We start from the raw sequence: 55,481 nt of genomic DNA, 5'->3' as shown, positions 1-55,481 counted from the left end.
CGACGAAGCGGCACCTCGGAGTGTCGCCGTCGGTCTACCTGCGCGACGTGCGCCTGGACCGCGCCCACTCCGACCTGGTCGCCGGCGACCCCTGCTCGACCACCGTCGCCGCGGTCGCCCGCGAGTGGGGCTTCGGCAACCTCGGCCGCTTCGCGAGCGCGTACCAGGTGCGCTTCGACGAGAAGCCGAGCCACACGCTGCGCCGCTGACGCGCAGCCCCTGCGAGCCCGAGGGCCCGGACCGTCTCACGGCAGTGCCGGCCCTCGTCGTCTCCGGGTGCGTCCCGAGGGGCCGTTTTGGGAGGATGCTCCATCGTGTCCCCCGACCGGTCTTCCGGACACGGACCTCGTGACACTCGGCGCCGGCTCAGCCCGGCTGATGCACGTGGATGTCGCTGCTCGACGTCACGCCGTTGAATTCGAGATACAGCTGCCCCTCGACGACCGACACGGTCAGCGTGTTGCGGCGCTCGAGTACCGCGACCGCGGCATCCAGGAACCCCTGGTCGAAGCTCTGCACGGTGATCTGCTCGAGCCGGTGGACGCGCTTGCCGGACCACGCCGCGATCACCTTCTCCGGGTTGCGATGCGTGTAGACCGTCGTGCGGTCGGCCAGCTTGCTCCCGAAGTGCAGTCGCTCGGCGTCCGGCGCGCCCACCTCGATCCACGTGGTCAGCCTGCCGGTGAGATCGCGGACCAGCACCGCCGGCTCGGTCGCCGTCGACGAGATCCCCTCGCTGAAGGTGATCCCCTCCACGTATTCGAGGCAGTACGCGAGCACGCGCGTCATCATGTACGCGTCGGTCTCGGAGGGGTGCCGAGCGGCCCGCAGCGTGATGTCCTCGTAGACACCGCGGTCCACATCAGCCAGCTGTATCGCGAAGTTGTACATCACTGCGCCGGCTGCCACGTGTGCGAGCTTATGTCCTCTCGCCCATCGAGGAGCGCGAGGCTTCTCCGGTGCCGGTGGGGGCATCGTGTCCGCGCGCCTACTGGGGAGCGCCTCCGCGACCAGGAGCTCGAGGCCTGGCTCGGGGTCAGCCGGACGCCGATCCGGGAGGCGCTGCTCCGGCTGGCCCGCGTCGGCCTCGTCTCGGCCAAGCCCGGCCGGGCGACGATCGTGACCCCCGCCACGGCCGAGAGCATCAGCGACGCCCAGCAGATCGCCGCCGCCATGCACGAGCTCGCCACGCGCCTCGCTGGCCCGGCCGTCACTCCGGAGGCGCTCGCCGCGATGGAGTCGGCGAACGACGACTTCGCGCGGGCGCTGGCGGAGGGCGACGTCGAGCTGGCGCTGCGCTCCGACGACGCGTTCCACGCGGTGCTCACCGGGCTCAGCGGCAACGGGATGATCGAGGACGTGCTCGAGCAGGCCACTCCGCTCATCCGCCGTGCCGAGCGCCAGCGCTTCGCCTCCCTCGCGGCCCGCGGATCCGTGGAGCAGCACCGCGCGATCGTGGAGTGCCTCCGCGCGGGCGACACCGACGGCGCCGCCCGCCTCAGCCGGGAGAACTGGATGACGCTCGACCGTCACCTGCACGAGGCCTGACGCGCTGCTCCTCCGCGGGGAGGAGTCCGCGCTCGGTCATGCGCGAGGCCGACGCGATCGCATCCGCGACGAACCGCTCGGTCAGGTCGGCATGCCCTCGCCCGCGCGCTCCGCATCCGTCCCGAGTGCTGAGCGCCGCCCTCCCCGCGCCTCCGCCGCCGGGATGCGGGTCGAGGCGGGTGCCGGGCGCGGCGCGGAACGACGGACGGCCGACGCGCGGGCGGCCGGAGCGCTCTGGAACACTCGAGCGAGGGGCGGGGGCTCCGGAGCGGGGGAGCCGTGGCGTCACGCTTCGTCGAGCTCGACGGTCTGCGCGGCCTCGCCGCCCTCGGCGTGGTCGTCTACCACTTCACCACCGCGTTCTCGCTCGATCATCCCGATGCACCGCCGGGATCCTTCGCGCTCCCGTTCGGCGAGTTCGGCGTCCAGCTCTTCTTCGTCATCAGCGGCTTCGTGATCCTGATGTCCGCGGACCGCGCGCGGCGGCCGTCGGACTTCGCGATCTCCCGCGTCAGTCGCCTCTACCCGGCCTACTGGATCGCGGTGGTCGTCTCCATCGTCGTCGGCGCTCTCGCCCGCGTCCCCGGCACCGACCTCACGCCGCTGGAGCTGCTGCTCAACTTCACCATGGTGCAGCGGTTGCTGCTGGTACCCAACGTGAACGGCGCGTTCTGGACGCTGGCCGTCGAGATGCAGTTCTACCTGCTGGTGCTGCTCGTGCTCGTCCTCACGAAGTGCCGGTTCACGGATCGGCTGGTCCGCGTGCTGGCGGTCGTCTGGCTCGGCGTCGCGGCGACCGCCTCCGTCGCCGCCCACCTCGTCTCGGGAGGCGTCGACGTCGTCTCGGCGCCGGTCGCCGTCCGGGTCCTGGCGAACCTGACGCTGGCCGAGTACGGACCGCTCTTCTGCGTCGGGATGCTGCTGTTCCTCTCGCGACGCCAGGGGCGCTTCGAGCTCCTCGCCGTGCCGGCGGCTCTGATCGCGGCCCTGAACGCCCAGCTCCTCCACGGCGGGCCGGACGGAGCGGTCGTCCTCGGCGTCTGCGCGGCCGTCGCGGTCGTCGCGATGCGGCGCCGGACCGCCGTGCTGCGATGGGCGCCGCTGCTCTGGCTCGGGCGGATCAGCTACTCGCTCTACATCCTCCATCTGGTCGTGGGCAGCGCGATCGTCAGCGCGCTCTGGCCGCTGATCGGCCGCGACGGAGCAGGACTCGTCGCCTTCGTCGTCGTCCTCCTGCTGTCCTGGGGCCTCAACGCGGTCGCCGAGGAGCGGTGGAGCCCCGCCTGGCGCCGCGCCCTCACCCGCCGGCGCGACCGCCGGCTCCCCGCGGGGACGGCGACCGCGGCCTGACGCGGCTGTGCACTCCGCTGGCCGCTCAGCGAGTGCGCCGAAGGAGCCGGTGGCCGCGAAACGCATCTCCGCTCGACGTTCCCTGCACCTTGGCTGAGCCACCGGGACGTCCGAGCCCCGGACCACGTCTTCATCATGTGCCACGGATCGTGGGCACCGCGGCCCCGGCCACGACCTCTGACCATCTGGAGAAGATCATGACCAACGTCACCCCCACCAGCCTCGCCAACGCCTCCTCGGCCAAGCACGGCACCGCCACCTCGGCCGGCAAGAACACGATCGCCGACGGCGTCGTCGAGAAGGTCGCCGGCATCGCGGCCCGCGAGGTCCCCGGCGTGCACGACCTGGGCAACGGCGCCGCCCGCGCCATCGGCGCCATCCGCAACGCGATCAACGCGCAGGACCGCGGCCAGGGCATCTCCGTCGAGGTCGGCGAGAAGCAGGTCGCCGCCGACATCACCGTCGTCGCCGAGTACCCCGTCGCGCTGCAGAAGCTCGCCGACAGCATCCGCTCCGCCGTCTCCGAGGCCATCTCCTCGGTCGTCGGCATGGAGGTCGCCGAGGTGAACGTCACCATCTCCGACGTCTTCATCCCCTCGGACGACAAGGACGACGAGACCGAGAGCCGCGTCAAGTGACTCCGTCCCACATCGGCCTGGTCCTCGGCGCGGTCCTCGCGCTGACCGCTCTCGTCTTCGGCTTCTGGGCGCTCCTCTGGGTCGCCCTCGCCATGGCGATCGGCTACGGCGTCGGGCGGGTCGTCGAGGGCAAGCTCGACCTGCGCTCCCTCGGCGACACCCTCCGCGGGCGGCGGTCTTCGTGACCGCGGCGGTGATGGCCGACGAGGCCAGCCACGGCCGCACGACGATCAGCTCGCGCGCCGTGCGCCGAGTCGTGTCGGCCGTCACCGCGGAGGCGCTGGACGTGAACTCGTCCGATGTGTCCGTCGAGCTCGACGACGAGGGAGGACGCCTCCACGTCGTCGCGCACGCCCCCATCCACGTCACGCCCCTGGGCGAGACGGGCCGCCGCTCCTCCGGGACGCTGCTGGACCGACTCAGCCGGGCGCAGACGACCATCCGCTCGCGCTGCCTAGAACTGACGGGCTCCACGATCGGCCGGGTCGACCTCCGGATCACCGGTGCCGACCTCCGAGAACGAAGGAGGGTGTCGTGACGACTCCCACCACTGCCGGCCGGGCGCTCTACCCGCGCCTGGTGCGGCGCGAGACGCACTCGTCCCGCTCCGGATCGGCGATCGTCCTCGCCGTCCTGCTCATCCTCCTGTTCGCGTGGCTGGGCACGGAGGCGGTCCTCGCCGTCCTCGGCCAGCCCGCGCTGCTCGTGGCCCCGCAGGACGGAGCGTCCTCGCTGCTCAACGCGGCCGCGGCGCCCATCGCGCTGACCGCCGCCGCCGGCGCCGTGCTCGCGCTGATCGGGCTCGTCCTGATCGTCGTGTCGCTCAAGCCCGGCCGCCGCGGCCGTCGCGCCGTCAGCACCGACCGCACCGCGGCGATCGTCGACGACCGCGTCATCGCGCAGGCCGTCGCGCGCACCGCCGGCTACGCCGGTGACGTCGACCCCGACAACGTGTCGGTGTCGGTCGGATCCCGCGTCGTCGACGTGACGGTCTCCCGCACCTCCGGCCGCAGCATCGACGTCACGCCGATCCGCGAGGCCGTCGACGCCGAGCTCGCCACGTTCGACTGCACCCCGCGCCTGCGCTCCAAGGTGCGCCTGTCCGAGAAGGGAACGGTCCGCTGATGACCACCACGAACCGATTCCTCAACCGGCTGCTCCTGTTCGTCGTGGGCCTCGTCCTCTTCCTCGCCGGCGGCGCCGTCGCGGTGGGGTCGCTGCTCCCGCAGGTGCAGGAGAACGTGTCCACCGCCGCGCAGGACGCGGCCGACCCCACGAGCCAGGCCCTCTCGGGCGGCACCCCGTGGATCCTCTGGGTCATCGCGGTCGTCGCGCTCGTCCTCATCCTGCTGCTGGTGCGCTTCATCGTGCGCCAGGGCCGCGGCCGCACCTCCACGCTGCTGCGCGTCGGCTCGGGAGAGGGAGCGGGGACGCCCACGGGCGGCTCCGTCACCATCGACGCGAAGGTCGCCGAGCAGGTCCTCGAGGAGGCCCTGTCGCAGGAGCCGTCCATCGTCGCGGTCGACGTGACCGCGTTCGAGATCAAGCACCAGAAGGTGCTGCGCGTCACCGCGCACACCCGCCGCGGCGCCTCGCCCGCCCGCACCCGGCAGACGGTCGACCAGGCCGTCCGCCAGTGGGACGCCCTCCTCGGCGAGGAGACGCCCGTCGTCATCCAGATCGTCAGTGGTCTGCGGACGAAGATGAGCGGCACCGCCCGCGTGCAGTAGCCGCTGGCACCACCGTCCGGCCCTCCCGATCGGGAGGGCCGGAGAGCCCCGCTCAGGCGGGATGGAAGTCTTTCTGAAGGAGCACCCCATGTCCGATCCGATGGAGCCCGGCACCGTCGAGCTCATCCGCACCGATGAGCAGCCGACCCCGAACGAGCAGAGCCGGCGCGAGTCCGCCCGCCGCGACGGGAAGCCGTCCGAGCCCGAGTCGACAGAGAGCCGGGTCGCGACCGCCGCCGGCGAGAGCGCCCAGCGCGTGTCCGGCGTCCACCACCTCGGTGGAGCCGTCGCCCGCGGCCTCGACCGCGCCTCCCGCCGCGTGCTGGGCACCAGCACCGTCCCTGGAGTCACGGTCTCGAAGGCCGACGGCGTCACCACCGTCGACATCGACCTCGTCGTCGAGTACCCCCACCCCGTCCGCGAGGTCCTGGACGCCGTGCGCGATCAGGTGCAGCGCGTGGCGGAGCCGGTCGCCGGCGGCCACGTCGTCGTCAACGTCGAGGCGACCGACGTCCACGGCCCGTTCGACCCGATCGAGAAGCCGGAGGAGGACGAGGAGCCGCTCGTCGACACCGCCAAGCGCGCCGCGTCCGACGCCCGCGACTCCGCCAAGGAGGCCGCCGGGAACGCTCGCGACGCCGTCTCCGGTGCCGTCGACTCCGCCCGCGGACGTCTGGCGGACGCCGCCGACGACGCCGCTGACGCGATGGACCGTGCGGCCGACGAGCGCGACGAGCGCGCAGCCGCCCAGAAGACGGCCGACGCCGAGCGCGCCGCCGAGCGCGACGAGGACGACCCCCGCGTCGAGACCCACGCGGCCCCGGCCGTCGTCGAGACCGCGGAGTTCGTGGTCCGCGTCCAGGTCGAGCCGGTGGACGACGACGGCGACCCCCGCACCGCGACCGTCGAGGTCGCTCCGGCGGAGGAGTCCGAGCACGTCGAGCGCGACGAGGCCGCGGCCGATCGCGACGCCGCGTCCGACGACGCCGACGCCCACCGCTCCGAGGACGACCGCGCGTCGTCCGCCGCCGGTCGGGAGTAGTCCCGTGCGCACCCGCTCGTACGGCGCGCGACGCAGGCCGCGTGCGGCCTGGATCGCGCTCGGCACGGGCGTCGTGCTCTCGTTCGTGGTCGTCGTCGCCGTGCTGCTGCCCGTCCTCGGGCTGATCGGCGCGGCGGACGGCACCACGGCCGGGGCGCTCGACGTCCCGGTCGGCGCGATCGTCCTCTCGATCGTCCTCAGCTACGCGGTCGGCCTGGCCTGCCTCGCGGTCGCGTTCCTCTCCCGCAACGCGGCCCTCGCCTGGGTCGCCGCGGTGGCCGCCGTGATCGCGACGCTCATCGGCTCGATCTGGCCGCTCGTCGCGACCGGATTCGCCAGCGTCGACCAGGCGAAGGACGTCATCCCCTTCATCCAGGACCTGATCGCCCGGGTCCGGGGGTAGCGTCGGGGCGATGAGCTCCGACTACCTCCGCGCCTACGACGACCAGCTCCGCTCCGACGCCGAGACCCCGAGCGCCGTCTCCGTGACGCGCGAGGGGCCTCTGCGTCTGGTGACCTTCGCCGGCGGACGCGGCTTCGTCACCTACCGCGACCTCGCCGGCGCCTCCTCCGCGGAGATCGCCCGCCTGGTCGCCGCGGCCTGCGCGCACTTCGACGCCGATCCCGGCATCACCCGCGTCGAGTGGAAGACCCGCGGCCACGACGAGGCCCCCGGCCTGCACGACGCGCTCGTCGCGAACGGCTTCGCGCCGGACGAGGCCGAATCGATCATGATCGGCCCGGTCGAGGCACTGCTCTCGGACCGGCCGGTCCCGGAGGGGGTCGTCCTGCGGCGGGTCGTCGACGAGCCGGACGTCCGCGCGTTCAGCGCCATGATCGACGCCGCCTTCGGGGAGGAGGTCGACGTGTCGATCGCCGATTCGCTCGTCGCCCGCCTGGCGCGCGGCGACGGCATGGAGCTGTGGGTCGCCGAGGTCGACGGGCGCATGGCGTCCGGCGGCCGGCTCGAGCCCGTCCCGGGCACCGCCTTCGCCGGCATCTGGGGCGGAGCGACGCTGCCGGAGTACCGCGGACGCGGGCTCTACGGCCTGGTCACGGCCGCCCGCGCCGCCTCCGCACAGGCACTCGGGAAGACCCTCGTGCACAGCGACTCGACCGAGTACTCGCGGCCCATCCTGGAGCGCGCGGGCCTGGTCCGGGTGTCGACGACGACTCCGTACCGTCGACGTCGTCCGTAGTCCGCGCTCCGTGGGTTCGCGGGGATCCCCGCGCTCCGTGGGTTCGCGGGGATCCCGAGACGCGCGCTGAGCGCGCTACTCGATCAGCACGGCGTGGACCCTTGCTGGTCGAGTAGCGGCGCAACGGCGGATCGAGACCCGCCCCTTCGAGCGTGGGGGATCTCGAGACGAGCGCTACTCGATCAGCGTGGAGGCCTGGTGAGACCCGCCCGATCGTGCGCGCGCTGCTCCGATCAGCTCGGGGACGTGATCTCGAGCGCGATGTTGTCGGGGTCGCGGAACTCGAGGAGGCTCATGCCGCCGGCGTCCTTGATCGGCTCGTGGGCGATGCCGAGGTCGTCGAGCACGGCCGCGGCCGCCTTCAGCGCGTCGAGGTCGGGGACGGTGAAGCTGACGTGGTCGAGCCCGACCCGGTCCTCGTCGAAGCGGTCGTCGCCGGGCGCGACGGGGCGCAGGCCGAGCAGTCCGCCCGGGAACTGGTAGATCACGCCGCCGAACACGAACGCCAGCTGCTCCTTCTCCTCCGGCGACGCGTCGGCCGGCGGCGCCTCGAAGGCGACGTCGAAGCCGAAGACGGAGTCGTAGAAGGGGCGCGAGACGGCGATGTCGCGGACGGTGAGTCGGACGTGGTTGTAGTCGACAGCGGGGATCGGCACAGGGGTTCCTCTCGGCGGGGCGGGCGGAGTGCCCGTCTCCAGTGGTTCGGAGGCGGCGGGCCGCCGGTTCGGGGCTGGCGCCGCCTCCGAGGATCGGGTAGCGCGTCAGTCCAGCTCGGTCGGGCGCGCCGGCTCGGCCAGCAGGGCGCGCGCCGCCATCCCGATCACCGCGCTGTAGGTGGGGTAGGCGAAGCGGACGTTCGCGAGGGTCGCGAGGTCGACTCCGGCCGCCATCGCCGTGGTCACCGACTGCACGACCTCGATCGCGTTCTCGCCGACCGCGTGCGCGCCGAGCAGCAGCTCGCGGCGCCGGTCGGCGATCAGCGTGAGGAACCCGTTCTCGCGGTCGTCGATGACGGCGCGGTCCAGGTGCGAGAACGGCACCGAGGCGACGACGCACTGCGGGTCGCGCTCGCGGGCCTGCTCCTGCGTGAAGCCGACGCCCGCGTAGTCCGGGTCCGTGAATCCGCCCGCGGGCAGGAGGAACTGGGGCGTGCGCCGGTTCGCGCCGAGCACTGCGTTCTCGGCGGCGGCCTCCGCCTCGAACTGCGCCGCCTGGACGAGCATGTCGCGCCCGTTCGCGTCGCCGACCGCGAAGATGTGCGGCACGACGGTGCGGAAGTACTGGTCGGCGGGGATCGCGGAGTGGACGACCTCGATGCCCGCGTTCTCGAGTCCGAGGTCCTCGACGTCGGCGGGCCAGCCGGTGGCCATGACCACCACGTCGACCTCGGCCGTCCGGTCCTCGCCGCCCTCGCGCCACGCGATCGCGAGCGAGCCGTCGTCCTGCCGCTCGATGCCCGACACCGTCTCGATCCCGGTGCGGACGCGGACGCCCTGGCGCTCGAAGGCGGCGCCGACGTGCTCGGAGATGCTGGAGTCGGAGGTCATCAGGATCCGCGGGGCGACATCGAGGAGCGTCACCTCGGAGCCGAAGGCGTTGAAGACGGTGACGAGCTGGGCGCCCGTGTTGCCGCCGCCGATCACGGCGACGCGGCGCGGCAGCTCGGTCAGCCCGAGCACGTCCTCCGGCACGGTCGCGAGCTCGGCGCCCGGGATCGGCAGCCGCCGCGAGTGCCCGCCGACGCAGACCATGATCGAGCGCGCGCGGATCCGCCGCCCGCTGTCGAGCACGAGGGTGCTCTCGTCGACGAAGCGGGCGCGGCCCTCGTGGATCAGGTCGACTCCCGCCTCCTCGAACCGCTGCGCCTCGCTCTTGATCGAGCGCACCAGGTCGACGCGCTCGTGCACGTGGCGCACGGTCGCGGCCCAGTCGAGGACGGGAGTGCCGATCTCGATCCCGTAGTCGCCGGCGGAGCGGGTCTCGCGCATCATCCGCGCCGTCTTCGCGAGGACGCGGGTGGGCACGCAGCCGGTGTTGACGCAGGTGCCGCCGACGCGCGCGGCCTCGAGCACGACGACGCGCGCTCCCAGCTCCGCGGCGCGGAGGGCGGCGGCCGTCCCCGCGGGTCCTGCGCCGATGACGGCGACGTCGTACTCGGCCTGCTCGGGAGTGCTGTCGGGCACGGGGACCTCCGGTTCTGGGTGTGCTCCGATCCTGCCGCTCCGCGCCCCGCTGCACCCGGCCTTGACAGCCCGCCCGCGGACCGGCGTCGCGGGCGTCCCGACGCTGAACATCGGCCGAGGACGGTTGCCCGGCGGGCGCCCGGCACGGTGGGATGACCGGGTGGGCTGCGGCGGGGGACTCGAGCGGAAGGCGCTCCGATGAGCGCCCGCACCTTCGGGGTGGAGGAGGAGTACCTCCTCGTCGACGCCGGCACGTTCCTCCCGACGCCTGCGGCGCCGCTGCTGCTCGGCTCCGTCCGCGGCTCCGCGGCGGTCGCCCTGGCCGCCGAGCTCAAGGCGGAGCAGATCGAGGCGGTCGGCTCGCCCGCCCGCACGCACGACGCGCTGCTGGCCGGACTGCGCGAGGGCCGCCGCCTGGCCGACGACTCCGCCCGCGAGGTCGGTGCCCGCGCCGTCGCGGTCGCGACCAGCCCCGCCGCGTTCGAGCCGCACCTCTCGGCCGACGAGCGCTACGACCGGATGGCCGAGCGCTTCGGCCTCGTCGCCCGCGAGCAGTTCACCTGCGGCCTGCACGTCCATGTCGGGATCGGGTCGCCGGAGGAGGGGATCGCGGTCCTCGACCGGCTGCGCGGCTGGCTGCCCGCCCTCCTCGCCCTGAGCACCAACTCCCCGCTGAGCGCCGGTGTCGACACCGGATTCGCCAGCTGGCGCTACCAGTCGTGGGGGCGCTGGCCCACCGCCGGCCCGGTCGGCATCTGGGGCGACGTCGAGCAGTACCGGAGCGTCGTCGCCTCCCTCACCTCCTGCGGCGTGCTGCTGGACGAGGGCATGCTCTACTTCGACGCCCGTCTCTCCCGTGCGCACCCGACCGTCGAGGTGCGCATCGCCGACGTCCCGCTGCACGCCGAGGACTCGGCGCTGATCGCCGTCCTGATCCGGGCGCTCGCCGAGACGGCCGTGCGCGACGCGGGCGCCGGGGTTCCGCCCGTGCCGCTGCCGACTCCGGTGATCGCCGTCTCCTCGTGGCTGGCGAGCCGCCACGGCACGACCGGCGACCTCATCGATCCGGTCGACGGCTGCCCGGCCCCCGCCTCCGCGGTACTGGCGCGCCTGCTCGACCACGCGGGTCGGGCGCTGGCGGAGTCGGGCGACGAGGAGGTCGCGGCGTGCGGCGTCGAGCGGGTCCTGGCGCGGGGCACGGGCGCCGAGCGGCAGCGCGCGGTGTGGGAGCGGACGGCGTCCGCGGCCGAGGTGATCGCGGACGCGGCGGAGGCGACGCGCGCCTAGAGGCTCGCTGGTCGCAGGCTCACGGCTCGCTGGTCGCGGGCTCGGCGGTTCAGGGCTCGCTGGTCGCGGGGTCCGCCGACCCGGACTCCACCGACCCGGACTCCACCGTTCCGGACTCCGCCGCCTCGGGCTGCGGCGACTCCGGCACCAGCTGGTAGCCGCCCTCGATCGTCCCGTCCGGGCGGAGCAGGATCTGCGTGTACACCGGGGCGCCGCTGCGGAGCGTCGTGCCGCTGACCCGGAGGGGCTCCCCGGCGAAGAACGCCTCCGAGCCGGTGCAGCCGGCGAAGAAGGACGCGTCCGGGCGCTGCACGGCGAGGCACACCGTGGTGCCGTTCGGCTCGGTGATCAGCAGGCGGTCGTTCTCGGCGGTGTCGAACCCGGAGCCGTAGACCGTGGCCTCCCCGGCGAGCAGGGCGAGGCCCGGCGGGACGTCGGTGGTCGGCTCCCAGCCCTCGACGAGCGCGGCGAAGCGGTCGGCGGGATCCGCGGAGGCGGTCGGCGGGGCGACGGGGTCCGCGGGCGGAGGGAGGAGGAGCGCGGTGGAGACGATCGCGCCGACCGCGGCTCCGCCGACGATCGCGGCGGCGAGCACGAGGCGGCGGCGGCGGGGGTGCGGCGTCCGCGGGGCCGGCCGGTCGGGGTGCTCGGCGGGCGACTCCGGAGTCCCGGAGCCGGCGGTCGCCGACAGCGGGAGCGCGGTCGCGGGCAGGGGGAGAAGCGAGTCGGTCGCCGTCCAGGGATGCGCCGCGCCCGGCTGTGCCACGGACGGCGCGGCGCCGGTCTGCGCGCCGGACCGCGTCGCTCCGGGAGGCGCGTCCTCCGCCTCCAGCTCGCCGAGCCGTCGCAGCGCCTCGCGCCGCTCGTCCCGGTCGGCGCCGTCGTCGCGGGGTCGGGCCGACAGGATCCGCTCGAGATCCCTGCGCTCGTCGTCCTCGGCCTGCACTCCGTCAGTATGGCGGCGCCGGACACGGGAACGGCCCGCGACCCCCGGGACTCCGCCTTTTCAGCGGTGTCCCGGTGGCCGCGGGCCGTTCCGGTACGGGCGTCAGCCCGACGGGTTCTCGACCGGGTCGCCCTCGGGGTCGGTGGCCGTCTCGGGGTCGACGTGCTCGGGGTCGGTGGTCTGCGGGTCCTCGGGAGTGTTCTTCTCGGTCATCGGATCCTCCTTGTCGCTGGATGCGGAACGTGCGGACAGGTTCCACGCTAAGGCGGGAGTTCCCTGGAGCGCGCCCGGTTGACTCCGCCGCCCGGTGTCCGGAACCGAGGTCAGGAGCGGCGGATCCGCCCGAGCGGCCCGTCACGCTGCTTCCGGCCTCGGCTCCGGACGCCGCTCGCCTCAGCCGGCCCCTTCACCCGTGGCAGCCGCGGGCGTCCACCGCAAGGCCTGGCAGCGCTCTGTCGCGATTCGTACGCTGAACCCATCGAGCCGAGGAGCAGCAGCGCCACATGATCCGCACCACCGTCACCATCGAGGGCAAGACCTACGGGCTGTCCCAGGGGACCGACGTCGCCGAGCTGAAGCGGTCGGCGACCGAGGCGACGCAGGCCGGAGGAGGCCTCGTCGACTTCGTGATCGTGGGCAACCGCCAGGTCAGCGTCCTGATCTCGACGGGTGTTCCGGTGATCTTCGAGGAGCTCGAGGTGCCGGACGACGACCGCGACACCGGTGACGTCCACCAGCCGTGGGACGACATCGACTACCTCGACTGACCCCGTCCTCCCGGTCGCGCCGAGTCGCGGCCGGGTCCCAGACGCCTGAGGGGCGCCGCCGGCTGGACCCGGCGTCTCTCGGGCACCTCGTGCCGCGCTACTCCGCGGACTCGCTCTCGGCCAGCTCGCCCTCGACCAGCGTGCGGGCGGCCGAGGCGAGGGCCGAGCGGATGCGCTCCGCCGGCTCGTGCAGCATCGCCGCGATCGCGTCGACGTCGTGGCCGCCGGTGTGCCGGAGCAGCCAGGCCTGGCGCTCGAGCGTCGGCAGGGCGTGCAGGCGGCGGTGGAAGCCCGAGCGCAGCAGGTCGTCCTCGCGGATCGCCGCGGGGGCCTGCTCGGCGCGCTCCATCGCGGAGCCGCCGCGCTGCACGCTCGCGCGCCCGACCTCGGAGCGCATCAGGTCGAGGGCGCCCGTGTCGTCGAGTCCCTGCGGCCGTCCGCTGCGGACGGTGACCGCCGCGTGGCGGAGGGCGGCGCTCGCCGCGGAGTCCGACAGCGTGAGGCGGTAGGCGTACGCGTAGAGGCCGAAGGCGCGGTTCTCGAGGGCGCGGCCTGCGAGCAGCTCGCCCTGCTGCTGCGACTGCGTCATGCCGACGGCGGCGACGGGTCTGTCGTAGGTGGTCACGGTGACTCCTCGGCTCCGCGCGCTCCCGGTCGGGAAACGCGTCGGAGGCGATGCTAGGGAGTCGAGAACGATCGTTCTACCCTTGACATTTCAGAATCTTTTTCGATGCGTGCGCATGGAAGCGCTTTCCCGACAACCGTCCTGGAAAGTGGAAGCGCTCTCACTCCCGCGCCGAGAGGATGCAGAACTCGTTGCCCTCCGGGTCGGCGAGCACGGCCCAGGACTGCTCGCCCTGCCCGACGTCGGACCGCGTCGCCCCCAGGCCGACCAGCCGCGCGACCTCCGCCTCCTGGTCGTCCGGCACGAAATCCAGGTGCAGGCGGTTCTTCACGGTCTTGCGCTCGGGTACGTCGAGGAAGAGCAGGCTCGGCCCGCGGCCCGACGGGGCGAGCAGCTCGATGCCGTCCTCGTCCTCGTCCACGACGTCCCAGCCGAGCGCCTCCTGCCACCAGTGCCCGAGGGTCCGGAAGTCGGTGCAGTCGACGATGATCTCTTCGAGTCGGAGGGCCATGCACCGACGCTAATCGGCGCGGGGCGTGTCGGGGAAGTGCGTCCGGCGGGTCCGCGCGGCGCCGCGGCTCCGTCCGGCCGTGTCGTTTGCGGGACGGGTGCCCGTGCCGGTTCGGCACGAGCGCTGGCGGCCGGAGCGGCGGCGCGGCATCCTCGACGCGGGTGCCCCTGCGCCCGGGGACGAGGAGCAGCATGAGCACCGCACGCGAGCAGTGGGAGGCGCGCTACGCCGACTCCGATCGGATCTGGTCGGGCCGGCCGAACGCGACGCTGGTCGGGCTGGTCGGCTCGCTGCCGCCGGGCCGCGCCCTCGACCTCGGCGCCGGTGAGGGGGCGGACGCGCTGTGGCTGGCGTCGCTCGGCTGGCGCGTGACCGGGCTCGACCTCTCCGAGACGGCGCTGGGCCGGGCGCGCGCGGCCGCGGCCGAGCGGGGCGCCGATGTGGACTTCGTGCAGGCAGACCTCGCCGAGGACTGGCCGGTCGTGGGGGAGTTCGATCTGGTGACGGCGAGCTTCCTGCACTCGATGGCCGAGTTCCCGCGGATCGACGTGCTGCGGCGGGCGGCCTCCGTCGTCGCTCCCGGCGGCCGCCTCGCCGTCGTCTCGCACGCCGCACCCCCGCCGTGGGCGAGCGGCGACGACCACCGCCACGGAGCGATGCACCTCGTCGGCCCCGAGGAGGAGCTCGCCGAGCTGGCCCTCGACCCCGCCGAGTGGACCGCGGAGCTCGTCGAGACGAGGGAGCGCGCCGTGACCGCTCCCGACGGCACGGCAGCCGTGCTCCTGGACGGCGTGATGCTCCTGCAGCGACGCGGCTGAGCAGGCGCCGCTCGAGGACCCGCGGCCGGGCTAGCGTGGTCCGCGATCCCGACCCCGAAGGAGGCGCCGATGCCGCTCGATCCGTACCTCGCCGCCCGGCTGCCCCTCCTGGCCGGCCTCGCGTATCCGCTCGACGCCGAGCAGGCCGCCCGCATGGCCGCCTTCGAGGAGGATCCGGGGCCCTGGTCGCTGCCCGAGGGGATCGACGTCGTCACGGAGACCGCGTCCGGCCCGCACGGACCGGTCCCGCTGCGCGTGTACTCGCCCGCCGCACCCGAGCGCGCTCTGCTCTGGGTGCACGGAGGAGGGTTCGCCGCCGGGAGCATCGACATGCGCGAGTCGCACGTCGTCGCGGCGGAGCTCGCCCACCGGGCGCGGGCCCGGGTCGTCTCCGTCGACTACCGGCTCGCCGGCCCCGACGTCCGCTACCCCGTCCCGCTCGACGACGTGCACGCCGCCTGGCGGCACCTCCGCAGCACGGAGTCCGGATCCACACCCGTCGCGATCGGCGGCGCGAGCGCGGGAGCGGCCCTGGCCCTCGGTGCGGTCCTCCGCGAGCGCGACGCCGGTGCGCGGCTGCCGGAGCACGTGCTCCTGGCCTACCCCTTCGCCCACTTCCCCAACCCCGCCGTCGACGACGCGATCGCGGCCGAGCTGCGCGAGCTGCCGCCCGTCCTCCGCTTTCCTCCGTCGAGCATCGAGGGCATGGTGCGCACCTACCTCGGGCGGATCTCCGACCTCCCCGTCGAGGCGCTGCCCGGCTCCGCGCCGCTGGCGGGTCTGCCTCCGGTCATGGTCCTCGTGAACGAGTACGACGAGCTGCGGGGGTCGGCCGAGCTGCTCCTGCGCCAGCTCGCGGAGGCGGGCGTCTCCGTGACCGGGCACCTGGCCGCCGGCATGCCCCACGGGCACCTCAACCGGACGCCGGCGCTGCCCGAGGTCGACCGCTCGCTGCATCTCTTCGCGGCTCAGCTGCGCGCGATGGGCTGAGGCGCTCGGCCCCGTCCCGTCCCGCTCTGCCCCGCTCAGCTCAGGCGCGGTCCGCACCGTCCCGCTCAGGCGCGGTCGTGCAGGGTGACGTGATAGCCGTCCGGGTCGGCGAAGGTGAAGGTGCGCCCGAACGGGCCGTCGATCGGAGCCGCGACGACGGGGTGCCCGTCGGCGACGAGCGCGTCGTGGATCTCCTGCACGCCGGTCGCGTGCAGCCAGATCGCGGCGCCCACACCGGGGCGGGAGGCGGATTCGAGGTCGGTGCCGGGCGCGAGGTCGCGCAGGGCGAAGGCGATCGGAGTCGTCGTGAAGACGACGGCGTGCGGCGGGCCGGCGGGCGAGCGGACCAGGCCGAGGTACTGCTCGTAGAACGCCTGGGACGCCGCGAGGTCGCGGACCTGGAGCGAGACGAAGTCGGGGCCGGTGACGGGCATGGGGTTCCTCCTCGGTTGTGTCAGCTTTCTGACACACCGGAGCGTATGTCAGAATACTGACATGAGTCAAGACGGCATCGACCTCGAGACCTCGCTCGGCTACCTCCTCAAGGAGGCGTCGAGCGCCCTGCGCGCGGCGATGGAGGCCGTGCTCCGCCCGCTCGGGATGACGGTCACCCACTACTCCTGCCTCGAGCTCCTCGCCCAGCGGCCGGGCCTCTCGAACTCGGAGCTCGCGCGGGGCGCCTTCGTCACCCGGCAGTCGATGAACGTCCTGCTGCAGACTCTGGAGCGCGACGGCGTCGTCACCCGCCCCGACGCGGCTCCCGTCGGCAAGGCGCTCCCCGCCAGGCTCACCGGGCGCGGACGCCGGAGCCTGGCCGAGGCGTCCGCCGCCGTCCGCGGGGTGGAGCTGCGGATGCTGGAGGGGCTCGCGGAGGAGGAGCGGCAGGCGGCGGCGCGCCTGCTCCGCGGGATGATCCGATCGCTGCGGGTGGACGACCGCGCCTGAGGGGCGCTGTTCCGCCGTCTGTAGGAACGGGCGCCGCGCGCTCGCCGGTACGGTCGCGCTCATGGCAGCAGGAGGAGCGGTGCGCCCGCTCGACGTCGGGATCGTCGGCGGCTCGATCGGCGGACTGTTCGCCGCGGCCCTGCTCGTCCGCGACGGGCACCGCGTGACGGTCCTCGAGCGGTCGGCGACGGGCCTGTCGCGGCGGGGCGCCGGGCTGGTGGCCCAGCAGGACCTGATCGACCTCCTGCACGCGATCGGCCGCGACGACGAGGCGCGGGTCGGCGTCGTCGCGCACGAGCGGATCACCCTCGACCGCTCCGGGCGCGTGATCGGCCGCGACCCCTCCCCGCAGACGCAGGTGTCGTGGGACCACCTCTACGACACGCTCCGCTCGCGGATCCCCGCCGACCGCTACCTCCTCGGCCATGCCGTCGCCGGGGTGCGCCCCTCGGTCGGGACGGACCCGGTCGTCGTCGAGCTGCGCGACGGGAGCGGCCTGGATTTCGACGTCGTCATCGGAGCCGACGGCCTCGGATCCGTCGTGCGCGCGGCGGTCGCGCCCGAGGCGCCGGGGAACCGCTATGTCGGCTACTCGACCTGGCGCGGGCTGATCCCGGAGTCGGCGCTCCCCGCCGGGGCCGCGGCGACTCTGCTCGGACGCTTCGCCTTCTACACCGCGCCCGGCGAGCACATGCTCGGCTACCTCGTCCCCGGACCAGCCGGCGAGGTGGAGCCCGGCCGACGGCGCTACAACTGGGTCTGGTACCGGCCCCTCTCGGAGGAGGCCCTCCGCGGAGTGATGACGGCGTCCGGCCGTGCGTCGGAGAGCGTGTCCCTCGCGCCCGGCGATCTCGCCCACGATCTCCGCCGCCGGCTCGATAAGGACGCGGTCGACCGCCTGCCGCCGCCCTTCGCGGCTGCCGTCCTCGCCGAGCCGCAGCCCTTCCTGCAGGCGATCGTCGACTACGTCCCGCCGCGGACGGTGCGCGGCCGGGTCGCCCTCCTCGGTGACGCCGCCGTGACGGTGCGGCCGCACACGGCCATGGGCGCGGCCAAGGCGGCGGGCGACGCGCTGGCCCTCGCCGCCTCCCTCGCGCGGCACCCGGTCGACGAGGCACTCGAGCGCTACGAGGCCGAGCGGCTCCCCGTCGGCCGCGCCATCGCCGAGTACGGCAGGCACCTGGGCCGCTCGATCCCGCTGCTGTCCGAGTGACCGCAGCAGCATGCGCCCGGCCGAACCCGGATCGACGGCGCGAGCCGATCCTCGGTCGGAGCGGACATGGCTCGCGCTCGCCCTTCAGCGTGCAGGGTCCGATGCGCTGCCCGGCGGCGACTCGAAGGGAAGCTGGAACGGGGGTTCGCAGCATCGCATGGTCGCCACCACGTGGCGCCGGCGCGGACGATTGCAGTCGATAGCGATGAATTAGGTTTCGGCTAGAGGTGACTATCATCGGCTAGATGTTGCCTGAGCAGAACCCCTACAGCCCTGGATCCGGTCGGCGGCCGCCCGAGCTCGTTGGTCGGACTGGCGAGCTCGAAGCGTTCGACACGATCCGCGCTCGTGTCACGCATGGAATGAGCGATCGCGGCATCGTCCTCACGGGCCTCCGCGGCGTCGGCAAGACGGTGCTGTTGAACGAGATGCACCGCATGGCGGAGTCGTTCGAGTGGCTCACGGTGCGCCTCGAGGCGCGTCGGGATGAAGGCGGCGCGCGGGCCGTACGGCGTGCCCTGGCTCGAGAGCTCGTCGTGTCCGCTCGCAAGCTCACCCGCTCGAAGCCGACGGCGCTGATGCGAGAAGCGCTCGGCACGATCTCCTCGTTCAATGCGAAGGTCGGTGCAACGGGGATCGAACTCGGAGTCGCACTCAACGACGGACGTGCCGACTCCGGCGACGCTGAAGTCGACCTCCTCGAGCTCGTCGAAGACGTTTCCACCGCTCTGGGGGAGCGTCGTCGTGCCTTCGGTGTGTTCGTCGATGAGATGCAGGACCTCGATGCGGAGACGATGGGTGCGCTCATCGCCGCTCAGCATGCGGCGAACCAGCGGGAGTGGCCGTTCTACATCATCGCCGCCGGCCTCCCGAATCTCCCCCGTGTCCTCACGGAGACGCGTTCGTACGCCGAGCGCCTCTTCAACTATCGACAGATAGGCACCTTCTCTCGCGACGATGCGGCGCACGCTCTCCGAGAGCCCGCGGAGCGGCTCGGCGCTGAGTTCGCTCCCGATGCGCTCGAGATTCTCCTCGAAGCCGCAGGCGGCTACCCGTACTTCATCCAGGAGTACGGGCAGGCCGCATGGAACCTCTCCAGTCGTCTTGTCACTCTGGCCGACGCCACGGCAGCAGTGCAGTACGGGACCGAACAGCTCGATGCCGGATTCTTCCGCTCACGATGGCAGCGAGCCACGCGCTCAGAGCGACGAATGCTCCGCGCCATGGCAGCCGACGGTGAGGGACCCTCCTCCACCGCTCTCGTCACGCAGCGAATGGGTATCCCGACAACCAGCCTCGGGCCCTACCGTGCCGCGCTCATCAGCAAAGGACTGGTCTACTCACCCGAGCACGGCCAGATCGCCTTCACGGTCCCCGGCATGGCTGGATACGTCGACCGCCACCACGAGGACCTCGACGACGGGAGCCCGAGCGTCTGAAGTCGACCAGACGTCTCCTCTCTCAAGGGCTCGGAGTCCGGTCGCGTACGGGACGTCGCAGAACAGTAGGCCTGGGGAGGCATCAAGACGGAGAACCAGGGACGGCCCTGATCTTCCGGCTGGTCTCCTCAGGTGAGCCGAGGTCCGTGCTCGTCACGAGTTCATCCGCCGCCCCCGCCTGGCCGCTCCCCGCCGTCCGCCGCGCGTCCCTTGCTCCTCGACCGCGGAGACGGCACCCTCGGGTGACGGCCCACGGCGAAGGAGACGCATGGACGACGACGGACTCCTGGCTGCGCTGCTGCGGGGACGGCCGGCGACGCTGGCCGACGCGGCGGAGCTGACCCACATCGACGAGGCCGAGGTCGCTGCGGCGATCGAGCGGCTCCGCGGCCGGGGGCTCATGGGCGGCGAGGGCGAGCAGCTCGACTTCCCGGCGCCGATGGAGTGGGCGGCCGCGGCCATCGCCCGGCACACGGAGTCGGCGCGGCGGGCGGGCAGGGAGTCCCTGGACGGGATCGAGCGCGTCGTCGCGGGCCTGCCGATGCTGCTCGGCGCCTGGCGGGTCGGCGAGGACACGTCGGATCCCGTGCCGACCCTCCTCCGCCACGGGCCGCACGCCTCCGAGGACCTCTGGTTCGACCTGGTGCGCCGCGACTCCGGCTCGCTCGTGGCGGTGCTCCCGAACGTGGAGCGTTTCCTCGACCCGCCGACGGAGCGGGCGATCCGCTTCGGGCACGCGCTCGCGGCGAAGGACCGGGTGCGCGTCATCATGCCGGCCGCCGGCGCGCGCGACCCGCGGGTGCTCGCCCGGGTGGAGGCGTACCAGGCGGCGGGCGTCGAGTACCGGCTCCTCGAGAGCCCGCCGAGCTGGTTCTGGGTCGACGGCGACCACCTCGCCGTCCCGTTCGAGTGGGGCGAGACGAAGCCGACCAGCGTGCTCGGCGTGCGCCATGCGGCGCTGGCCGGTCTGGTCGAGTCGTACTTCGAGGTGTTGTGGCGGCAGGCCGCTCCGATCGGAGCCGTCGACCAGAGCTGGCTGCCGCTGCTCCGGCTGATGCGCCAGGGCGTCACGCTCGAGACCGCGTCGCACCGGCTCGGCATGAATCCGCGGACCGGCCGCCGCCGCGTGGCCGCCGCGATGGAGCACTACGGAGTGGCGACGCTCTTCGCGCTCGGCACGGCGTGGGCGGCGGACTCGCGCACCCGCGACGGCGACGCCGGAGCCGGAGAGCCGGTGCTCGACGATCCGGAGGCGCTCGAGCCGGGAGTGCTGGACGACGGTGAGATCGACCTCGCCGAGACGGTGCCGCGCGATTGAGCTCCCGCGGGACCGAGCCGTGCGGCCGACCCCTCGACGCCTTCGGGTGGCAGTGAGGAGTCGGCCGATGCGCCCGCCCGGGCACCTCTCCAGTGTCCGGACGTGACCACGGCGGGGACAAGAGCCTGTAGCGGACACGTCCGGAAGAGGACACCGCACCCGGGAGCGGATCGCCGGCGCTCCCGCTCCGGGGTGGGCGCGTGCCAGGCTTGCCGCATGGATCTCGAGGTGCGGCCGGGGCTCGTCGTCCCCGCATCGGAGCTGCAGTGGCGGTTCTCGCGCTCCTCCGGGCCCGGCGGGCAGCACGTGAACACCTCCGACAGCCGCGTGCAGCTCACCTGGAGCGTCGAGGAGTCGGCGGCCCTCTCGGACGAGCAGCGCTCGCGCCTGCTCGAGCGCCTCGGGAGGCGGCTCGTCTCCGGAGCGGTCACCGTCACGGTGGCGCAGGAGCGCTCGCAGCTGCGCAACCGCGAGACGGCCCTCGAGATGCTCCGCGGGATCATCACCGCGGCCCTCGCGCCTCCCTCCGCCCCGCGGCGCCCGACCCGGCCCACGCGCGGCTCCACCCGCCGGCGGCTCGCCGCGAAGCAGCAGCGCTCCGAGACGAAGCGGCAGCGCCGCCGGCCGCCCGGCGACTGAGCGGAGTCGCAGGGTCCGCCCGGTGGGTGCTCCAGGCCGCGGTATCCCGGTCGCGCCGGACCCGGCTCAGGGAGTGAAGAACGCCTCGATCGCCGCGGTCAGGGCGACCAGGTCGTCCACGTGGGCGAGCTCGCGCGCCGAGTGCATCGAGAGCAGCGGCACTCCCACGTCGACCGTGGAGATGCCGAGCCGGGTCGCGGTCAGCGGGCCGATCGTGGATCCGCACGGCACCGAGTTGTTCGAGACGAACTCCTGGTACCCGACGCCGGCGCGCTCGCAGACGCCCGCCCACAGCGCCGCGCCGCGCGCATCCGTCGCGTAGCGCTGCGTCGCGTTGATCTTGAGCAGCGGCCCCTTCCCGGCGACCGGCTGGTTCGACGGGTCGTGCTTCTCGGAGTAGTTGGGGTGCACGGAGTGGCCGGCATCGGCCGAGAGGCACCAGGAGGCGGCGATCGCCCGGGCGCGCTCGTCGACACCGGCGCCGAGGGCCGTGCCGATGCGCGAGAGGACGTCCTCGAGGAACGGCCCGCTCGCTCCGGACCGGCTCGCCGAGCCGAGCTCCTCGTGGTCGAAGGCGGCGAGCACGCTGATGTGCGCGGGCGGCGCCGCGGGATCGGCGCTCGCCGCGAGGAGCGCGACGAGGCCGGCGTGCACGGAGCTGAGGTCGTCCATCCGCCCGGCGGCGAGGAACATCTCGTCGAGGCCGAAGCGGCGCGGCGCCTGCGTGTCGGCGGTGAGCAGGTCGTAGCCGGCGATGTCGGAGGCGTCGTCGAGCCCGGCGTGCGCGGCGAGCAGCTGGAGCAGGTCGACCTCGGAGGCGTCGCCGACGCCGAACACGGGGACGGTGTGCTTCTGGCGGTCGAGAGTGAGGCCCTCGTTCGCCGTGCGGTCGAGGTGGATCGCGAGCTGCGGGATGCGCAGCAGCGGACCGGTCCGGAGCAGGCGCGTCGAGCCGTCGCGGGTGACCACGCGCCCGGCCAGCTCGAGCTCGCGGTCGAGCCAGGAGTTGAGCAGCGGGCCGCCGTAGATCTCGACGCCGGCCTGCAGCCAGCCCTTCGAGCCGATCGTCGGCCGGGGCTTGAGCATGAAGCCGGGGGAGTCGGTGTGGGCGCCCAGGATGCGGAAGGGCGTGGTCGCCCCGGAGCCCTCGGGCAGGTGCCAGGCGATGATCGCGCCGTCGCGGACGACGTAGTACCGGCCGGGCTCCGCGGGCCACGCCTGCGTCTCGTCCAGCCCCGTGAATCCGGCTCCCTCGAGGCGCCGTGCCGCCTCGGCGGCCGCGTGGTACGAGGAGGGGGAGGCGGTCAGGAACTCGGCGAAGTCGGCGATGTGGTCGTCACGCGTGGTCATCCCTCCAGTGAAGCACGCGGCGCGGCCGGGACGGGGAGGGTGCCGGGGGAGCCCCTGCGGCGGCCGTCACGGCCGGGCAGGGGCACCCCGGGGCGGAGGGTCAGCGCCGGGTCAGGTCGACGTCGGCCTCGGCGGCGATCGCCTTGATCAGCGCCGAGGCGTTCTCCCCGCCGAAGCCGGCGGCCATCGCCTCGTCGATGTAGTGGCGGGCCGTCGCGACGCCGGGGACGGGCGCACCGACGCTGTCCGCGTAGGCCTGGATCAGCCCCGCGTCCTTCTGCATCAGCGCGAGAGCGAAGGACGGCGAGTAGTCGCCGGCGACAGCCTGCTCGACCCGCTGCGGGCGTCGCACTTCCCCGTTCGAGTCCGCGACGGCCGAGGACGCGGTCATCACGGACGCGGAGTTCAAGTCAGTTGCCGCGGATCTGATGAACATCCGCAGCACGATCGGGTACGTCTCGAGCAACCTCAACCAGCTCGCCCCTCGGTGGCGCCAGCGGGCGAGGGCTGATGCGCAGAAGTTGTGCGCGGGAAGAGGTGCTGAACCGCTCGTCGCCGCGTGAGGAGGGGGCGACGAGCGGTTCAGCGCTGGTCTTTCGGGTGTCGTTAGCGCACGACTCCGTCGATCTCGAAGCTGTCGAAGCTGCCGGCGAGGTACGGGTCGGGGAACTGCGACTTGCCGAGGAAGTTGCCGCTGGTGCGGCCTAGGTCCTTCGGAGCGAGCGGCATGGCGGTGTTCTGCCCGACCTGCACTCCGTTGGCGAAGATCGTTCCCGTCGTCGTGCCGTTCGTATTCGCCTTGAAGGTCACCTTGATGTCGGTCCACTGCCCAGCGGGCATCGTGAAGTTCGTCGAGATCCGTGTCTCCGCTCCATTACCGGAGGTCGTGAGGGCGAGCCCTAGCTTCCCGTCAGTCGACTTCGGCGTGAGGAACACGTACTTCTGGGTGCTGCTGCCGAAGTCGAACAGCCGGCTGAAGGTGGAGATCGAATCGACCTTCACCCTCATCGAGATGGTCAGGTCCTTCGAGCGTGACAGGATGTCCGACGGCAGCTGGGCGAAGGCCCCGTCGCTTCCGTTCAGCCGCAGCACGCTCGCCGTGCCGTCGGTGGCGGTTGCCGCCGTCCCCTTGAGCGCGAGCGCGTTGCCGTTGCCGGAGGCGTCGGGGACGGTGCCGTTCGACGATGAGTCGAAGGTGTAGGTCACCCAGTCGGCCGGGAGCGGCTGCAGGGCTTGAACGGTCACGGACACCGTGTCGGTGGTCGCAAGGACGCCGTCGCTTGCCCGGAGTGCGAACACGTAGCTGCCGGCGGTACTCACCGACGCAGACGTGCGGCGAGCAGTCGGCGACGCGAAGGTCGCGGTGGCACCGGCAGGAGCAGACTGCACGCTCCACTGCGTCGTCAGGGTTCCGTTCGGCGAGCCGAGTCCGTCGTCGGAGGCGGATCCGCTGAGCTGGATCGGATCGAGTCCGAGGGACAGCCCGGCCTGGTCGGGTCCGGCGTTGACGGTCGGCGCCGCATTCGCGCCCGGGGCGGTCGAGACCAGGTGGACGATGTACGTGCTGCCGGCGGGCGCATCGAACGGGACGCGGACCGGCGCGGGAAGCGTTCCCGCGAGAGAGGCCGGCCGGTAGACGTTGACGGTGCGCTGGCGCACGCCGTTCACGATGACCGCGTAGCTGCCCTGCGCGAGGCCGCTGACCTCCGCGATGCCGGAGTGTGCGGTGCCGGTGCGGTTGAGCATGTCCAGGCGCAGGTCGGCGCTGTTCGAGCCGACGATCGCCTGCGAGTAGGCGTCGTTCTCGAGGTCGACCGACAGCTGCTGGGTCACCAGGTTGAGGCGGCGCTGCAGGCCGTCCTTCGGGATGACGGTGATGGAGTAGGCGTCCCGCGAGACGTCCGCTCCGTATCCGACGACTCCGAAGATCGGGTCATCGGTGACGACGTCGGCGCTGAGGGTCTGCAGGGTGCCCCACAGTCCGAGATCGCTCTCGCCGGTCATGCCCCGCCAGCCGTTGTTCAGCTTGACGTTCGCGCCTCCGCCGACCCCGAGGGTGCCGAGGTTGCCGCGCTCGGCCTGGTACGACCACGATGCGGCTCCGATGTTGGCCGGCGCGTTGCTGATCTGGCCGGAGTTGATGGTCGCGAGTCCTGCCACCTTGCCGGCGTAGTTCAGGCGCTGCAGCTCGGCGCGGCGCGCGGCGGTGATGGCCGTGGTTCCGGTCTCGAGTGCTGCGGTGTGGTTGATGTAGTCGTCCATCGTGTAGCCGGCGAGGGAGGCGCTGTACTGGAACTGCCACCAGTTCTCGCCCGTGATGGTGGTGGGGTCGGAGTACCAGTACCAGACGGGCATGCGTCCGCGGGCGGCCTCCGTCTTGGCGACGATGTCGCGCATGACGCGCAGGGCGTTCGTCTTGTCGTCGTTCACATTGAGCTTGGCGAGGGTGTAGACCGCCTCCTCCCCCGTGTTGTCGTAGCTGTACTCGGAGCCGTAGGGGTAGGCGTTGGAGGAGAAGTTGGCGTACTTGATCGCCATTTTCGCTTCGATGTCGTTGGCCTGCGTGTCCAGTCCCTCGGCGCGCAATGCGGCGATGAGATCGGGTGTCGAGAGCTCACCCATGAGTCCGGTCTCCCAGTTGTAGGCGACGGGTCCCTCGTAGAGCTCCTTGAAGATCCCGTAGGCCGTCGTCAGGTACCACTGAGCGGGGTGGGCGTAGGCGATCGCGGAGGGGTTCTGCTTGGCGATGTTGTACATGCCGAAGAACGTGTTGTAGACGTGCGGGTAGGCGTAGCCGCGGTAGCCGGGCGTGGTGTTCAGGCTGCCGGGCTTCCCCTGCTCCCAGAAGTCGTAGACGGTGTACTTCGGCGCGGCGCTGGGCGACGTGTTCCCCATCAGGTTCTCCCAGACGGCCTTCTGGAGGTAGTCGTCGAGGGCCTTGATCTGGATGGCGTCGGGCAGGGCGACGAGCTTCTCCGCGAGGAACTGGCCGTGCGGGAGTCCCCAGTCGTCGCCGAGCCCGTAGTAGCCGGCGTACTCGTTGCGGCGGCCCTGAGGGGCATTCGTCGTGGTGGCGAGGCTGCCGTCGGGGGCGTTCATCATCCAGTCGTCGAAGGTGTAGTTGCGGATGTCGCTCGCGGAGAGTCCGTCGGACGGCTTCCACTGGGTCTTCTCGACCATGAACTTCGCATGCGTGTCGAGGAGTCCCGCGACACTGTCGATCACGGAGAACTGGAGGACGGACTGCCGCGCGGCGCCGGTCTGGTCCGTGTACGAGACGGTGACGTCGTTGGCGCCCAGCTGCGTGCGGTCGAAGGTCATCCCGTAGATCCGGTAGTCGCCGTTGCTCCGGGAGAACGTCACGACGGGGTTCGTGGGCGCTGACCCCTTGAGGTCGTTGCGGTTGCGCGCGGTGACTGACGTGATGGTGCCCTTGATCCGGAACGCCATCTCTGCGCGCCGGTCGATGGGCACGATGAGTCCGGGGACGACCGTGGTGTCGAGCAGCCCTCGATCGAACATCGTCTGCTTGAGTGCTGCGTCGTCATCGACCTTGCCGATGCGATAGGTGTAGCTCTTCGTCGCGCCCGGCGCGATGGCGACACTGGTGGAGCTGAGGTAGCCGCGGTTGGTCTTCTGGATCGCGGTGGAGTGCGGGTAGTAGATGTTGAGGCCCTTGATGTTCGAGCTCTCGTTCGCCGAGTTCCAGGCCCAGGAGGTGTTGCCGACTTCCTCGGTGCGCCAGCGGTCCTGGTACTCGAAGCCGGAGCCGGATGCGGTGTCGGCGGTCATGGCGATGAACGGGCCCTGGCCGCTGGGACGCTCGAGAGTGACGTAGGAGCCGTTCTTACCCACGTAGGAGTGTGTGAGGACCCGGGTCTCGTAGATCGAGTCGCCCTGCCTCCATAGCTCGTTGCCGGGAACGGGGACACCCCAGTCGCCGATGACGAGCTGCGTGGCCGCGGTGTTCTTGACGTCCTGCTTCCAGACCAGGGAGCCGTCGGAGGCGAGAGAGTACGTCTCGGTGACGGTGAAGCCCTTCACGCCTTCCGCGTTGGTGGAGTTCTGGTGGGTGACCGTCACACTGCTCGACGTCGCCGAGACGGTGCGGCCGTCGGCCGACTGGGAGGTCCACGCGGTCTTCCAGGGGTTCGCGCCGACACCGGTGGTCGACACTGCTCCCGTGCCGTTCGCGTAGGAGAACATCAGGTTCCCGAACCACTGGCGGTACTTGCTGTTCGTCTCGCGGGCCTGCTCCGGAGCGCTGTCCGGGTTCATCAGGTATTCGGTGTCGTGTAGGTCGCCGACGATCTTGAGCGACTGCATCGACCCGTCCGCGGCGAAGCTCGCGCGGATCTTGTCGGAGGCGAGCGTGTAGGGGTAGCTGGTGGCGGCGTCGGCGGTCTGGCCGACCACCACCGATCCTGCTGCGGCGATGACGCCGATCGTGAGTGCCGCGAGCAGCCGAGAGGCTCTGCGTGAGAGGAGGGACATGTCCTGCCTTCTTCGTCGAAGTGCGGATACGGTGACCGGCGGCCGCCGCAGAGGAGCGAGGATCCGCCCGGCGGTGGGAGCTCGCCCGGGAATCAGGAGTGGTTCACGGGAAGCCAGATGCGCATCGACACGGGACCTCGGGATCCCCACGACCGGTACGGGGTGAGCGCCACGGTCAACGGCCGTCGGTGCGGGGTTCGAGGGATTCTGGAGAAGGGCCATTCGTGCTCGTCGCGTTCGGCGACGCTGCCGGCGAGCGTCACACGCCCCTCTCGTGCGATCGGGACCGCTCCGGCGTCCAGGGCGATGTCGTCGACGTGGGCGCCGGCGGGGAGGTCGACGGACTCGAGGCAGAGGATGTCCGGTCCGTGCTGGACGGCGACGGTGCCGCGGGTGGCATCGATCCTCTCGTCGGGCTGCACGAGGACGGGTTCGAAGGGGAGGTCGAGTTCGATCCGGTCGCCGACGCGGAAACGCCGTTCGAGGTGGAGCGTGCCGTGGAACGGTCCGGTCGGCGTCTCGGCAGCATCCCCGTCGGCGGAGACGACGACGACGTCCGCGTTCGTCGCCCAGGTCGGGATCCGCAGCGTCAGAGTCCACGGCTCGACGGGTGTGCGCGTGATGGTCACGGCGACTCGCCCCCGCTCCGGCAGGTCGCTGGAGACCTCCATCGAGACGTCTCCCTGGAGGAGAGCGGCGGAGATCGTGGCGGACGCGTACTGGTGCAGCTGCACACCCTTCGCATCGGTGGTGGCGAGGTAGCCGGACAGCGAGGCGAAGGTGCGGGCGAGGTTGTTGGGGCAGCAGGCGACGTCGAACCACGCCGCCCGCTGACTGGAGTCCGCGCGCTTGGACTGCTCCTCCGGGGAGGACGCGACGCCGGGCTCGCGCCGGTGGAGGGTGTTCGCGTAGAAGAAGGAGCGGCCGTCCTCGGACACGGCGGTGGCGATGATGTTGTGCAGAGTGCGTTCGATCAGGTCCGCGTAGCGCGGGCGGCCGGTGGCGAGCAGCAACCTCCACGAGAGCATGATCGAGCCCACGCCGGCGCAGGTCTCGCAGTACGCGCGGTCGTTGGGTAGCTCGAAGTCGGCGCCGAACGCCTCGTCCTGGTGATGCGAGCCCATTCCACCGGTGATGTAGGTCCGGCGTGCGACTGTGGCCTCCCACTGCCGCTCGACGATCGCGAGCAGCTCGGCGTCATCAGTGTCCACGGCGACGTCGACCACCGCGGACGTGAGGTAGAGGGCGCGCACCGCGTGTCCGCGGAGGACCTTGGCCTCGCGGATCGGGACGTCGTCCTGGAAGTAGGCGCGACCGAACTCGACGTCTTCCAGGCTCTGGTGACCGCGGCGGTCCAAGAACACGCGGGCTTGCTCGAGGTAGCGCTCCTCCCCCGTGGCGCGGGCGAACTCCGTGAGCGCGACCTCGATCTCCGGATGTCCGCAGACCGTCTGGCGGCCGTCCGCCCCGAACTCCGAGCAGATGTGGTCGGCGAGACGGCGCGCGGCCTGCGTGAACCCGTCCTCACCGTGGGTGCGCAGTCGCGCGACCGCGGCCTGGAGGAGGTGTCCGGCGTTGTACAGCTCATGGCCCCACTCGAGGTCGCTGTAACGCTCAGCCTGACCGTGCCGGCCGAAGCGGGTGCCGAGATAGCCGTCGCTCTCCTGCGCACTGACGATGCGGGCGGTGAGAGCGCGGATGATCGATTCGGTCTCCGGGTCCTCACGTCCGGCGGTGTGCCAGCAGAGCCCTTCGAGGGTCTTGTAGACCTCGGAGTCGGCGAACTCGCGTCCGCGACGGCCTTCGGCGAGTCCGCCCCCGACGGCGAGCTCGAAATTGCGCAGCCATCCGGCGCGCTCCAGCCAGCCGAGGTTGTGCTCGAAGGTGGCGGTCGCGTTGACGGCGACCCGACGTCCCCAGAACCCCTCCGGGTCCAGCTGGACCCGGTCGATGGCGAGGGGTGTCAGGGTCCCGGCGGCCGGGTCAACGGGCAGGGCTGGGGAGAAGGTCATGACGGGATCTTTCAAGAGTGGCGCGGGACGAGAGGAAGGACGACTGCTACTTGACGCTGCCGACGGCGAGGCCCTCACGCAGCAGCCGGAACGACAGCACGTAGACGGCCAGCAGCGGCAGCGAGGAGATGACCGCGAGAGCCATCAGCCCGGGCCAGTCGATCCCGTACCCCGACGTCTGCTGCGCGATGAGAGCGCTGATCGGGTAGTTGACCGGAGAGAGGAAGAGGTTGATCGCGAAGAGGAACTCGCCCCAGGCGACGAGGAAGATCAGCGAGCCGACCGTCGCCATGCCGTTTCGAACGATCGGGACGACGACGGCGAAGAAGGTGCGCAGCCGACCGGCCCCGTCGATGGAGGCGGCCTCTTCGATGGCGTCGGGCACCGCGGCGAAGAACGGTCGCAGCAGCAGCACGGCCCACGGCAGCAACATCGCCGTATCGGCGAGGACGAGACCGGCGGTGGTGTCCAGAAGACCGAGCCTGCTGAAGATCGCGAACAGAGGGATGATGCTCGCCGTCTGCGGCACCATCTGCAGGAAGATCAGCAGCCCGAGGACGAGACCGGCGACGACGCCGTCGACGCGGCGCAGCGCGTAGGCGAACGGGACGCCGAGCGCGAGCACCAGTGCAGTGGTCCCGAGGGCGATCTGCGCCGACTGGGCGAGCGCCGTCGCGAGGGCGGGGTTCGCGAGCGCCTCCGCATAGGCGTCGAAGGAGGGCGCCGAGAGGATCGCTCCGCCGACCACGTCGCCCTGGCGCTTGAGGGAGGTGAGCACGATCCAGACAAGGGGCAGCCCGTACAGGACGTAGAGCACCACGCGTACGGTGAAGGCGACCGGCTCCCGGGTGCGGGACGGTCGCGCGACGCGGGTCGCAGCGCCGCCTCGCAGGCGGGTCAGGGGGGCGGTGAGGGTGCTCATCAGGACTCGCTCCTGGTCGATCGGACGTAGACGACGGCGAGGACCGCCACGATGGCGAGGGCGATGATGCCCGTCGCGGAACCCAGTCCGTAGTCGTGCTGGACGAAGGCCTGGGAGTAGCTGAGGTAGGGCAGCGTGGACGTCGCGTCTCCGGGGCCGCCGGCGGTCATCACGTAGATGAAGTCGAAGCTGCGGAAGGCGTAGACGACGGTCAGGATCGCCAGGATGACGGCGGTCGGCCGCGCCGCGGGGATGAGGATGCTCCGGATCTCCTGCCAGCGGCTCGCGCCGTCGACCGAGGCCGCCTCGAGGATCTCGGGGTCGATGCCCAGCAGAGCCGACCGGAAGACCAGCGCATTGAAGGGGATGACGGCCCAGGCGTTCACGATCGCGACCGAGAGCAGCGCGAACCTCGCGTCGTAGAGGAAGGGGACGCCCTCCGCCGAGAGGCCGGTCGCCCGCACGAGCGTGTTGACCAGACCCTGATCGGCGAGGAGGAACTTCCAGATGCTGCCGTTCACCACGGGCGGCATGGCCCAGATGAACACCATCATCCCCAGGAGGAAGGCACTGCCCAGCCGGGAGGAACGGAGGGCGATCGCCGCTCCGAGTCCTCCGACGACCCCGACGACCGTGACCAGGACCACGAAGGCCCCGGTGCGCAGCGTGGCGCCGCCGAGGTCGGAGCCCTGGAGCAGCGCGAGGAAGTTCTGCACTCCGACGAACGGCCAGTCCCCGTTGAGGGTTCCGGAGCTGACCTCGCTGACGCTCATCCTCATCAGCAGGTAGATGGGGTAGAGCGACAGCGCCGCGAGCAGCACTCCTCCCGGTGCGGCGAAGCCCAGTCGGCCGCCGCCGACGCCGGATCGTCTCCGGGTCGTGGTCGAGGTGCTGCTCACGGTCGCTCCATTCTCTCGTCGGGGTCTGCTACTGCTGGAGCAGCGGCGTCAGGGTCGTCATCAGGTCGCTCGAGAGCTGCTCGGGGGTCCCGCTGCCGGCGACCGCCGCGCTCCAGGACTCACCGACGGTCTGCAGCACCTTCGCGACGTTCTCGGACGGGATCGCCGGGTCAGGCGAGGTGTGGCCGTCGTCCTGGAGGATCGCCGCGAACTGGGAAAGGATCGGGTCGCTGCCGACCTTGTCGTCGGCAGCTGCATCGGCACGGGCGGGGATCGAGCCGAAGGCGTCGAGCAGCGTCAGCTGCCCCTGCTTCGAGAAGAACTCCTGCTCGAGGTACTCCTGCGCGAGCGCCTTGTTCTCGGAGAAGGCGCCCACGTTCTGCACCTCACCGCCGAGGTAGACCGAGCCGCCCTCACCGACGGGGATCGGCACGACCCCGTACTCGAACGCGGCGTCCTTCTCGGCCGAGGTGATCTGCCAGTTGCCGTTGACGGCGAAGGCCGTGTTCCCCGCGGCGAACTGCTGGAAAGGGACCGTCTGGTCCCACGTCGCCGCCTCCTTGGTCAGGTAGCCCTTCGCGGTCCAGTCCTGCACCATCGCGAACGCGTCCTGCAGAGGCTGCTGCTCGGGTGCGGCGTAGTCCCACCCGGCACGCGAGAGCCACGGGAACGCCTGCCACTCGCCCTCGGAGTTCGCCTTGCCGGTCAGCGTGATGCCGTCCTTGCCGGCGGCCGTGGCCGAGGCGAGATCCGCCTCGAGCTCCTCGAACGTGGTGGGAGCCTCGACACCCAGCTCGGTGAGGATGTCCTGGTTGTACCAGAGGCCGATCAGGTTCACGAAGCCCTGCACGCCCATGACGTCGTCGCCGACCTTCTGCACGACGGCGTCGGGGAACTGCCCGGCGTCGGCGTACTGGTCCCACCACTCGTTCATCGGCTCGATGGCCTTCGCCTCGGTGAGGGTGAAGGTATCGGCGGCGTTGTAGACGACCACATCGGGGCCGGTGCCCGTTCCCGCGGCCTGCACGAGCTTGTTCGTCAGCTGGTCGAACGGAACGTAGACGTTCTCGACCGCGACCCCCTCGTGCGTCGATTCGAAGTCCGACGCGAGCTCCTCGAGTCCGGCGGTCTGGCCGTCGACGGAGTAGTAGTGCCAGACGGTCAAGGTGTCGCCGCCGTTCCCGGCCGAGGCGCCTCCCGCGGACGACGGCGTGCAGCCGCTGAGAAGAAGGGCCGCAGTCGCGGCTGTGACCGCTGCGACGATGCTGATCCGGGTGCTGTGACGCCTCACGACGTGCCTCGCTTTCACTGTCTTCATTGACTCGGCCACCTGGTGCAGGCATTTCATCGATGAAATCGAGGACCGCTGTCGGCGATAGTAGAGCCGCCGGGCCGACCCCGTCAACATTCGACACCATCCCTTTCGGATCGCGGTGTGCTGGTCGAGGCGTGCATACTGTGCGCACCAGTTCATCGATGAAACGGAATGGCCATGACCTCGCACCCCGTCCACCGAGCGCACGGCATCGTGCACCCCGCCTTCACGGTCGGGACGATCGATCCGCGGCTCTTCGGATCGTTCGTGGAGCACCTGGGCCGAGGCGTGTACGGCGGCCTGCTCGATCCTTCGCACGAGAGTGCCGACGCCGACGGATTCCGCACCGACGTCCTCGCGCTCGTCGAGGAGCTCGGGGTCACGACCGTCCGCTACCCGGGCGGTAACTTCGTCTCGGCGTACGACTGGCGCGACGGCATCGGTCCGGTCGAGGACCGTCCCGTCCGGCTCGATCCTGCCTGGCACACCGTCGAGCCGAACCGCTTCGGGGTCGACGAGTTCGTCCGCTGGTGCCGGGCGGCACGCGTCGAGCCGATGATGGCGCTGAACCTCGGGACCGACGGAATCCGCTCGGCCCTGCACCTGCTGGAGTACGCGAACCACCCCGGCGGCACCACTCTCTCGGACGAGCGGCGCGCGAACGGCGCCGACGAGGCGCACGGCATCCGTCTCTGGTGCATCGGCAACGAGATGGACGGGCCGTGGCAGATCGGCCACCTGAGCGCCGACGAGTACGGGCGTCTCGCCGCCCGCACCGCCGCCGCCATGCGCGCACTCGACCCCTGCCTCGAACTGATCGTCTGCGGCAGCTCGAACGACCGGATGGCCACCTTCGGAGCCTGGGAGCAGGAGGTACTGCTGCACACGATCGAGCACGTCGACTTCGTGTCCTGCCACCAGTACTTCCGCTACGACGGCGACCTGGCCGCGTTCCTCGCCTCCGGCGTCGCGATGGACCGCTTCATCACCGCCATCGCCGACACGATCGGACAGGTGCGCGCACAGACGCGATCAGAGCGTCCGATCGCCATCTCCTTCGACGAGTGGAACGTGTGGGACTTCGTCGCCCACGACGAGCGCGTCGCCGGAGGGCTCGAATGGGAGGAGGCGCCCCGACTCCTCGAGGACCGCTACACGGCAGCGGACGCCGTCGTCGTGGGCGACATGCTCATCAGCATGATCAACAGAGCCGACATCGTCCGTGCAGCGAGCATGGCTCAGCTGGTGAACGTCATCGGTCCGATCATGACCGAACCGGACGGCCCCGCCTGGCGGCAGAGCACCTTCTGGCCGTTCGCCCAGGCACGGCGTTCCGCCGGCGCGACCGCGCTCCGGACCGTCGTCGAGGCGGACAGCACGGGAGGGGGCGAGGACTCCGCTCCCGTCCTCGCCTTCGCCGCAGCGGCACACGCCGACGGCTCCCTCGACCTGATGATCGTCAACCGCGCGACCGACGGCGTCACGGAGACCACGGTCGACCTCACCGCGTTCCCCGCCCTCACCGTGACGGAGGCGCTGATCCTCCGACACGAGGACCCGTTCGCGACGAACTCGGCGGAGCTCCCCGACACCGTCACTCCGCGACTCCTCGCCGTTGCGCTGTCCGACGGCGTCCTCTCGTTCCGGATCCCCGCCATCGCCTGGGTGACCGTGCGCCTCTCGCCGACCGTCGACCTGGGATGATCGGGGAACGCTCATGGGAGGAATAATGCCGATGCCGCGATCGCGAACCCGCCCGGTGACCATGGCCGATGTCGGCGCTGCTGCAGGCGTCACCGCTCGCACGGTCTCCAACGTGCTCAGCGGCAACGCCAACGTCAGACCCGAGACCCGCGATCTCGTCCTCAAGGCAGTCCGCGATCTCGGATACCAACTCAACGTCTCCGCGCGCGGACTGCGCACCGGCCAGACCGGGCTCATCACCCTCGCGATCCCGGATCTCGCGATCGAGTACTTCGGCCAGCTCGCGACGGTCATCATGTCGGAGGCCGAGCGGCACGGCTGGACCGTGATCATCCAGCAGACCGGAGCGCGCCGAGACGCCGAGATCGCCGTCCTCTCCGGCTCCAGCCGCCAGCTGTCGGACGGACTGATCTTCCAGCCTCACGCACTCGGCCCCGGAGACGAGAAAGTACTCGTCGGGGACCGCCCACTCGTTCTCCTGGGCGACAGGATCTTCGACGGCCCGGTCGATCACGTGACCATGGCGAACACAGCCGCCGCGGCCACCGCCACGCAGTACCTGATCGACCGCCAACACCGGCGCATTGCCGCGATCGGCAGCAACCCCGCCGGCGGATCCGTCAGCGCCGCAGCACTCCGCTTGGACGGATACCGCGGTGCCCTCGAGGCGAACGCGATCCCGTTCGACCCCGCCCTCGTCGCGGTCGCCACCGAGTGGCACCACGCCGACGGCGCCGTCGCGATGACGCAGCTGCTCGACTCCCGCGTCCCTCTGGACGCCGTCTTCTGCTTCAACGACACCCTGGCCTTCGGGGCACTGCACGCGCTGCACGTTCGCGGCATCCGCGTACCGGAGGACATCGCGGTCGTCGGCTTCGACAACGTCACCGCCGCCGCCTACGCGATACCCGCCCTCACCACGATCGATCCCGGCAGCCGCCAGATCGCCAAGACGGCCGTCGACCTCCTCGCTCAGCGCATCCGGAACGGCCCTCCGGCGCACCCGAGCGAGGTCGTCGTCGAGCACTCGCTCATCTCCCGCCGCAGCGCGTAGCACAAGCACATTCGTCAGCGACGAGCCGGTCCGCGCCCGAGAACACGTCTGGCTTTGATCGCTGCGACTTTCTCCTTCGTGCCCTCGTACCAGGGCACGGTGCGCAGCAGCGCGGCCCTCGATCCGGTGGAGAGCATCACGGCGCGGCCGCGGGGCATCGCTCCGAGCTCGTCCACGGTCAGGATCCGTTCGCGCTTCAAGGCGGTCGAGGTCGAGCGGACGCCCTTGTTGTAGCTGGCGGAGGTCGTTTCGCGGTCGTAGTCACTGACGAGCTCGGAGACGTTCTGCAGGAAGTCGTTCTCCTTGACGCTGCCGAGGTAGAGGAACGCGTTCGACGCGCTCCACAGCTTCAACATGCCCTCCTTTCCCCGTGCCGCTCATCCAGGCGTCGATCCTCCCGCCCGACGGCAAGCGCGCCTAGCCGCGAAGCCCGCGTCTCTGCGGGACGGAGGCGCCTTCGTTTCCACGGCGGGACGGCGCTCGTCGCTCCTGTGGTGGAAGCGCGCCCGTCACTCCTGCGTGCCCGTCACTCCTGCGTGCCCGTCACTCCTGCGCGGCCGCCGCGAGGGCACGGTCGAGCCAGTCCGCGAGCAGCAGGCGCTCCGCGGGCGTGAGGCCGGCGAGCTCCGGCGCGAGGGCCCGGACGCCGACGAGGGCGGTGAGCCGCCCGCCGTCGCCGGGGGAGGGCGGGTCGGTGAGGATCCCCGCGAGCACGCTGTCGAGCGCGGCGTCGGCGAGACCGGGGTCGCGGTCGGCGGCGGGGGTGGAGAGCAGGGTGGTGACCACGCCGGTGCCCGCCGCCTGGATGAGGCCGACGGCGCGCTCCTCCGGCACGCGGAGGCGGCCCTCGGCGGCCACTCGCTGCACGCGCGCGGCGAGGACCCGCCGCCCGGAGAGGGCGGCCGGCGATCCGGAGGCGCGGCCCGGATCGCTGAGGAGGCGGAAGAGCGCGGGGTTGGCCAGGCCGAACTCCACCTGCGCGGCCCAGCCTGCGCGCAGGTCCTCGACCGGGTCGACGCCCCCGGCGACGGCCGCCTCGACCGTCCGCGCCTTGGAGTCGACCCAGGTGGCCAGCACGTGCTCCGCGACCGCCTCGAGCAGGCCGTCCTTGTCGCCGAAGAGGCGGTAGATCGCCGGGGCCTGCAGCCCGGCCGCCTGGGCGACCGCTCGCGTGGTGACGGCGGCGGGGCCCTCATCGCGGAGGAGGCCGGCGGCCGCCTCGACGATGCGCAGGCGCGTGTCGGTCGGGGGAGTGGGGCTGATCACGTATCGACGGTAGCGCACGGTTGCTATCAGTGGAATTCCGTGGTTATCTTCGTCGTGGTATCGCTGATACCCCTCATCGGAAGGCTCTCCCCATGATCATCGTGACCGGTGCCACCGGCGCTCTGAACGGCGCCACCGTCGACCACCTTCTCAACTCCGTCCCCGCCTCCGGAATCGCCGTCGTCGCCCGCGACGCCTCGAAGGCCGCCCGCTTCGCGGAGCGCGGAGTGGAGGTGCGCGTCGGCGACTACGCCGACCCCGCCTCCCTCCCGGGCGCCTTCGACGGAGCGGATCAGCTGCTCCTCGTCTCCTCGAGCGATCCGCGGGCCGACGCCGTCGCCCTGCACCGCACCGCCGTCGAGGCGGCCGTCGCGGCCGGAGTCGGACGGGTCCTCTACACGAGCCACCAGGGCGCCGCCGCCGACACCCCCTTCGGCCCGGGCCGGGACCACGCGGCGACCGAGCGCCTGCTCGCCGAGTCCGGACTCGCCTGGACGTCGCTCCGCAACGGCTTCTACGCGCACAGCCTGGGTCTGTTCCTCGGACCGTGGCGGGAGACCGGCGTGATCGAGGTCCCCTCGGACGGTCGCGTCTCGTGGACGGCCCGCGAGGACGAGTCGGAGGCGGCCGCCCGGCTCCTCCTCTCGGGGAGCCCGCAGGACGGGCCGATCATGCTGACCGCGACGGAGGCTCCGACGTTCGAGGAGATCGCCGGGATCGCGGCCGAGGTCGGCGGGCGACCCGTCGAGCTGCGTGTCCTCGGCGACGACGAGTGGGTCGCCGCGCGCGTCGCGGCGGGTCAGCCCGAGTTCCTCGTGCGCTTCACCCTCGGGATGCACCAGGCGGCCGAGCGCGGCTTCTTCGCGGGCACTGGCCCCGAGCTCGGGCGCCTCCTCGGACGCGAGCCGCGCAGCGTCCGCGACCTGCTCGAAGCCGGACCGGCAGCCGTCGCCGGATGACGCCGGGCGGGCCGCCCCGGGCCCGCCCGCGTGACGAGGCGCCGCGCCGTCCGTCGAAGCGCGGCCGAGGCGGCGGCGTCTCGGCGTCAGGGCGGTTTCCCGGCTCCCCCCGCACGACGACGGGAGCCCGCCGCACCGGTGAGGTGCGACGGGCTCCCGAGGAGTGCCGTGCGTCAGCCGCAGCTGCGCGCGCTGTAGGGCGCGGTGGCCGTGGCCGTGACGGTCTTGCCGCCGACCGTGGCCGTGCCGGTGACCGTCGCCTCGCCCGCGGCGAGCTGCGTCGAGCGCACCGTGAACGCGGCGGAGCCGGAGGCGCCCGGCTTCACTCCGGCGATCGTCTTCACGCCCTCCGGGGTGCTGATCGAGACGTCCATCGGCACCGTGTCGCCGTTCTTGCCGACGACCGTCAGCACGATCTTGCCGGCGACGCAGCGCGACGTGGCGGTCGCGCTCACCTTCAGCGAGGACTGCACGGTGACCGTGACCTGCACCGGCATGCGAGACGCGTCCTGCGCGACGCCCGAGACCGTGAAGGTCCCGGCCGTGGCGTAGGCGGCGGGCGCGACGGCGTCCCAGGCCACGTCGACCGTGCTGGTGGTGCCGGCGGCGGTCGTGATCGTGGCGCGGGGCAGGGCCGGCGCGGTGCCGACCGTGGTCGTCGCGGTCAGCGGAGCGACCGAGGCGACGGCCAGGCCGGGGGCGTAGCCCTCGAGCACCTTCTGGTACTCGGAGCGCGTCACCGGGATGACCGTGCCGTGGCGCGGCTTGCCGCCGTCGGCGTTCTGCGGCAGGCCCGTGCGGAGCTTCGCTCCGAGCGGCTGCCAGGAGTCGCCGTTCGCGAGGTCGTCGGTGCCGAACGGGATGTAGTGGTTCGGCCCGTCGTGGTAGTTCGGCTGGTCGATGAAGAGGAACCAGTCGAGGCCGTTCACGTCGCCCTCGTTGGCGGGGAAGACGTTGGGGCCCTCACCGCTGGTGAAGGTCTTCCCGGGCTCGCCGTTGGGCAGGCCCGAGGCCACCTTCTCCTTGACCAGCGACCACTCGTCCGCCGGTCCGCCGGTGCCGGGCAGCGAGCCCGAGACGGTGGCCAGCAGGTCGGTGCTCTTCTCCTCGCGGAGGGTCATCGACGCCTCGTCCTTGGTGAAGCGGTAGTAGGTGTCGCCGTCCTTCGCGACCGTCGAGTCGATGGTGCCCTTGCCGGCGCCGCGCTTGACGTCGATCCACGGCTTCGCCTCCGAGAAGGAGGTGAAGTCCTCGGTCGTCGCGTACATCATCTGGTTGTAGGTGACGGAGGCGCGATCGGCCGTGTTCGTGGTCGGGTACATGTTCGAGGCCCAGAAGACGACGTAGGTTTGGAGCTCGTCGTCCCAGTACGCCTCGGGGGCCCAGGTGTTGCCGGCGAAGTCGGTGGAGACCTTGACGTGGCGCTGGGCGGACCAGTTCACCAGGTCGGTCGACTCCCAGACCTCGATGTACTTCGACCCCGACTTCTGCGCGGTGTCGAAGCCGCCGGGGAGCCCGTCGATCTTCAGGTCGGTGGCGAGCATGAAGAACTTGTCGCCCTCGTGCGAGCGGATGATGAACGGGTCGCGCAGGCCCATCGTCCCCAGGTTCGAGGTGAAGACCGGCTTGCCGCCGTTCAGCGTGTTCCAGCTCAGCGCGTCGTTGCCCTTCGAGGCGGCGAGGCTGATGCGCTCGGCGCCGTCGCCCTCTCCGGTGAAGAACGCCCAGACGTACGCCTCGGTGTCGTCGGTGCCGGCGGGGAGCGGCTGCACCCGGAGGGTGAAGTCGCGGGTCCGGGTGGTGGATCCGCTGGTCGCGGTCGCGCGGACGACCACGTCGATCGCGGGGCTCCCGGTCGCGGGGCGGTCGACGTCGATGGTGCGGGTGCCGGCGGCGCTGCCGTCGCGGACGGTCGCTCCGCTCGGGCTGACGACGCTCCAGGCGATGCTCGAGCCGAGCGTGCCGGTGGTGGGCACCGAGACGTTCGTCCGGATGTCGCCGACGTTCGGGATGGCGATCGCGGCGAGGTCGCGCTGGACCTTCGTCGCGTCGTCCAGCTGCGCGGCGACGCGCACCGCGTAGTCGACCGAGCGGGTCTCGGTGCCGACCCTGTAGGTGGCGGTGAGGGTGGCGGTGGCGTCCGGCTGTCCCGCGGCGGGGCGCGTGACGGTCGCGGTGCCGCCGGTGATCGCGACGGCCGCGCTGTTCGACGTCCAGGTGATGCCGACGCCGCTGGCGGTGGTGGGCACCGTGAAGCCGGCGGTCGCCTCCGTGGGCACCGTGACCGACGCGACGGCGCGGTCGAGGGCCTGCGAGGAGTAGAGCGCCTGCACGGAGCTGCTGCTGAGGGCGCTGTCGTAGACGGCGAAGTCGTCCATCTCGCCGTTCCAGCCCGGGTCGTTGTAGGTCGAGCGCGCGATGTACGCGACGAGCGACGGGCCGAACGAGGAGACGTCGCGGGCGATCGTGCTCTGCGAGATCTGCGCGCCGTTGACGTACACGGTGAGCTTGCCGGTCGAGCCGTCGATGACGGTCGTGTAGAGCGAGAGGCCCGAGGGGGTGCGCGCGCCGACGGTCGGGGTGCCCGTCGCTCCGGCGCCGACCTCGGTGTTGTAGGGAGCGCCCGCGTTGACCGAGTTGGTGACGACCGACTTGGTGTAGCCGGAGAGGTTGCTCGGGTTGAGCAGCCAGTAGCCGGAGGAGAACGAGGCGCCGGAGGCGACGGGCGCTCCGACGAACGCGGCGGCGACGTTGCCCGTGCCGCCCTTGTGGGCGAGCCAGGTGGAGAAGGTCAGGTCCTTCTTGCCGACGAGGCCGGCGGTGGGGATCTCGAGGTAGGGGGCGGCCGCGGCGGATCCGCCGGGGAGGCTGATGAGCCCGTTGCGGAACTGGGCCCCGGAGCCGCGCAGCGTCGCGCTGTAGCCGTTGCCGCTGGTGTCGGCGACCGTGGTGCCGGTGGGGGCGGTGTCGAACGTGTAGTGGAGGAGCGGGGTCTCGGTGGCTCCGAAGGCGGAGCTGGGGACCGTGGCGCCGAGCAGCGCCGTGGCGGCGACGGTCGCGACCGCCAGAGCGGTCCTCACCGCCGATCGTGATCGTCTCATGCAGATAGGCCCTCGTGATCGGGTGCGGCGTCGAGGCACGATCCGCAGGGCCGCGGAGGTGTGCGTCTTCGCACGGGATGTGAAAGTGAACATCCTAGATCGCGGTACCGGATCCTGACCAGACCCCGGGAGAGGTCTGCGGGCTCGTGCAGAACGCCCGCCGAGAGCGCGATCCCTCGCCCGCCGACGCACAGGCCCTCCTCTCCGCCGACGTTCTGCAGGAGCCGGCCGGGTGGCACGATGTCCGCATGGCCTCCGACCGCCCCGTCCTGCTCGTCGTCGACGTCGCCGACGGCGGCCGCGAGGATCCCGAGTTCGAGATCGAGCTGCAGCTGCTGACCGCGAGCGTCGTCTCGGCCGCCACCGCCGCGGGCTTCGTGGTCGACCGCGTCCCGGCCGAGCAGGCCGGCGCCGCCGAGCTCGAGCGCCGGCTCGCCGCCGCCGACGCCGTCGTGGTCACAGGGGGCGAGGACGTCGACCCGTCCCTCTACGGCGGCCGGCCCGACGACCCGCACCGCGGCCAGTCCTTCCCCGCCGCCGACCGCGCGCAGATCGCGCTCGTCCGCCGTGCCGTCGAGACGCGGACCCCGCTGGTCGGGATCTGCCGCGGGATGCAGCTGGTCAACGTCGCTCTCGGCGGCGACCTCGTGCAGCACCTGCCCGGCGCCGGTCACGTCGGCCGGTCGGTCCCCGGCGAGCACCTGTCCGGGATGGTCGACCACCGCGTGGCGCTCGAGCCGGGCAGCGCCCTCGCTCGCATCCTCGGCGCCGCCGAGCTCGACGTCCGCAGCTCCCACCACCAGGCCGTCGACCGTCCCGGCGAGGGCCTCGTCGTGGTCGGCCGCGCCGATGACGGCACCGTCGAGGCCCTCGAGCACGAGTCCGCGCCGCTCTGGTGCGTGCAGTGGCACCCGGAGGACGCGGGCTCGCGAGGCACCGTGCTCACGGACCTGCTCGAGGCGGCGCTCGCCGCGACCGCTACTTGATCGACCCGCGCATCACTCCGCTGACCACCCAGCGCTGCGCGAAGAGGTACACGATCAGCAGCGGCGCCATCGCCATCAGGTAGGACGCGAAGGCGACGGTGTAGTTCGTGTTGAACTGCCCCTGGAAGACGTACTCGGCCAGCGGCAGGGTGCGGGCGGACGGGTCCGAGAGCACCACGAGCGGCAGGATGAAGTCGTTCCACGCCCACACGCAGGTCAGGATCCCGACGGTCGCGTTCATCGGGCCGAGCAGCGGGAAGATCACCTGCCAGTAGGTCCGCCAGGTCGAGGCGCCGTCGGTGCGCGCCGCCTCCTCGAGCTCGATGGGGATCGAGCGGATGAAGGCGGTGTAGATGAACGTGTTGATCGAGAGCCCGAACACGGCGTAGAGCAGGATCAGCCCGGCCTGGTTGTCCAGGCCCAGCAGGGCCGTCTCCTTCACCACCGGCAGCATGATGATCGGGAACGGCACGAAGACCGCGGCGAGCAGGTAGAAGTAGACGCCCTTGAAGAACGGCCTGTGCATGTTCCGGGCGACCGCGTAGGCGACCATCGAGTTCGAGAACAGCGTCAGCACGACGGCTCCGACCGTGATCAGCGCGGTGTTCACGAAGGCCTGCGGGAAGCGGGTCGCCGTCCACGCCTCGGCGAAGTTGCCCCACGAGATCGAGGTCGGCAGCTCGAACCCGGTGCCGCCGAGCTGGTCGGGCGTCTTCAGCGCGGTCACGACGGCGAAGTAGAGCGGCAGGAGGATCGTCAGCGAGCAGACCGCGATGAGCGCGGTCGCCCACCAGTTGATCCGGTAGGTGTCGCGGGAGGGCCGGCGCCGCCCCTCGGGCTCGCCGAGGGCGATGGCGGTCGTGGGGGTGATGGTCGATGTCATCAGAACGACGCCTCTCTGCGGCTGAGGACTCGGAACTGGATCAGCGAGACCACGATGATGATGAGGAAGTAGAGGACGGCGTTGGCCGTCTGATAGGCGTACTCGCCGCCCTGGAAGCCGCCGCGGTAGATCAGCAGCGTGATCGACTCCGTCGAGGTGCCGGGACCGCCGTTGGTGAGGGCGATGATGTGGTCGAACACCTGGAGGAAGTTCTTCATCGAGATGACCATGTTGATCGTGAAGAAGGAGGCGATCAGCGGGAACGTGATCGAGGTGAACTGCCGCCACCTCCCCGCTCCGTCGAGCGAGGTCGCCTCGTAGAGCTCGCCCGGGATCGTCTGGAGTCCGGCGAGGTAGATGATGATCGAGAAGGCCGAGGCCTGCCAGACCGCCAGCACCACGATCGCCACCCACGCCCAGTCGGCGTTCGCGAGGATGTTCTCGCCGATCACCGGGATCGCGCCGAGGATCTGCGGCAGCGAGTTCGCGAAGAGGTACTGGAACACGTAGCCGATGACCAGGGTCGAGAGCACGTAGGGGATGAAATAGATCCCGCGGAACGCCGTCTGGAACTTGATCCGCGCGTTGAGGGCGACGGCGATGGCGAGCGAGATCACGTTCACCAGCACGGTCGCCACGATCGCGAAGCCGAAGGTGAACCCGTAGGCCTTCCAGACGCGGTCGTCCTGGAGGAGCGCGAGGTAGTTCGAGGCGCCGATCAGATCCCACGAGCCGTAGCCCGCGTAGTCCGTGAAGCTGAAGAAGATTCCGGTGAGGACCGGGACCGTGTGGAGCACGAAGAAGAGCAGGACGGCGGGGACCGTCATCCAGTAGAAGGTCTTCGAGGTGCGGCCGATGGTGCGCTTGCGGCGCGCGGGCGGCGGAGGAGTGGTCGCCACCGCCTGCGCGGCGGCCGTCGTGGTCGTGGTCATGGGGTCACTTCCTGGTCGTGCGTGCCGCGACTTTGCGCCACTCACTGTCGAGGGTCCGGAGCGCCGCGTCGGCGTCCCCGCTGGCGAGGAACGCCTGGAGCGTGGGGTTGAGCGGGATGCTCGCGGGGATCTGGTGGTCGACGAAGCCGATCAGCCGTCCCTGCTCGAAGTAGGGCTGCAGCTCGGCCAGCGTGGGGTCCGAGTTGGGTGCGGCGCCGACCAGCGGCGAGAAGGCGGCCTGGCTCGCGACGTACGGCTCGACCACTCCGGGGGTCAGCAGGAAGTCGACGAAGCGGCGGGCCGCGTCGAGCTTCGGGGTGCCGCGGCCGATGGCGACGGCCACGTCGACGCCCGAGGTGACCCGCGTGTCCGCGGGGTCGTCTAGCACCGGGTAGGGGAAGACGCCGAGGTCGATGTCCGGGTTGTTCGTGCGCACCGGGTTGATCGCCCAGATGCCCTGCGGGTACATGGCCGCCTCGCCCGCGGCGAAGGCCTGGTTGCCGTCGTCGTAGCCGCGGCCGAACGAGCCCTCCTGCGTGTACGAGAAGAGCTGCCCGAGCCGCTCCATCGTCGTCGCGTAGTCCTTGGTGAACGAGACGGGGGAGTCGGGGCCGAGCGCCGCTCCCTCCTCGCGCATCGCGTCGAAGAAGCCGTCCGGTTGCAGCTGCCCGCCGAGCGCGTTGAAGGCGGGGGCGCCGGTCCAGTTGTCGAGCAGGGCGCCGTAGAAGGGAGTGATCCCGGCGGCGGTGAGCGTCTCGCAGACGGCGATCAGCTCGTCCCAGGTGGTCGGCACCTCGATCCCGTTCTCGGCGAAGATCGTGCGGTTGTAGAGGATCCCGTCCGCGTTGTTCGCGAAGGCGAGCGCGTTCACCTCCTTCCCCTCGAAGCTGCCGAGGGCGGCGAGGATGTCGAGGGCCGCCGGGTTCACCCGCTCGACCAGCTCGTCGCCGGTGAAGTCGTGGAACACGCCGGCCTTCGCGAGGTCGGCGTAGTAGCCGCTGCCGTTCAGGGTCAGCACGTCCGGCACCTTGTCCTTGACGAGCAGGGTGCGGATGGCCGTGTCGGGGTCGGGCACGTTGTTGGCGATGACCCGGATGTCCGGGTTGGCCGCCTCGAACTCGCGGATGATCCGCGCGAAGTCCTCCACCGCCTCCGCCTTGAACTGGAAGAAGTCGAGCGTGGTCACTCCGTCGCCGGCGCCGGAGGAGGCGCAGGAGGCGAGGGCGGCGGCGGACGCCGCGGCGAGCGGCACCGAGAGGAACAGCCGCCGGGAGAACCCGGGGGGATGCGGATGAGCGGACATGCGGCGCCTCCTTGCGCGTGGGGACAGGTCTCAGGGCGCGCTCGACCGCGGAGGGCGGTGCGAGAGCAGGTGCGGCGGCCGTGGAGCGGGTCGGCTCCGGAGCCGGGAGGGCGGGTCAGAGGGCGGTGAGCACGAGCACGACGAGCTGCTCCGGATCGAGGACGGGGGCCTGGAGCCCGACGGTGCCCAGCACGCGGCCGCGGAGCGCGGTCCCGTGCTCGGCCCAGCCGAGCGGCGACTGCCCGGGGCCGCCGAGCGGCGACGTGACCGGGGCGAGCGCCACGGAGTAGGTGCGCTCCGGGTCCAGGCCCGGGAGCGTGATCCGGCCGGGCGGGTAGGTCTCGCCGGTGCGGAGCTGGGCGAAGGTGAAGAGGGCGGCGGAGCGGTCGGTGGCGACGACTCCGGAGAGCGAGGCGGCGTCGTCGGCGAGGTCGGCGCGCACGACCGTCCCGGTGTGCAGCAGCGCCCGGTGCTCGCGGTGGAAGGCGACCCAGGCGGTCAGCTCCTCCTCGACGGCGGGGGCGAGATCCGAGACGTCCCACTCGATGCCGAGGTGGCCGGGCAGCGCGGTGCCGGCGCGGAAGGCGAGCGAGTGGGTGCGCTGCGTCGAGTGCGACCGCGGCCCTCCGATGTGCTGCCCCATCAGCTCGGGCGGCACCACCAGCTGGGTGAAGGGCTGGATGGTCTGCCGCTCGAGCGGGTCGATGCAGTCGCTCGTCCAGATGCGGTCGGTGCGGGCGAGGATCCCGAGGTCGACGCGGGCGCCCCCGGAGGCGCACGACTCGATCTCGACGCCGGGATGCCGGGACCGCAGCTCGTCGAGCAGGCGGTAGAGCGCGAGGACGTTCTCGTGGACGGCGGAGCGGCCGGTGGCGGGCGAGACCGCCTCGATGACGTCGCGGTTGTGGTCCCACTTGAGGTACGCGATCGGGTACTCGATCAGCAGCGCGTCGAGGGCGTCGAGCACGTGCTCGAACGCCCCGCGCTGCGAGAGGTCGAGGACCTGCTGCTGCCGCCCCGAGGCCGGGAGGTGGCCGGCCGGGCCGAGGATCCACTCCGGGTGCGCGCGGGCCAGGTCGGAGTCGGGGCTGATCATCTCGGGCTCCACCCAGAGGCCGAACTGCATGCCCAGGCCGGTGACGACGTCCGTCAGCGGGGTGAGGCCCTCCGGCCAGACCGCGGGATCGACGGTCCAGTCGCCGAGCGCGGCGGTGTCGTCGCGGCGGCCGAGGAACCAGCCGTCGTCGAGCACGAAGCGCTCGACCCCGATCCGCGCGGCCCGCTCGGCCAGGGCGGTGAGGCGAGCGAGGTCGTGGTCGAAGTAGACGGCCTCCCAGGTGTTGAGGGTGACGGGCCGCGGAGCGACGGGGTGCTGCGGGCGGGCGCGGAGCGACGCGTGGAACCGGGCCTGCAGAGCGCTGAGCCCGTCGCCCCAGGAGCCGTAGGCGACCGGGGTCTCGTAGCTCTCGCCCTGCGCGAGCTCGATCTCGGCGGGCCGCAGCAGCTCGCCGGCCGCGAGGAGCGAGACGCCCTCGACGGTGCGCTCGGCGCGGAGCGAGGTGTCGCCGCTCCAACCCAGGTGGACGCCGTGCACGAGCCCGCGCTCCCAGCCGAAGCCGGGCGTGCCCGCGGCGAGGAGGAGGGTCGCGTCGGCGCCGGGGCGGCCGCGGCGGGTGCGGCGGGTGTGCTCGCCGATGGTCAGCGGGCGGCGCTGCGGGTGGCGCTCGCGGAGGTGGTGCCCGGTGGTGTCGAGGATCTCGCGCGCGGTCGCGGGGAGCGGGAAGCCGAGCTCGAAGCGCTCGAGGCGGAACGGGCGGGCGTCGAGGTTCTCGACCCGGGCGCGCTGGGTGAGCAGGCCGGCCGCGTCGACCTCGAGGTCCACGGTCAGGCGCACGCCCGCGCCGGTGGCGACGGTCCGGAGGGCGGAGCCGAGCGCCTCGATGCTCTCGACCTCGAACCGCTCCGACGCGGCCGCGCGCTCGTGGGTGCCCTCGAAGGTGGGGGCGTGCTGCCAGCCGTCGGCCTCGACGGCGACGAGCCCGAACGGCGCGAAGGCGTCGAGCCCGCCCGAGACGCGCTGGGGGAGGGCGGCGTCGGCCAGGGCGGATAGTTCGGCGGCGGAAAGATCTCCGAGCGCGGCGCCCCAGTGCACGATAGTGGGGAAGGTGACGAGGCGGGCGTCGACGACGACGCTGGTGCCCCCGTCCTGCAAGTGGAAGAGGCGCGATTCCCGGCCGGAGAGGGTCACGGAGTCGTTCGTGGGGGCGATGCTGCGGTGCATGGCTTATTTCTAGAGCAGAAGTAATAGGGGTGTCAAGAGCGGCAGGAGTGGCCGGATCCGTTCCTGGTTCGGCGCAGTGCCGGTAGCTTTCTACCAGGCCGGAAAGAAGGAGCCCCGTGACCGACACCATCGTCGCCGAGGACGCCTCCGGGAGCTCCTCCGAGCTCCTGGCGCGCGAGGTCCTGATCCACGGTCCCGTCTCGCGGGCCGAGCTCGGCCGCCGCCTCGGCCTCTCGCCCGCCAGCCTGACCCGGCTCGCGCGCCCGTTCCTCGACGGCGGCCTGGTCGTCGAGGGCCCCGAGCAGAGCACCGGAGTCGGCCGCCCCGCCCGCCCGCTCGACATCCGCGCCGACGCGCTGAGCTTCGCGGGCGTGAAGATCACCGGCACCGAGGTCCTCGCCGTCCGCACCGACCTGCGCGCGCGCACCGAGCGGGAGCTGGTCCGCCCGCTGCCGGGCACGGAGCCCGCCGACGTGATCGCCGCGATCGTCTCGGTCGTCGACGAGCTCGGCGGCCCCTCCGCCTTCGCCGGCCTGGGCGTGACGCTCGGCGGGAGCATCGCCGCCGACGGCCGGGTGAGCCGCGCGCCGTTCCTCGGCTGGCGCGACGTCGACCTCGCCGCTCCGCTCTCCGCCGCCCTCGGGCTGCCGGTCGCCCTCGAGAACGACGTGGTCGCGCTCACGGGCGCCGAGCACTGGTTCGGGCGCGGCCGCGGCATCCCGCACTTCGCGGTGCTCACGGTCGGCGCGGGCGTCGGCTACGGACTGGTGGTCCACGACCGGGTGGTCGCGCCCCCGGAGGCGGGGCTCGGCCTGGGCGGCCACTACCCGCTGGATCCCACCGGCCCCGTCTGCGAGGCCGGCCACCGCGGCTGCTCGACCGCGATGCTCAGCCTGCCCTCGCTCCTCCGCCAGCTCTTCGTCGCCACCGGCCGCGAGCTGACCCTGGCCGAGGGCTTCGCCGCCGCTCGCGCGGGCGACCCCGGTGCCGAGCGCATCCTCGCCGACTCCGGCAACGCGCTCGGGACGATGATCGCCGCGATCGGCAACCTCTCGATGTCCGGCACGGTGATCCTGGCCGGGGAGGGCGTCGCCCTCTACTCGGAGCAGGCCGCGGTGGTGGACGCCGCGATCGCGGCCACGCGCGACCCGGACGCTCCGCCCCTGGCGCTGCTCGTCGACGACGGCGGGCTCGTGGAGTGGGCGCGCGGCGCGGCGGCCGTCGCGATCCAGCGGCTGCTGCCGCGGATCGCGCTCGGGACGCTGGGGTAGCGGGGCTCCGCGGCGCGCGGGCGCTCGGGGTGCCGGGCTGGCGCTCGGGGTGCCGGGCTGGCGGGTCTTCGCGCCCAGTGTGCCGTCGGCACGCTCGCTTGGCGGGTCTCAGCGCCGCGCGGAGGCTCGGAATGTCGGCTCGGCGGGTGTCCGCTCCGGGCGGGTACCGGGACGCCGGCCTCGCGGGCTAGACGCCGAGCGCCGAGCCGGGCAGGTCGCTCTGCAGGCCGTCGACGATCCGGCCGAACGCCGCGATCGCCTGGTCGTCGCCGAGACGGCCGGAGTCGACTCCTCCGGCGATGCGCAGGACCTCGGCCCGGCGCTCCGCCCTCTCCACCGCGTCGAGCCCGGAGGCCCCGATCGCTGCGGATGCGCGCACTCGCGCGACGATCGTGCCGACGTGCCATCTGCCGCGTGCCATCTGTCTCCTCCTGAAATCCCCGCCTCTCTTCGGAGCGGGCGCACACCCGGATGGGTGCGCGTCCCCGCGTCCTCACCCCCTGTCGCTCCGGCGATGCGTCACGAACGGTCGTCATCCGCCCGCCGTGGCGACCGTTCGTGACGCATCGATCGAGCTGGGGAGGCGGAGCGCCCGCTCGCGGAGAGGGGTCCGGGGCGCCAGACTGACGGCGAGCGGAGGGAGGCACGATGCGACGCCTCCGCGCCCTCGCCGCCGCGCTGCTCCTCCTGCCCGCCCTCGCGGCCTGCGCGCCGGGAGGCGCGACAGGCGCCCCGAGCGGCACCGAGGCCGCCGTGGCTCCGACCACCGCCACCCCGGCTCAGGCCGCCCCCGACCCGGCCCGCTCCTCCGCCCCGTCCGCCCCGGCTCCCGGGGTCACCGTCTCCGTCCAGCAGAACCGCTCCGACATCGCCGGCGGCACCATGGCCTTCGAGGTCCACAACGGCAGCGGCGCCCCGATCGAGGTCACCGCGGCCCGCCTCGTGGACCCGCGCCTCGCCGTCCCGCTCACCTGGACCGGCGGCACGGGCGTCCCCGACGGGACCTCGCGCGACCTCCGCGTCGACGTGCCCGAGCCTGCCTGCCCGGTCGCGGAGGCGCCCACTGCGCTCGAGGTCGTCCTCGCCATCGACGGCCACGGCGAGCACGCGTACCCCGCCGACGACCCGTTCTCGTTCGTCGACGCTCTCGCCCGGTCCGGATGCTTCGCCCGCACCGTCGACGCCGACCTCGCCCTGCGTATCGACACGTCCGGAGGCGCCGCGCACGAGCCGGCGCGCCTCACCATCACCGCCGACGTCCGGGGCACCCCCCTCGTGCTCCGCAGCGTCGACGCCACGATCCTGCTGCAGCCGCCCGACGCCGCCGACGCCTGGACCCTCGACCGCTCCGTGCCCGCCGGGACCCTCGACTCCGTGGTCCTGGACGCCGTCCCCACCCGCTGCGACACCCACGCGCTCGCCGAGGACAAGGTCGGCACCCGCCTGCCGATGACCGTCGAGACCGCGGGCCGGCAGGGCACCGTCGTCGTCGCCGCGACCCCCGAGCAGAAGGGCGAGCTCTACGCGTTCATCACCGCGTACTGCTCGTCTTGAGCAGGGGTGGCGGGCGGTCCGGGGACGCGGACGTCGGCGCCGCGGACGCGTCTCGCCGTCCACCTCGGCCGTCACTCGCCGCCGCTCGCCCGCATCGGCAGGTTGCGCCGTCGGCCGCGCCGAGCCGGTCCCGCCCGCCGTGGGATGAGCCCGGCCGGTCCCGCCCGCCGTGGGATGAGCCCGGCCTGCCCCGCCCGCCGTGGGACGAGCCCAGCCTGCGCCGCCCGGTGGCTCGGCTCGGCCCGCTCGACTCAGCTCAGCCCGGTTCAGCCACCCCGCTCCGCTGTGCGCGCCCCAGCCGAGCCCGTCCGCTTCACGCCGGCGCCGTGCTCAGCGCCTGCAGCCCCGTCACCCGCAGCAGGTCGAGCCGCGCCTCGTCCTCACTGCCCGGCGCCACCGTGTAGACGACGATCCGCAGGTCGGTGCCCGGAGCCGTGAGCACGTCGCAGTCGATCGTCATCGGTCCGACGGGCGTCCGCGTCACCGTCTTCCGGCTCGCGCGGTGCTCGGCGATGCGTGCCTCCGCCCAGCGCCGCTCGAACTCGGGCGACTCCTCGCGCAGCCGGGCGACGAGGGCGGCGAGCGCCGGATCGCGCGGGTAGCGTCCGGTCGCCGCGCGCAGGTCGGCCGCGAGGTCGCTCGCGAAGTCCTCCTCGTGCTGCGCGTCGAACTCGGTGCCGGCGTGGCCGGAGGTGAAGTGCCGCCAGACGAGGTTCCGCTCCAGCCCGGTGTACACCGAGGGGTCGCCGTTCAGGGCGGCCCAGAGCGGGTTCCACAGCAGGATGTCGTGGGCCGCCGTGAACACCGCGAGCGGCACGTCGCCCAGGCGGTCGACGATCCGCTGCACGCCCGGGCTCACGTGCTGCGGCACGACGCCCGGCGAGGGGACGGCGGCACCGGCGACCCGGTAGAGGTGGTCGCGCTCGCTGTCCGTGAGCCGGAGCGCCACCGCGAGCGAGCGGAGCATCGACGGCGACGGGTTCCGCGCGCGTCCCTGCTCGAGCCGCACCAGGTAGTCGACGCTCACTCCCGAGAGCGCCGCCAGCTCCTCGCGCCGCAGGCCCGTGGCTCGGCGGCCCGAGCCCGCGGGCAGGCCGACGTCGGCGGGACGGATGCGGTCGCGCCACGAGCGCAGCACCGTGGCGAACTCCTCCATGCCGCCCATCCTCCTCCGCCCGCCGTCGCCGAGCCAGGTACTGAAGGTCCCCCCGTCGAGCGCGGCCTGGTCGAGGCCCGACGACCCGCGCAGGATGGGCCCATGACCACGACACTCATCACCGGAGCGAACCGCTCCCTCGGCCTCGAGACCGCCCGCCGACTCCTCGAGGCGGGCCACACCGTCTACGCCGGCATGCGCGACACCGCCGACGGCGACGCCGCCCGCGCGCTCGGCGCCCACCCCGTCCGCCTCGACGTCACCGATCAGGCGAGCGTCGACTCCGCGATCGCCTCCCTGCCCGGGCTCGACGTGCTCGTCAACAACGCCGGAGTGCTGGGCACCTCGTTCGGCGTCGACGACCTCACCCCGGAGGCGATGGCGGGCGTCCTCGAGACGAACGTCGTCGGCATCGTCCGCGTCACACAGGCCGCGCTCCCGCTGCTGCAGGCCTCCGCGGCCCCGGTCGTCGTGAACGTGGCGTCCGGAGTCGGCTGGCCGCGCTGGCTGAGCACCGAGGGCCACGACGAGTTCCCCGTCACCGCGATCCCCTACGCGGCATCGAAGGCGGCGGTCGTCGCGCTCACCGTGCAGTACGCGAAGAACCTGCCGGCGATGCGGATCAACGCGAGCGACCCCGGCTACACCGCGACCGACTTCAACGGACACGGCGGGCACCAGACCGTCACCGAGGGCACGGACGCGACCGTCGCGCTCGCCCTGCTCGGCTCCGACGGGCCGACGGGCGAGTTCCACGACCGGCGCGGGCGCATCGAGTACTGAGCGGCGGGGAGGGCGGGCGCGACCGGCCGGACACCGGCCCGGACCCGGCAGGCGTCCACGTGCCCGTTCGAGGAGCCGCTGCCCCGAGCGCGGCGTGCGTCCACGTGCGCGTTCGAGCAGATCCCGCCCCGACCCTACGTGCGTCCGCGCACGCCCGAGACGCGGTGAGGTCCCCGAACCCGCCCTCGGCGCACCGGCCAGCACATGGTGATGAGGTGTCCTGTCTGCGCGGTCACCGGTCCTCGGTGCTGGGCTGTGAGTGACGGCCGGAGCCGGGACGCTGCCCACCGCGTGACAGAGGGCCGGATGAACCGCCGGCCCGACGGTGCGTGCTCGCTCCGGTGCGCCTACCGACTCACCGCGTCTCGTGTCAGCTCTGCAGCTCGACCCCCCAGTTCGTCCTCTGGACGTCGGCGTCGAGCCCGCGCAGCTCGCGCGCCACGGCGTCGGCCTGCTCGCGCAGCTCCCGCACCGGCAGCGCGGGCAGGCGGCGCAGCTCGCTCCGGAGCTGGCGGTAGCCGCGCTCGCCGGCGGCCGCGTCGGCCGCGCGGGTCAGGAGGCTGTGCCGGGCGCGCAGGGCCTCGCGCCGGGCGAGCGCCGCGGTCAGCACCTCTCCGGTGGGAGTGGTGGCCGTCGCGTTGGTGAGGTTGATCGCCGTGACCAGCCGCTCGAGCTCGCCCAGTGCGCGCGTGCAGTCGGCGAGCAGCTCGGCCGGGTCCTCGGTCGGCTCCTCTCCCTCCTGGTAGGAGGCGTTCGCGACGATCCGCGACTGGAGGGCCTCGATCCGCTTCTGCAGGTCGGCCCGCTCGAGGAGTGCTTCGGCGAGAGTCATGCGACCAGGCAAGCACACATCGACGGGACCCGCGCCCCTAGGCTGCGACCGTGCCGCTGCAGAACCATCCCGGAGACGTCGAGTTCCCCGTCCGACCCCGGCTGCGCTACGCGCGGGCGGCCGATGCGCACCGGCGCGGGCAGGGCGCCGGACGCCGCGCCCTCCTGGTGACGGCCTTCGCGGCTCCGGTGGGCCTGGTCGGCTTCGCATGGGGGCTCGCGCTCGGCGGCGGCGAGAGCGTCGTCGCGTTCACGGCGTTCGCGTTCGCTCTGGCCTTCGGGCTGCTCGCCGCCACGGTCGGCTTCCAGCAGTGGGATGCGCGCGCGCCGCGCCGCGAGCAGCTCGCCTACCTCGGCGCGGCCGACTCGCCGACCCCGTCCCTCCGCCAGCAGCAGCTGCTCGCGCTCGACGCGGTCAGCGACTTCTCGTTCGCCGGCTGGAACTCCTCCCTCGCGTTCCAGCCCTCCTGGGCCGAGCTCCCGGAGGAGCTGCGGCGCCGCTACGCCGACGGAGCGAAAGGAGCGCCCTGGCAGCAGCTGCCGCTGCATCCGCTCGTCGAGCACCGGGTCGCGCTCGACCGCGACTTCCGCATCGCCTCGGCCGACGACGTGGAGCTGCTGGTCGCCGACGTGCTCACCCGCGGGCCGCTCTCGACCCGCTTCGCCGAGGTCTCGGCCTCCGCCGACGCCGAGCGGATGCGCTCCCGGGTCGCCGCGCTCACGGGCGGCAGCGAGTTCCACCTCCTCGAGCTCGCCCAGGCGGTCGACGGGCGTCCGCCGCTGCTCCTGCTCGCGGGCGACGCCGAGCGCACGATCGGCGCGATCCGCTACGCCTACGTCGCCGGCTACCTCCCGGCGGCGCGCGCCTGGGAGCTGCTGGCCGCGGTCGGCGACCGCGTCTTCGAGCGCTACTCCGGCTGGGACGCCTACTGGGCCGACGCGGCCCTCGCCATCGCCTTCCGCACCGACTCCCTCGGCGCGGTGCAGCACCACCATCGTCTGCGCGCGGAGCTCGCGGCCTCGGGGTGGCCGGCGGCGTCGGTGCCGTACCCGGGTTGACCGCGGGGCGGCTGCGGAGGCGGTGCCTCCGAGCCGGAGCTTCCGGACCGGAGGCGTGCGCCCGCGCATTTGTCGCCGGCCGCCGACAAGGCTGTCGACCCGGAGAGCTTCGCCCCCGGCGTCAGCCCAGCTTCGAGGCGGGCACCGTCTCGAGGTGGAGCAGGTCGCGGCGCAGGCGCTGCGAGCGGACGTAGCTGCTCAGCACGTGCTCGGGCGAGGGCGGGGAGTCGCTCCCGCCGAGGAGGGCGCGCGCGGTCGTGAGGCGTGCGCGGCGGATCTCGTCGAACACGGTGGTGCCGTTCCGCGCGAAGGTGCGCTGCAGCGTCCGCTTCGGGACGCCGAGGCGCTCGCAGATCTCCTGGACCGAGAGGCGGGGGTCGGTGGACATCGCGGCGATCAGGGCGAGGGCGCGCGTGTAGACGTCCTCGCTGCTCTCGCGCGGCAGCGAGGTCGCCAGCACAGCGCCCGCCAGCTGCTCGACGGCGGCCCGCACCAGGGGGAAGGCGGGGGAGTCGGCGTCGAGGGTGGAGCCGAAGGTCGCGTTGACGGTCGAGAGCAGGATGCCGCGGCTGGCCGCGTCGGCCTCGGTGACGACGGCGCCACGGTCGGCCGAGTCGACCAGACCCAGCAGCGGGCGGTCGAGGGCGATCTCGGTGCGGGCGCTCGGGGTGTCGGTCACGATCGTGAACGGGGAGTCGCAGTGGAGGAAGGCGATGTCGCCCGGCGCGACGCGGACCTCGAGCGCCGCCGGATCGTCCGGCTGGATCACGAGCGCGCCCTCGAGCGGGATGATCAGGCGGACGCCCGGGCCGGCGGCGGAGGTGCGGTGCAGGCGGGCCGGCGAGTGCCAGATCCGGAGCACGTCGACGCCGTCGCTGCAGAGGGTGTCGGCCACGATGCGGAACGCGCCGTTCGCGCGGACGTCGACGCCGCTCTGCGCCAGCCACGCGGCCGCCGCCGTGTCCCGGCGGGACACCCCGCGATCGACGATCGGTCGGCTGCCTTCTGCGATTCCCCTCACGGCGGAGTCCTTTCCTCTGGCGCGTCCTCCGTACGACGCGATCCCTCTACCCTGGCCGATCCGGCCCGGTGGTGAGAAGTCTTCATGCGATCGCATCGTCGCTCACCTCCACCGCAAGGTGTCGGATCCCGCCATCGGGGGACGGAACCTGACCTCGGGAGTGCGCCTCGGATCGACGTGGACCTCGAGCGCGGCGACGTCGGTGAAGGGCCGGTCGTCGCTCGTGCGGCCCCGCAGCACGATGGAGTGGCGGAGCGTCCGGGGCGCCCGCAGCGGCGCGATCGTGTAGTGCGCGACGGCCACGAACCCCGCTCCCGGGGCGACCCGCTCGGGCCGGCCTACGACGGTGACCGGGGCCTCGTCGTAGTCGAGCTCGGCGCCCGAGCCGTCGGTGAAGGAGCCGCAGAACAGGGCGAGGTCGTGCAGGGCGGAGGTGCCGGAGTTGTGGAACTGCATCCAGAAGGTGATCACGGCGACGGAGCCGCACGCGGGCGCGAGCCGCACCGCGCTGCCGTCGAGGACGAGGTGCGGAGGCGCATCGAGCGTCGGAGCTCCGAGCATCAGCCGCGCCGCCTGACGCCCGCCGCCGGTGCGGCCACCGGTTCCGCTGCGCGTCCCGCCAGCTGCAGGAGGCCGCACGCGGCGACCACTCCGACGAGGGCGGCCGCCCAGCTCAGGTCCTGCTGGTCGAACTCCCGGAGGTGCGCCGGGACGCCCGTGAATCCGAGGATCCCCTGGGCCGCGGCGACGGCGGCGAAGGCGAGCAGCGCGGCCGTGGCGGCGACCGCGGCCGGGGCGGGCGGGTCGCCCTCCGAGTCCTGGGCGAAGCGGCGGACGGCGTGCGCGAGGGCGAGTGCGCAGAGGGCTGCGGCGACGAGGGCGGCCGCGGTGTAGGCCGGGCCGGCGGCCAGCAGGAGGAGGGCGCCGACGACGACCCGCAGGCAGGCCGGGAGGACGCCGGGAGCGCTGCATCCGCGCGCGCCCGGGCCTCCCCCGAGGGCCGCGGCGCGGGCGCGGGACTCCTCGAGGCGCCTCCGGACGCCATGAGGACCAGCGGCGCGGAGCAGGGCGGTCGCGCCCGAGGCGAGCAGCGCGACGCCGACGAGCAGGGGGAAGACGAGGGCGGCCGCCCAGCTCAGGTCCTGCTGGTCGAACTC

General features: G+C 72.4%; 55 protein-coding genes and 2 pseudogenes (1 of these 57 running past the window's edge). 30 read left to right on the top strand and 27 right to left on the bottom strand.

The features are described 5' to 3' along the window. A protein-coding gene (locus C5C35_RS13230; protein ID WP_104247226.1) for a helix-turn-helix transcriptional regulator crosses the window boundary here: on the top strand, positions 1–209 show its 3' portion. The gene continues 781 nt to the left of window position 1, outside the view; only the last 209 of its 990 coding nucleotides appear in the window; its start codon lies beyond the left edge, outside the window; the stop codon is at positions 207–209. Positions 210–366: 157 nt separating this feature from the next. Here the strand turns inward: C5C35_RS13230 and C5C35_RS13225 are convergent, their stop codons facing one another. Then, complete coding sequence (locus C5C35_RS13225) at positions 367–909, bottom strand: YaeQ family protein (protein WP_104232930.1); 543 nt, start codon at positions 907–909, stop codon at positions 367–369. 12 nt (positions 910–921) lie between these two features. Here C5C35_RS13225 and C5C35_RS17320 point away from each other — a divergent pair. From C5C35_RS17320 to C5C35_RS13175, 11 genes and pseudogenes are all read left to right on the top strand, one after another. Next, a pseudogene (locus C5C35_RS17320) lies at positions 922–1,110 on the top strand (GntR family transcriptional regulator); the annotation flags it as partial. A 9-nt stretch (positions 1,111–1,119) separates the two neighbouring features. Further along, on the top strand, positions 1,120–1,548 hold the full coding sequence (locus C5C35_RS13220) for a GntR family transcriptional regulator (RefSeq protein WP_258066398.1): 429 nt from the start codon (positions 1,120–1,122) through the stop codon (positions 1,546–1,548). A gap of 279 nt (positions 1,549–1,827) precedes the next feature. Continuing rightward, complete coding sequence (locus C5C35_RS13215) at positions 1,828–2,898, top strand: acyltransferase (protein ID WP_181134130.1); 1,071 nt, start codon at positions 1,828–1,830, stop codon at positions 2,896–2,898. Between the two features lie 197 nt (positions 2,899–3,095). After that, the gene (locus tag C5C35_RS13210) at positions 3,096–3,536 is read left to right on the top strand and encodes an Asp23/Gls24 family envelope stress response protein (protein WP_104223989.1); all 441 of its coding nucleotides are present in this window, start codon (positions 3,096–3,098) and stop codon (positions 3,534–3,536) included. Continuing rightward, positions 3,533–3,721, top strand: coding sequence for a DUF2273 domain-containing protein (locus tag C5C35_RS13205; RefSeq protein WP_104223990.1), 189 nt, complete (start codon positions 3,533–3,535; stop codon positions 3,719–3,721). Before C5C35_RS13210 ends, C5C35_RS13205 begins: the two co-directional genes overlap by 4 nt. Continuing rightward, complete coding sequence (locus tag C5C35_RS13200) at positions 3,718–4,074, top strand: hypothetical protein (protein WP_244230558.1); 357 nt, start codon at positions 3,718–3,720, stop codon at positions 4,072–4,074. The genes C5C35_RS13205 and C5C35_RS13200 overlap by 4 nt, the downstream gene beginning before the upstream one ends. After that, complete coding sequence (locus C5C35_RS13195) at positions 4,071–4,661, top strand: DUF6286 domain-containing protein (RefSeq protein ID WP_104225847.1); 591 nt, start codon at positions 4,071–4,073, stop codon at positions 4,659–4,661. The genes C5C35_RS13200 and C5C35_RS13195 overlap by 4 nt, the downstream gene beginning before the upstream one ends. Further along, complete coding sequence (locus tag C5C35_RS13190; RefSeq protein WP_104263267.1) at positions 4,661–5,266, top strand: hypothetical protein; 606 nt, start codon at positions 4,661–4,663, stop codon at positions 5,264–5,266. The genes C5C35_RS13195 and C5C35_RS13190 overlap by 1 nt, the downstream gene beginning before the upstream one ends. A gap of 88 nt (positions 5,267–5,354) precedes the next feature. Further along, positions 5,355–6,308 carry an Asp23/Gls24 family envelope stress response protein gene (locus C5C35_RS13185; RefSeq protein ID WP_181027147.1) on the top strand — a complete coding sequence of 318 codons (954 nt, stop codon included), beginning with the start codon at positions 5,355–5,357 and terminating at the stop codon, positions 6,306–6,308. 4 nt (positions 6,309–6,312) lie between these two features. After that, on the top strand, positions 6,313–6,711 hold the full coding sequence (locus C5C35_RS13180; RefSeq protein WP_104247233.1) for a hypothetical protein: 399 nt from the start codon (positions 6,313–6,315) through the stop codon (positions 6,709–6,711). A gap of 10 nt (positions 6,712–6,721) precedes the next feature. Continuing rightward, positions 6,722–7,507 (top strand): GNAT family N-acetyltransferase, encoded by a 786-nt coding sequence (locus tag C5C35_RS13175; protein WP_104263266.1) that lies wholly within the window; start codon positions 6,722–6,724, stop codon positions 7,505–7,507. Positions 7,508–7,740: 233 nt separating this feature from the next. Here the strand turns inward: C5C35_RS13175 and C5C35_RS13170 are convergent, their stop codons facing one another. Further along, positions 7,741–8,163, bottom strand: coding sequence for a VOC family protein (locus tag C5C35_RS13170; RefSeq protein ID WP_104223996.1), 423 nt, complete (start codon positions 8,161–8,163; stop codon positions 7,741–7,743). 105 nt (positions 8,164–8,268) lie between these two features. Next, on the bottom strand, positions 8,269–9,690 hold the full coding sequence (locus C5C35_RS13165) for an NAD(P)/FAD-dependent oxidoreductase (protein ID WP_258066393.1): 1,422 nt from the start codon (positions 9,688–9,690) through the stop codon (positions 8,269–8,271). A gap of 198 nt (positions 9,691–9,888) precedes the next feature. On the opposite strand from C5C35_RS13165, the gene C5C35_RS13160 reads away from it, so the two are divergent. After that, complete coding sequence (locus C5C35_RS13160; protein WP_104263264.1) at positions 9,889–10,977, top strand: glutamate--cysteine ligase; 1,089 nt, start codon at positions 9,889–9,891, stop codon at positions 10,975–10,977. 49 nt (positions 10,978–11,026) lie between these two features. Here C5C35_RS13160 and C5C35_RS13155 read toward each other — a convergent pair whose 3' ends face one another. Beyond that, positions 11,027–11,923: a hypothetical protein gene (locus C5C35_RS13155; protein WP_104263263.1), complete on the bottom strand. Its 897-nt coding sequence runs from the start codon at positions 11,921–11,923 to the stop codon at positions 11,027–11,029. 503 nt (positions 11,924–12,426) lie between these two features. On the opposite strand from C5C35_RS13155, the gene C5C35_RS13150 reads away from it, so the two are divergent. Further along, positions 12,427–12,690 (top strand): hypothetical protein, encoded by a 264-nt coding sequence (locus C5C35_RS13150; RefSeq protein ID WP_104224053.1) that lies wholly within the window; start codon positions 12,427–12,429, stop codon positions 12,688–12,690. A 97-nt stretch (positions 12,691–12,787) separates the two neighbouring features. On the opposite strand, the gene C5C35_RS13145 is transcribed toward C5C35_RS13150, so the two are convergent. Together C5C35_RS13145 and C5C35_RS13140 are read right to left on the bottom strand one after the other, a co-directional pair. Next, entirely contained in the window at positions 12,788–13,315 is a 528-nt protein-coding gene (locus tag C5C35_RS13145; RefSeq protein ID WP_104263262.1) for a hypothetical protein, read from the bottom strand. A gap of 160 nt (positions 13,316–13,475) precedes the next feature. Further along, positions 13,476–13,826, bottom strand: coding sequence for a VOC family protein (locus C5C35_RS13140; protein WP_104263261.1), 351 nt, complete (start codon positions 13,824–13,826; stop codon positions 13,476–13,478). Between the two features lie 191 nt (positions 13,827–14,017). On the opposite strand from C5C35_RS13140, the gene C5C35_RS13135 reads away from it, so the two are divergent. Continuing rightward, on the top strand, positions 14,018–14,644 hold the full coding sequence (locus tag C5C35_RS13135) for a class I SAM-dependent methyltransferase (RefSeq protein WP_104263260.1): 627 nt from the start codon (positions 14,018–14,020) through the stop codon (positions 14,642–14,644). 69 nt (positions 14,645–14,713) lie between these two features. Beyond that, positions 14,714–15,634, top strand: coding sequence for an alpha/beta hydrolase fold domain-containing protein (locus C5C35_RS13130; RefSeq protein ID WP_104263259.1), 921 nt, complete (start codon positions 14,714–14,716; stop codon positions 15,632–15,634). Between the two features lie 65 nt (positions 15,635–15,699). On the opposite strand, the gene C5C35_RS13125 is transcribed toward C5C35_RS13130, so the two are convergent. Further along, complete coding sequence (locus tag C5C35_RS13125; protein WP_104263258.1) at positions 15,700–16,068, bottom strand: VOC family protein; 369 nt, start codon at positions 16,066–16,068, stop codon at positions 15,700–15,702. Positions 16,069–16,129: 61 nt separating this feature from the next. Between C5C35_RS13125 and C5C35_RS13120 the strand changes: the two genes are divergently transcribed. From C5C35_RS13120 to arfB, 5 genes are all read left to right on the top strand, one after another. Then, on the top strand, positions 16,130–16,579 hold the full coding sequence (locus C5C35_RS13120) for a MarR family winged helix-turn-helix transcriptional regulator (protein ID WP_104263257.1): 450 nt from the start codon (positions 16,130–16,132) through the stop codon (positions 16,577–16,579). A gap of 61 nt (positions 16,580–16,640) precedes the next feature. Further along, the gene (locus tag C5C35_RS13115) at positions 16,641–17,792 is read left to right on the top strand and encodes an FAD-dependent monooxygenase (RefSeq protein ID WP_219814176.1); all 1,152 of its coding nucleotides are present in this window, start codon (positions 16,641–16,643) and stop codon (positions 17,790–17,792) included. Positions 17,793–18,037: 245 nt separating this feature from the next. After that, on the top strand, positions 18,038–19,231 hold the full coding sequence (locus C5C35_RS13110; protein WP_104225860.1) for an ATP-binding protein: 1,194 nt from the start codon (positions 18,038–18,040) through the stop codon (positions 19,229–19,231). 268 nt (positions 19,232–19,499) lie between these two features. Continuing rightward, positions 19,500–20,549 (top strand): hypothetical protein, encoded by a 1,050-nt coding sequence (locus C5C35_RS13105; RefSeq protein WP_104263255.1) that lies wholly within the window; start codon positions 19,500–19,502, stop codon positions 20,547–20,549. 216 nt (positions 20,550–20,765) lie between these two features. Next, positions 20,766–21,188, top strand: coding sequence for an alternative ribosome rescue aminoacyl-tRNA hydrolase ArfB (gene arfB, locus C5C35_RS13100; protein WP_104263254.1), 423 nt, complete (start codon positions 20,766–20,768; stop codon positions 21,186–21,188). A gap of 66 nt (positions 21,189–21,254) precedes the next feature. Here arfB and C5C35_RS13095 read toward each other — a convergent pair whose 3' ends face one another. Beyond that, positions 21,255–22,538, bottom strand: coding sequence for a M18 family aminopeptidase (locus tag C5C35_RS13095; protein ID WP_104263253.1), 1,284 nt, complete (start codon positions 22,536–22,538; stop codon positions 21,255–21,257). A gap of 100 nt (positions 22,539–22,638) precedes the next feature. Then, positions 22,639–22,890 carry an NAD-binding protein gene (locus tag C5C35_RS13090; RefSeq protein WP_181027148.1) on the bottom strand — a complete coding sequence of 84 codons (252 nt, stop codon included), beginning with the start codon at positions 22,888–22,890 and terminating at the stop codon, positions 22,639–22,641. Positions 22,891–22,966: 76 nt separating this feature from the next. On the opposite strand from C5C35_RS13090, the gene C5C35_RS17315 reads away from it, so the two are divergent. Further along, a complete protein-coding gene (locus tag C5C35_RS17315) occupies positions 22,967–23,101 on the top strand; it encodes a hypothetical protein (RefSeq protein ID WP_258067579.1) in 135 nt (44 codons plus the stop codon). A gap of 43 nt (positions 23,102–23,144) precedes the next feature. On the opposite strand, the gene C5C35_RS13085 is transcribed toward C5C35_RS17315, so the two are convergent. The 5 genes from C5C35_RS13085 to C5C35_RS13065 all read right to left on the bottom strand — a co-directional run bounded on the left by C5C35_RS13085 (position 23,145) and on the right by C5C35_RS13065 (position 32,156). Next, complete coding sequence (locus C5C35_RS13085) at positions 23,145–27,032, bottom strand: DUF5695 domain-containing protein (protein ID WP_104263252.1); 3,888 nt, start codon at positions 27,030–27,032, stop codon at positions 23,145–23,147. A gap of 92 nt (positions 27,033–27,124) precedes the next feature. Continuing rightward, positions 27,125–29,044, bottom strand: coding sequence for a glycoside hydrolase family 127 protein (locus C5C35_RS13080; RefSeq protein ID WP_104225865.1), 1,920 nt, complete (start codon positions 29,042–29,044; stop codon positions 27,125–27,127). Positions 29,045–29,090: 46 nt separating this feature from the next. After that, entirely contained in the window at positions 29,091–29,966 is an 876-nt protein-coding gene (locus C5C35_RS13075) for a carbohydrate ABC transporter permease (protein WP_104224039.1), read from the bottom strand. After that, positions 29,966–30,865 (bottom strand): carbohydrate ABC transporter permease, encoded by a 900-nt coding sequence (locus tag C5C35_RS13070; protein ID WP_104247247.1) that lies wholly within the window; start codon positions 30,863–30,865, stop codon positions 29,966–29,968. Before C5C35_RS13070 ends, C5C35_RS13075 begins: the two co-directional genes overlap by 1 nt. Before the next feature lie 28 nt (positions 30,866–30,893). After that, positions 30,894–32,156 carry an extracellular solute-binding protein gene (locus C5C35_RS13065; RefSeq protein ID WP_181027149.1) on the bottom strand — a complete coding sequence of 421 codons (1,263 nt, stop codon included), beginning with the start codon at positions 32,154–32,156 and terminating at the stop codon, positions 30,894–30,896. Between the two features lie 201 nt (positions 32,157–32,357). On the opposite strand from C5C35_RS13065, the gene C5C35_RS13060 reads away from it, so the two are divergent. Together C5C35_RS13060 and C5C35_RS13055 are read left to right on the top strand one after the other, a co-directional pair. Then, a complete protein-coding gene (locus C5C35_RS13060) occupies positions 32,358–33,884 on the top strand; it encodes an alpha-N-arabinofuranosidase (protein WP_104247258.1) in 1,527 nt (508 codons plus the stop codon). A gap of 31 nt (positions 33,885–33,915) precedes the next feature. Next, positions 33,916–34,938 (top strand): LacI family DNA-binding transcriptional regulator, encoded by a 1,023-nt coding sequence (locus tag C5C35_RS13055; RefSeq protein ID WP_104263276.1) that lies wholly within the window; start codon positions 33,916–33,918, stop codon positions 34,936–34,938. A 14-nt stretch (positions 34,939–34,952) separates the two neighbouring features. On the opposite strand, the gene C5C35_RS13050 is transcribed toward C5C35_RS13055, so the two are convergent. Continuing rightward, the gene (locus C5C35_RS13050; protein WP_104247249.1) at positions 34,953–35,294 is read right to left on the bottom strand and encodes a TraM recognition domain-containing protein; all 342 of its coding nucleotides are present in this window, start codon (positions 35,292–35,294) and stop codon (positions 34,953–34,955) included. Between the two features lie 187 nt (positions 35,295–35,481). After that, positions 35,482–36,204 (bottom strand): TetR/AcrR family transcriptional regulator, encoded by a 723-nt coding sequence (locus tag C5C35_RS13045; protein ID WP_104263251.1) that lies wholly within the window; start codon positions 36,202–36,204, stop codon positions 35,482–35,484. Between the two features lie 92 nt (positions 36,205–36,296). Here C5C35_RS13045 and C5C35_RS13040 point away from each other — a divergent pair, with 92 nt between their 5' ends. Beyond that, positions 36,297–37,163, top strand: coding sequence for an NAD(P)H-binding protein (locus C5C35_RS13040; RefSeq protein WP_104263250.1), 867 nt, complete (start codon positions 36,297–36,299; stop codon positions 37,161–37,163). A gap of 173 nt (positions 37,164–37,336) precedes the next feature. Here C5C35_RS13040 and C5C35_RS13035 read toward each other — a convergent pair whose 3' ends face one another. After that, positions 37,337–40,243, bottom strand: a complete 2,907-nt coding sequence (locus C5C35_RS13035) for an immunoglobulin-like domain-containing protein (RefSeq protein ID WP_181134947.1) — start codon at positions 40,241–40,243, stop codon at positions 37,337–37,339. A 269-nt stretch (positions 40,244–40,512) separates the two neighbouring features. Between C5C35_RS13035 and C5C35_RS13030 the strand changes: the two genes are divergently transcribed. After that, positions 40,513–41,250 (top strand): gamma-glutamyl-gamma-aminobutyrate hydrolase family protein, encoded by a 738-nt coding sequence (locus tag C5C35_RS13030; protein WP_104255231.1) that lies wholly within the window; start codon positions 40,513–40,515, stop codon positions 41,248–41,250. Here the strand turns inward: C5C35_RS13030 and C5C35_RS13025 are convergent. From C5C35_RS13025 to C5C35_RS13010, 4 genes are all read right to left on the bottom strand, one after another. After that, positions 41,243–42,133, bottom strand: coding sequence for a carbohydrate ABC transporter permease (locus C5C35_RS13025; protein ID WP_347877594.1), 891 nt, complete (start codon positions 42,131–42,133; stop codon positions 41,243–41,245). The genes C5C35_RS13030 and C5C35_RS13025 overlap by 8 nt on opposite strands. Continuing rightward, positions 42,133–43,065, bottom strand: coding sequence for a carbohydrate ABC transporter permease (locus tag C5C35_RS13020; RefSeq protein ID WP_104225874.1), 933 nt, complete (start codon positions 43,063–43,065; stop codon positions 42,133–42,135). Before C5C35_RS13020 ends, C5C35_RS13025 begins: the two co-directional genes overlap by 1 nt. 4 nt (positions 43,066–43,069) lie before the next feature. Further along, on the bottom strand, positions 43,070–44,368 hold the full coding sequence (locus C5C35_RS13015) for an ABC transporter substrate-binding protein (RefSeq protein WP_104263247.1): 1,299 nt from the start codon (positions 44,366–44,368) through the stop codon (positions 43,070–43,072). A 115-nt stretch (positions 44,369–44,483) separates the two neighbouring features. Beyond that, a complete protein-coding gene (locus tag C5C35_RS13010) occupies positions 44,484–46,649 on the bottom strand; it encodes an alpha-galactosidase (protein WP_104263246.1) in 2,166 nt (721 codons plus the stop codon). A 116-nt stretch (positions 46,650–46,765) separates the two neighbouring features. Between C5C35_RS13010 and C5C35_RS13005 the strand changes: the two genes are divergently transcribed. Next, positions 46,766–47,920, top strand: a complete 1,155-nt coding sequence (locus tag C5C35_RS13005; protein WP_104260513.1) for an ROK family transcriptional regulator — start codon at positions 46,766–46,768, stop codon at positions 47,918–47,920. Between the two features lie 187 nt (positions 47,921–48,107). Here the strand turns inward: C5C35_RS13005 and C5C35_RS13000 are convergent, their stop codons facing one another. Then, on the bottom strand, positions 48,108–48,341 hold the full coding sequence (locus C5C35_RS13000) for a hypothetical protein (protein ID WP_104232900.1): 234 nt from the start codon (positions 48,339–48,341) through the stop codon (positions 48,108–48,110). A 227-nt stretch (positions 48,342–48,568) separates the two neighbouring features. Between C5C35_RS13000 and C5C35_RS12995 the strand changes: the two genes are divergently transcribed. Next, positions 48,569–49,474 (top strand): hypothetical protein, encoded by a 906-nt coding sequence (locus C5C35_RS12995; RefSeq protein WP_104263245.1) that lies wholly within the window; start codon positions 48,569–48,571, stop codon positions 49,472–49,474. 313 nt (positions 49,475–49,787) lie between these two features. On the opposite strand, the gene C5C35_RS12990 is transcribed toward C5C35_RS12995, so the two are convergent. Continuing rightward, on the bottom strand, positions 49,788–50,630 hold the full coding sequence (locus tag C5C35_RS12990; RefSeq protein WP_104263244.1) for a helix-turn-helix transcriptional regulator: 843 nt from the start codon (positions 50,628–50,630) through the stop codon (positions 49,788–49,790). 102 nt (positions 50,631–50,732) lie between these two features. Here C5C35_RS12990 and C5C35_RS12985 point away from each other — a divergent pair, with 102 nt between their 5' ends. Beyond that, positions 50,733–51,413 carry an SDR family NAD(P)-dependent oxidoreductase gene (locus tag C5C35_RS12985; protein ID WP_104232897.1) on the top strand — a complete coding sequence of 227 codons (681 nt, stop codon included), beginning with the start codon at positions 50,733–50,735 and terminating at the stop codon, positions 51,411–51,413. A 370-nt stretch (positions 51,414–51,783) separates the two neighbouring features. Here the strand turns inward: C5C35_RS12985 and C5C35_RS12980 are convergent, their stop codons facing one another. Further along, positions 51,784–52,245: a DIP1984 family protein gene (locus C5C35_RS12980; protein ID WP_104224023.1), complete on the bottom strand. Its 462-nt coding sequence runs from the start codon at positions 52,243–52,245 to the stop codon at positions 51,784–51,786. A gap of 50 nt (positions 52,246–52,295) precedes the next feature. Between C5C35_RS12980 and C5C35_RS12975 the strand changes: the two genes are divergently transcribed. Next, complete coding sequence (locus tag C5C35_RS12975) at positions 52,296–53,303, top strand: DUF1266 domain-containing protein (RefSeq protein ID WP_104224022.1); 1,008 nt, start codon at positions 52,296–52,298, stop codon at positions 53,301–53,303. A gap of 121 nt (positions 53,304–53,424) precedes the next feature. Here the strand turns inward: C5C35_RS12975 and C5C35_RS12970 are convergent, their stop codons facing one another. The 3 genes and pseudogenes from C5C35_RS12970 to C5C35_RS17020 all read right to left on the bottom strand — a co-directional run. Beyond that, positions 53,425–54,279, bottom strand: coding sequence for a helix-turn-helix domain-containing protein (locus C5C35_RS12970; protein WP_181027279.1), 855 nt, complete (start codon positions 54,277–54,279; stop codon positions 53,425–53,427). A gap of 147 nt (positions 54,280–54,426) precedes the next feature. Beyond that, complete coding sequence (locus C5C35_RS12965; RefSeq protein ID WP_104227480.1) at positions 54,427–54,885, bottom strand: hypothetical protein; 459 nt, start codon at positions 54,883–54,885, stop codon at positions 54,427–54,429. After that, a pseudogene (locus C5C35_RS17020) lies at positions 54,885–55,481 on the bottom strand (hypothetical protein); the annotation flags it as partial. The gene C5C35_RS12965 and the pseudogene C5C35_RS17020, both read right to left, overlap by 1 nt.

This window comes from Rathayibacter sp. AY1F8, from assembly GCF_002932165.1.
Lineage (GTDB): Bacteria > Actinomycetota > Actinomycetes > Actinomycetales > Microbacteriaceae > Rathayibacter.
This window is presented reverse-complemented; position numbering and strand designations above follow the sequence as displayed.

Excerpts from the sequence above, each read along its gene's own strand:
- C5C35_RS13210 (WP_104223989.1), top strand. The coding sequence starts at position 3,096 with ATGACCAACGTCACCCCCACCAGCCTCGCCAACGCCTCCTCGGCCAAG.
- C5C35_RS13190 (WP_104263267.1), top strand. The coding sequence starts at position 4,661 with ATGACCACCACGAACCGATTCCTCAACCGGCTGCTCCTGTTCGTCGTG.
- C5C35_RS13185 (WP_181027147.1), top strand. The coding sequence starts at position 5,355 with ATGTCCGATCCGATGGAGCCCGGCACCGTCGAGCTCATCCGCACCGAT.
- C5C35_RS13175 (WP_104263266.1), top strand. The coding sequence starts at position 6,722 with ATGAGCTCCGACTACCTCCGCGCCTACGACGACCAGCTCCGCTCCGAC.
- C5C35_RS13160 (WP_104263264.1), top strand. The coding sequence starts at position 9,889 with ATGAGCGCCCGCACCTTCGGGGTGGAGGAGGAGTACCTCCTCGTCGAC.
- C5C35_RS13150 (WP_104224053.1), top strand. The coding sequence starts at position 12,427 with ATGATCCGCACCACCGTCACCATCGAGGGCAAGACCTACGGGCTGTCC.
- C5C35_RS13140 (WP_104263261.1), bottom strand. The coding sequence starts at position 13,826 with ATGGCCCTCCGACTCGAAGAGATCATCGTCGACTGCACCGACTTCCGG.
- C5C35_RS13135 (WP_104263260.1), top strand. The coding sequence starts at position 14,018 with ATGAGCACCGCACGCGAGCAGTGGGAGGCGCGCTACGCCGACTCCGAT.
- C5C35_RS13130 (WP_104263259.1), top strand. The coding sequence starts at position 14,714 with ATGCCGCTCGATCCGTACCTCGCCGCCCGGCTGCCCCTCCTGGCCGGC.
- C5C35_RS13125 (WP_104263258.1), bottom strand. The coding sequence starts at position 16,068 with ATGCCCGTCACCGGCCCCGACTTCGTCTCGCTCCAGGTCCGCGACCTC.
- C5C35_RS13120 (WP_104263257.1), top strand. The coding sequence starts at position 16,130 with ATGAGTCAAGACGGCATCGACCTCGAGACCTCGCTCGGCTACCTCCTC.
- C5C35_RS13115 (WP_219814176.1), top strand. The coding sequence starts at position 16,641 with ATGGCAGCAGGAGGAGCGGTGCGCCCGCTCGACGTCGGGATCGTCGGC.
- C5C35_RS13110 (WP_104225860.1), top strand. The coding sequence starts at position 18,038 with ATGTTGCCTGAGCAGAACCCCTACAGCCCTGGATCCGGTCGGCGGCCG.
- C5C35_RS13105 (WP_104263255.1), top strand. The coding sequence starts at position 19,500 with ATGGACGACGACGGACTCCTGGCTGCGCTGCTGCGGGGACGGCCGGCG.
- arfB (WP_104263254.1), top strand. The coding sequence starts at position 20,766 with ATGGATCTCGAGGTGCGGCCGGGGCTCGTCGTCCCCGCATCGGAGCTG.
- C5C35_RS13095 (WP_104263253.1), bottom strand. The coding sequence starts at position 22,538 with ATGACCACGCGTGACGACCACATCGCCGACTTCGCCGAGTTCCTGACC.
- C5C35_RS17315 (WP_258067579.1), top strand. The coding sequence starts at position 22,967 with ATGAACATCCGCAGCACGATCGGGTACGTCTCGAGCAACCTCAACCAG.
- C5C35_RS13085 (WP_104263252.1), bottom strand. The coding sequence starts at position 27,032 with ATGTCCCTCCTCTCACGCAGAGCCTCTCGGCTGCTCGCGGCACTCACG.
- C5C35_RS13080 (WP_104225865.1), bottom strand. The coding sequence starts at position 29,044 with ATGACCTTCTCCCCAGCCCTGCCCGTTGACCCGGCCGCCGGGACCCTG.
- C5C35_RS13075 (WP_104224039.1), bottom strand. The coding sequence starts at position 29,966 with ATGAGCACCCTCACCGCCCCCCTGACCCGCCTGCGAGGCGGCGCTGCG.
- C5C35_RS13060 (WP_104247258.1), top strand. The coding sequence starts at position 32,358 with ATGACCTCGCACCCCGTCCACCGAGCGCACGGCATCGTGCACCCCGCC.
- C5C35_RS13055 (WP_104263276.1), top strand. The coding sequence starts at position 33,916 with ATGCCGCGATCGCGAACCCGCCCGGTGACCATGGCCGATGTCGGCGCT.
- C5C35_RS13050 (WP_104247249.1), bottom strand. The coding sequence starts at position 35,294 with ATGTTGAAGCTGTGGAGCGCGTCGAACGCGTTCCTCTACCTCGGCAGC.
- C5C35_RS13040 (WP_104263250.1), top strand. The coding sequence starts at position 36,297 with ATGATCATCGTGACCGGTGCCACCGGCGCTCTGAACGGCGCCACCGTC.
- C5C35_RS13030 (WP_104255231.1), top strand. The coding sequence starts at position 40,513 with ATGGCCTCCGACCGCCCCGTCCTGCTCGTCGTCGACGTCGCCGACGGC.
- C5C35_RS13025 (WP_347877594.1), bottom strand. The coding sequence starts at position 42,133 with ATGACATCGACCATCACCCCCACGACCGCCATCGCCCTCGGCGAGCCC.
- C5C35_RS13020 (WP_104225874.1), bottom strand. The coding sequence starts at position 43,065 with ATGACCACGACCACGACGGCCGCCGCGCAGGCGGTGGCGACCACTCCT.
- C5C35_RS13015 (WP_104263247.1), bottom strand. The coding sequence starts at position 44,368 with ATGTCCGCTCATCCGCATCCCCCCGGGTTCTCCCGGCGGCTGTTCCTC.
- C5C35_RS13010 (WP_104263246.1), bottom strand. The coding sequence starts at position 46,649 with ATGCACCGCAGCATCGCCCCCACGAACGACTCCGTGACCCTCTCCGGC.
- C5C35_RS13000 (WP_104232900.1), bottom strand. The coding sequence starts at position 48,341 with ATGGCACGCGGCAGATGGCACGTCGGCACGATCGTCGCGCGAGTGCGC.
- C5C35_RS12995 (WP_104263245.1), top strand. The coding sequence starts at position 48,569 with ATGCGACGCCTCCGCGCCCTCGCCGCCGCGCTGCTCCTCCTGCCCGCC.
- C5C35_RS12990 (WP_104263244.1), bottom strand. The coding sequence starts at position 50,630 with ATGGAGGAGTTCGCCACGGTGCTGCGCTCGTGGCGCGACCGCATCCGT.
- C5C35_RS12985 (WP_104232897.1), top strand. The coding sequence starts at position 50,733 with ATGACCACGACACTCATCACCGGAGCGAACCGCTCCCTCGGCCTCGAG.
- C5C35_RS12980 (WP_104224023.1), bottom strand. The coding sequence starts at position 52,245 with ATGACTCTCGCCGAAGCACTCCTCGAGCGGGCCGACCTGCAGAAGCGG.
- C5C35_RS12965 (WP_104227480.1), bottom strand. The coding sequence starts at position 54,885 with ATGCTCGGAGCTCCGACGCTCGATGCGCCTCCGCACCTCGTCCTCGAC.